The sequence below is a fragment of the Streptomyces sp. NPDC111628 genome (assembly GCF_055635195.1).
Genome location: NZ_JBVKBZ010000007.1, coordinates 509,464 through 565,621, shown reverse-complemented (window position 1 = coordinate 565,621; position 56,158 = coordinate 509,464). Strand labels below are relative to the sequence as shown.

Genomic DNA, 56,158 nt, shown 5'->3' with positions numbered 1-56,158 from the left:
TCGACTTCCCCGAACGGCTCGTCGGGGGCAGCTCCGCGATGCCGCAGAAGCGCAACGCGTTCCTGCTCGAACACGTCAAGGCCAAGGCGGCCCTCGCCATCGGCGCGTGGACGGCGGCGGCCTCGGCGATGAAGTCGACCCCGTTCACCAACTCCATCGAGGTCGGTACGGAAGCCGTCTCCGCGGCCTGGCCGGCCCTGGCCGCCGTGCGGGACGCGATCCTGCTCGGCCAGGTCCTGGTCTCCGGGGCGCGCCCGGCCGCCGAGCGGATGGAGGCCCGCGCCAAGGAGGGCTTCGTGACAGCCACCGTCGTCGCCAACCGGATGGTCGCGCAGGGCGTCCCGTTCCGTACGGCGCACCACACCGTCGGCACCGCCGTGCGCAGGGCGGTCGAGTCCGGCGCCACCGAACTCGCCGCGCCGACGCCCGAGGGACCGCGGACACCCCCTGCCGCACTGCACGAGGTGGTCGCGCAGCTGAACCGCGGCGGCGGCCCCGGGGAGTGCGGCAAGGCGCTGGACACCCTGCTCGGCCGCCTGGGCGAAGAGGCGGACTGGGCCGCCGCCCACCGCGCCCGGCAGCGACAGGCACGCCGGCGACTGGACGCCGAGGCACAGGCGATCGTGGCGCGGTACGCGCCGGGAGGCACCCGATGAACGGCACCTGGATGGCCTTCGTGGAGAGCAACACCACGGGAACGGGACGGGAGTTCTGCGCCGCCGCACGCGCCCGCGGCCTGCGGCCCGTGCTGCTCGCCCGCGACCCCGGACGCTACCCCTACGCCGCCGAGGACGCCGTCGACACCCGGCTCCTGGACACCTGTGACCCGGACGCCGTGCTGCGCACCCTGACCGGCCTCGCCGCGGACGGCGGCCTCGCGGGCGTCACCTCCAGCTCCGAGTACTACGTCGCGACGGCCGCCCGCGCCGCCGCGGCGCTCGGACTGCCCGGACCCGACGGTGCCGCGGTGGCGGACTGCCGCGCCAAGGACGTACAGCGGGAACGGCTCCGCCAAGCGGGGGTGCCGGTACCGGCCTTCGAGGCCGTCGCGGACGCCGCGGCGGCCGTAGCCGCGGCCGAGTCCCTCGGCCACCCCGTCGTGCTCAAGCCGGTCAGCGGCTCGGGCTCGGTCGGCGTACGCCTGTGCCGCGACGCGGACGAGTCCCGCCGGTGGGCCCGGCGGCTCCTGGACGACGGCACCGACGCCCGCATCCTGGTGGAGGAGGCGGTGCACGGGCCGGAGTTCTCCGTCGAGACCTTCGACGGCGAGGTCGTCACGGTGGTCGCCAAACACGTGGGCCCGACACCGTACTTCGTGGAGACCGGCCACGACGTCCCCGCCGCCGCCCCGCCGTCCACGACCCACGCCCTGGGCGAGACCGCGCTGCACGCCCTGTCCGCGCTGGGCCTCGGCTGGGGGGCCGCCCACACCGAACTGCGCTGGTCCGCGGGCGGCCCGGTCGTCATCGAGGTCAACCCGCGCCTGGCGGGCGGCATGATCCCGGTCGCCGTGCGGGCCGCTCTGGGCGTGGACCTGGTCGACGCGGTGGTGGCCCGTGCCGCGGGCCTCCCGGCCGCCGCGCCCGAGCCCGGCGCGGGCCACGCCGCCGTGCGCTTCGTCAGGGCCACCCACGAGGGCCGGGTGAGGGCCGTACGGGGACTGCGCGCGGCATCGGCGGCCCCCGGGGTCCTCGCCGCACGCGCGACCACCGCACCCGGCCGCGACCTGCGCATCACGCACTCGTTCCAGGACCGGCTGGCCTGCGTGGTGGCCGCGGCGCCCGCCCCGCTGCAGGCCGTCCGCCGCGCCGTGGCCGCCGCGGATCTCATCGAGATCGACGTGGCGCCCGTCCCCGCCCCGCACCCATCACGAGAGAGGGCCGCCACCCCATGACCGCGACGAGCCACTCCGGCCGGGCCCCCGACGAAGCCCGCCCGCACACCCCGGAGTTCACCACCGCCGTCCCGCGCTGGCGCGCCCCGCACGCGGGCGGGCCCGGCGTCGGCACCCACCGGAGCGACATCCCTCGCGACCTGGTCGACGGCCTGGAGCACACCGCCCGCGCCCTCGGCACCGACCTGCCCGTCCTCCTGCTCACCGCGCACGCGCGCGTGCTGGCCACCCTCACCTCCGAGCGCGGCGTCGTCTCCGGATACGTACCGCCGGAGCGGGGGGCTTCGCCGCGCGCCCTGCGGCTGACCGTCGACCCCTCCACCTGGGCCGGGCTGAGCGAGGCCGTCGCCGCCGCACCGCAGGCGACGGCCGGGGCGCCCGATGCCGCGCCCGATGCCGCGCTCGACGCCGTGCTCGACCTGACCGGGCTCGCCACCGGCACCCCCGGCACCGGCCCGGGGCCCGTGCTGCGGTTCGCGTGGGCGCGGAACCCCGGCGGCCTCACCCTGCACGTGACGTACGACCTCGGTGCCTTCGACGGCCACCACGCCGCACGCCTCGCCGGATACCAGCGGGCCGCCCTGCGCCTGCTCGCCGAGGACCCGTCGGCCCGTCACGACCGCCGGAGCCTGCTCTCCCCGCAGGAGACCGCGACACAGCTCTACGAACTCGCCGGTCCCCGCGTCGACCTGCCCGCCCTCACCTTCGTGGACCTGTTCCGGCAGCAGGCGCGCAAACGGCCCGACGCCCCCGCCGCCGCCCACGGCGACCGGACCTGGACCTACCGGGAGCTCGACGCGCGCTCCGACCGCGTCGCACGGCTGCTGACCGCGGCGGGAGCGGGCGCCGAGGACGTCGTCGCCGTCGTCATGGACCGCACCCTGGACTGGATCGCCGGCGCCATCGGCGTACTCAAGGCGGGCGCCGTGTACCTCCCGATGCCGGGCGGGCTGCCCGTGGAACGCGTGGCCGTCCAACTCCGGGAGTCGGTCTGCGTGCTGGCCCTCACCGACCGCCGCTGCGAGAGCGTCGTGCGCAAGGCCGCCGCCGAACTCGAGGGCAACGGGCCCGCGGTCGTGACCATCGAGGGGACGGCGACCGGCCCCGACGGCCCGCTGCCCGAACCGCCCGCTCCCGAACAGGCCGCCTACATCTACTTCACCTCGGGCTCCACCGGCGCCCCCAAGGGCGCCCTGTGCGAGCACGCGGGCCTGCTGAACCACCTCCGCGCGAAGATCGGCGACATGGGGCTCGCGGCGGGCCGGGGCCAGGTCGTGGCGCAGACCGCGTCCGCGGGCTTCGACATCTCCCTGTGGCAGTTCGCGGCGCCGCTGGTGGCCGGCGCGACCACCCGCATCATCGACACCGACGTGCTGCTCGACGTCTCCGGGTTCCTCGACGAACTCGTCGACCGCAGGGTGACCGTCGCCCAGACCCTGCCCGCCTACCTGGACGTCCTGCTGCGCCACCTGGAGCGCCACCCGCGCGATCTCGGCGCCCTGCACACCCTCTCCGTCACCGGCGAGGTCCTCGGTCTTGAACTCGTCCGCCGCTGGTTCGCCGCCCACCCCGGCATCCGCCTCGTCAACGCCTACGGCGCCACCGAGGTCTGCGACGACACCATGCACGAGGTCCTGGACGGCGTCCCGGGGCGCGGCTTCGTGCCGCTCGGGCAGTCACTGCCGAACGTCAACACCTACGTACTCGACCACAACCTGGAGCTGGTTCCCCTCGGCACGACCGGCGAGATCGCCTTCTCCGGCGTCTGCGTGGGCCGCGGCTACATCAACGACGAGGAACGCACCCGGCAGTCCTTCGTCCCCGACCCCTTCCGCGCCCACACCCGCATGTACCGCACCGGGGACTTCGGCCGCTGGCTGCCCGACGGCCGCCTGGAGTTCCTGGGCCGCCACGACGAACAGGTGCGGATCCGCGGCTACCGCATCGAGCTGGGCGAGATCGAGCACCACCTGGCGACCATGGCGGGGGTGCGGGACGTCGCGGTCGTCATCGACGGCGGCCCCGGCGCCGCCCGCACCCTCGTCGCCTTCCTCACCACGGACGAGACGGACCCGGCCACCCACGACACGGCCGCGCGGGCCCGCGACTTCCTCGCGGGGCTGCTGCCCGACTACATGGTGCCCACCTACTGCCACCGGCTCGAACGGCTCCCGCTGACCGCCAACGGCAAGGTCGACAAGACGGCCCTGGCCGAACTCGCCGGCACCCTCGGCCACGGCGGTGCCACCCGCACCGCTCCGGCCACATCCGAGGAACGGCGTCTCGCCGTGGCCTGGGCCGAAGTGCTCGGCGTCCCCCTGGAACGGATCGGCCGGAACGACAGCTTCTTCGCGCTCGGCGGCACGTCCCTGGCCGCGGCGCGGCTCCTCGTCCACCTCGGCCGCCGGCTGACCCTCGCCACCCTCGTCGCCCACCCGGTCCTCGCCGACCTGGCCCGCGCCCTCACCCGCGGCCACCCCGGCGCGTCCCGGCGCCCGCACCGGCGCAGGCTGCTGCATCCCCTGCTTCCGGTGCGCAGCCCGCACCACACCCTGGTCTGCTTCCCCTACGCCGCCGGGAACGCGGTCAACTACCGTGCGCTCGCACGGGAACTGGAGCGCGACGGCATCGCCGTGTACGGGGCCGAACCGCCCGGCCACGACTTCGCCGACCCCGACGAACCCCTGCTCGACGTGCCGGAACTGGGCCGCCGCGCCGGCGACGAGATCCTCGCCCGCATCACCTCGCCCGTCCTGCTGTGGGGCCACGGCACCGGCGCCGCCGCCGCCTTGGAGACCGCGCGGCTCCTGGAGGCGGCCGGCCGGCCCGTCGAACGCCTCTTCCTCGGCGCCCAGCTGCTGCCCGACGCGGCGGTGCTGCGGGCCGAACTCGCCGAACTGGCGGCCCTGGACCGGCGCACACTGCTCGGCCGGCTGCGCGGCGGCCACGCCTACGTGGAACTGGACGGGTACCAGCCGGAGCGGGCCGAGGTCGCCGACCGTGCCTACCGACACGACGTGGACACCTCCCACCGGCACCTCATCCGGCTCCAGGAACAGCCGCGGCCGCACCGCCTGGCCGCCCCCGTGGACGTCGTCGTGGCCCGCGACGACCCGCAGACCGCGCAGGCGGCGCGTGCCGTCGGCGCCTGGCGGGCCCTCGCCGAGCGCGTCACGCTCCATGAACTCGACGACGGCGGACCCTACTTCGTCGCCACCCGGCCGGCCCTCAGCGCGGCCCGGATACGGGCGGCGACCACCCGCACGCCCGTGCGGGACAGACCCGTCGAGGACAGGAGTCGCACGTGACCACGACCGACTACCGCCAGGTGGCCGCCACGGGGGTCAGCACCGCCTTCGGCACCTTCGGTGAACTGCTCCAGGGCGCGCTGCCCGAGGAGGACGGAGACTTCCTGGTCACCCTGCCGGTGGCCCGCTGGTCCACGGCCCGCTTCGTCCTCACCCCGGACCGCGCGCGGGTGACCGTGGAACCGGGGCACAAGAAGAAGGCGCTGCGGCTGGCCGGGATGATCCTCGACGACGCCGGAAGACCCGGCGGCGGGACGCTGGTCATCGACAGCACCCTGCCCGAGGGCAAGGGCCTGGCCAGCTCCTCCGCCGACCTGGTGGCCACGGCACGGGCCGTCGCCAACGCCCTGGGCGAACCCATGCCGCCCCGCCGGATCGAGTCGTACCTGGCCAGGATCGAACCGACCGACGGCGTCCTGTACCCGGCGATCGTCGCCTTCCACCACCGCAGCGTGCGGCTGCGCGCGGAACTCGGCTCGCTGCCCCCCATGACGGTCGTCGGCATCGACGAGGGCGGCGCCGTCGACACGGTCGCCTTCAACGCCATACCGAAACCGTTCACCACGGCCGACCGGCGGCAGTACGCCCGCCTCCTGGACCGCATCACGCGCGCGGTGGCCCGCCGCGACCTGGCCGAGGCCGGCCGGGTGGCCACCGAGAGCGCCCGGATGAACCAGGTACTGCGCCACAAGAGGTCACTGGAGCCCATGATCCGCGTCTGCGAGGACGTCGGCGGCCTCGGCGTCGTCGTCGGACACAGCGGCACCTCGCTCGGGATCCTGCTGGACACCACGGCGCCCGACAGCGCGGGCCGGCTCGCCGCCGCCGCGCAGCGGTGCCGGGAGCTGGAGGGCAACGTGACGGTCTTCCACACCCTCAGCTTCCACTGAGCCGCAGGGGGGTCCACCAGTCGGTGGACCCGAAGTTCAACCGGTCGCCGCTGTCGGCACCACACCCCGGACGAAGAGCATGGATGCCATGAAGAATCTCACCGTACGCATGGCTCGTTGGAGCGCCGTCCACCCCTGGCGGGGCATCGTCGGCTGGTTCGTGTTCGTGGTCCTGTGCCTCGGCGTCGGCATCTCCGTCGGCACCAACGAGGCGAGCACCGAGGACTTCCGCATCGGAGAGGCCGGACGCGGCGAGGCGATCGCCGCCGACGGCGGATTACAGCAGCGCCCCGTCGAACACGTCCTGATCACCGCGAAGCCGGGCACCGGAAAGATCGACATCGCCGCCGCCGACTCGGCCGCCGCCGACGTCGCCGCCCGGATGGCGGCGCTGCCCGAGGTGCTCACCGTCGAGGACCCGGTACGCAACGCGGACGGCACGGCGGTGCGGGTCTCCGTCACCATGAAGGCCCCGGAGCGGGAGGGCAAGGACCACGTCGACCCGCTGATCGAGCAGACCGAGGCCGTGCAGAAGGCCAACCCCTCGCTGCGCGTCGAGGAGACCGGATCGCCGTCCATCAGCAAGGGCGTCGACAAGCTGCGCGGCGACGACCTCGCGCGCACCGAGATGATCGCCCTGCCGGTCACCCTCGTCACCCTGCTGCTGGTCTTCAGCTCCGTGGCCATGGCCCTCGTGCCGCTGCTGCTCGCCCTGTCCTCGATCGCCGCGGCCGTCGGCCTGTCGATGGTGGCCTCGCACGTCTTTCCCGACAACGGCATCGGCATCAACATCATCCTGCTGATCGGCCTCGCCGTCGGCGTCGACTACACGCTCTTCTACCTCAAGCGCGAACGTGAGGAGCGGGCCCGCGCGGGCGGCAAACTGAGCCCGCAGGCCGCCGTCGAACTCGCCGCCGCCACCTCCGGCCGGGCCGTCGTCGTCTCCGGTCTCGCCGTCGCCGTCTCCAGCGCCACCCTCTACCTCGCCGACGACGTCATCTTCTCGTCCATCGCCACCGGCGCGATCGTCGTCACCCTCGTCGCCGTCGTCAGCTCCCTGACCGCACTGCCCGCCCTCCTCGCCAAACTGGGCATGCGTGCCGAGCGCCGCGCCGAGCGCCGGGCCGCCCGGGGGCTCGCACCGAAGAAGCAGAAGACGCACCTGGCCGGCCCCGGCCGCCTGACCGCCGCCGCGCTGCGCCCCGTCGGCAAGCACCCCCTGGCCACGCTCACCGTCGCCGTGGCCGCGATGCTCGCCCTCGCCGCCCCGGTCCTCGGCCTCAACCTCACCGACATGGGCCGCGAGACACACTCCCGCACCATCGAGGCCATGCAGGTCTACGACCGGCTGAACGCGGCCTACCCGGAGCTGAAGGCCATGCACCAGGTCGTCGTCCGCGCCGACGCCGACCGCTCGCCCGAGGTGACCGCCGCCCTGCGCGAACTCGCCGCCGACGTCAAGGACGACCCGCGACTGAGCGGCGACTCCCGGCTCAGCACGTCGCCCGACAAGCGGATCAGCATGCTCCAGCTGCAGGTCCCGCACCACGTCAGCAGCGACGAGGCCCAGTCCTCGCTCAAGGACATCCGCGACACGTACCTGCCGGACACCGTCGGCCGGGTGCAGGGCGCCGAGACCGCGGTGACCGGTGACGTCGCCCGCTACGCCGACTACCCGGTCCACCAGGAGAAGAAGCTGCCGCTCATCCTCGGCGCCCTGCTCCTGGTGACCTTCGCCATGACCGTGTGGGCGTTCCGCTCCGTCGTCCTCGGCCTGGTCGGCATCGTCCTGAACCTCCTGTCGGCCGCCGCCGCGCTCGGCGTGCTCGTCATGGTCTTCCAGCACACCTGGGCCGAGGGCCTGCTCGACTTCACCTCCACCGGTTCGATCGGCGCCCGCGTCCCGCTGTTCCTCTTCGTGATCCTGTTCGGCCTGTCGATGGACTACCAGGTCTTCGTGATCAGCCGGATCAGGGAGGCCGCCCTGCGCGGAGTCCCGACCCGCCAGGCCGTGATGGAGGGCATCGGCAGCTCGGCGAGCGTGGTGACCAGCGCCGCCGTGGTCATGGTCACGGTCTTCGCCAGCTTCGCGGCCCTGCACATCATCGAGATGAAGCAGATCGGCTTCAGCCTCGCGGTCGCCGTCCTCCTGGACGCCTTCGTCATCCGCATGCTGGTCCTGCCGTCCATGATGCTCCTGCTCGGCGGCGCCAACTGGTGGCCCTCGCGGGCGGTGCGCCGAGCCCTGCGCAGCACCGAACCGGCCCCCCGCACCCTGGAGTCGGTAAACTGATCGACTCGACCGTCGGCCCCGCAACTCCCTTGTGAGCGAGGTGACTCACCGTGGCTCAGTGGCAGCAGCAGCCGGGCGACCGGCTCGTTCCGGACCGCATCCGCGGATGGTATTCGGCAGGCTGGCTCCTGTTCGGCCTGCTGCCCCCGGCCGTCGCCGTGTTCGACGCGTCGCCGGCCCGGAGGTACTGGGTCCTCGGCCTGCTCGCCCTGATCGCGCTGTGCCACCTCGCCCTCATCGGCCGGCCGGACAACCCCGTCCTGCGGCCCCGCACCTACCTCGCCGTCCTCGGCCTCGTCCTCGGCGGGACGTCCTACCTGCTGGACGGCGGGGCCGCCTTCTACCTGGTGTCCCTGCCGCAGTTCTGGCTCTTCGCCCGCACCCCGCGCGACGCGGGCACGCTCAGCGGCGCCGCCGCCGTCCTCACCGTCCTCGGCAGCACGCTCGGCCAGGGCTGGAGCCCCCAGTTCCTCACCGGCAACGTCGTGCTCACCATGGTCGGCTACGGCGTCGGCCTGGGCCTGGGCCTGTGGGTGCACCGCTTCGTCGGCCAGAGCAACGAACGCCAGGAGCAACTGACCGCCGAACTCGCCGTCACACAGGAGGAACTGGTGGCCGTGTACCAGCAGCAGGGCGCGGCCGAGGAGCGTGAACGGATCGCCCGGGAGATCCACGACACCCTCGCCCAGGGCTTCGCCTCCATCGTGGTGCTCGCGGAGGCCGCCCGCGCCGCCACCGTCACCGACCCCGCACGCTGCGTCGAACAGCTCACCTCCATCGAGCAGACCGCGCGGGAGAACCTCGCCGAGGCCCGGGTGCTCGTCGGCTCCGCCCCCGAGAGCGGCGTCGCACCCGGTTCCCTGGCCACCACCCTGCGCCGGACCCTGGACCGCTTCGTCCAGGACACGGGCCTGACCGTCACCGCGGAACTGCGCGACATGGAACTGGACCAGCGCACCCGCGTCGCTCTGCTGCGCTGCACCCAGGAATCGCTCGCCAACGTGCGCAAGCACTCGGGCGCCTCCACCGTCGGCGTCATCCTCACCGAACTCGCCGGTGTCGTCGAGCTGGAGATCACCGACGACGGCTGCGGCTTCCTCGTCGAGGAGTCCCACGGCTTCGGCCTCGACGGCATGCGCCGGCGGCTGGCCGAACTCGACGGCGAACTCGCCGTCACCAGCTCCCTCGGGGACGGCACCCGTATTCTCGCCAGCCTTCCCACGCACAGTCAGGACTGACCATGACCGACACCGCAAACAGCCGGATCCGTGTGGTCGTGGTCGACGACCACGCCGTGATGCGCGCCGGCGTCATCGCCCTGCTGACCAACGAGCCCACCATCGAGATCGTCGGCGAGGCGAGCGACGGCCGCGAGGGCGTGGGTCTCGTCGAGCGGCTCGCCCCCGACGTGGCCCTGGTCGACCTGCGCATGCCGGTGCTCGACGGGGTGGCCGCCACCACCGAGATCGTCGCCCTTCCCGTGGCCACCCGGGTGCTGATCCTCACCACCTACGACACGGACGCGGAGATCGAACGAGCCGTGGAGGCCGGCGCCCTCGGCTACCTCCTCAAGGACACCACCCGCGAGCAGCTCGCCGACGCCATCCGCTCGGCGGCGCGCGGTGAGACGGTCCTCGCGCCCAAGGTCGCGGAGCGGCTCGTGGCCCGGATGCGCCGCCCCGAGCCGGTCGCGCTCACCGCCCGCGAACTGGACGTGCTGCACGCCGTCGCCGACGGCCTGTCCAACGCCGAGATCGGCCGCCGCCTGGTCATCGGCGAGGCCACGGTGAAGACGCACCTCCTGCGGGTCTTCGCGAAACTCGACGTCAGCGACCGCACGCGCGCCGTCGTGGTCGCCCTGGAACGCGGACTGCTCGTGCGCTCCTGAGCCCGTCCGAGGTTCGGCAACCCCATAGGTGATCCACATCCTGCTCGCCTATGCTCCACAGCGGGGACGGGGCTGCGCGAGAGGGGATTCGAACATGACGTACCGTCACACACCCTTGCGCGAGGCGGTCGAGGACCCTGGGCAGCCGGAGGAGGCGCCCGGCAGCAGCGGTACCCTCCCCGCCCCCCGACTGGGCCGGTTCGTGCTCCTCGCGGCCCTGTTGTGCTACTCCAGCATCACCCTGCTCAACATCCTCAGCTCACACTCCTCCGTCGTCGCGGTGGCCGCGGCGACCCTGTGCCTGCTCGGCATCCTCGGACTTCAGGTGCTGCACTCCAGACCCGGTGCTCACCTCGCGTCCAGCCGCCAGAAGGCCCTGACCCTGGGCGTCCAGGCACTTCTGACCTACCTCCCCCTCCTCGTCTTCAGGACGCAGTGGGGCTCGATGGCGGGATTCCTCGCGGGCTCCCTCCTGCTCCTCCTGCCGCCGCGGCAGGCCTGGCTCCTGTACGGGGTGGTGGGCGCCTCGATGCTCGCCCCGCCCCTGCTCGTCGACCTGCCGGTGGTCGAGACGTTCTACTACGTCCAGTCCACCCTGCTGACCGGTCTGGTGATCTTCGGCCTCACCCGGCTCGCCGACCTGATCCGCGTCCTGCACGAGACCCGCGGTGAACTGACCCGCGTCGCGGTCACCCAGGAACGCCTCCGGTTCGCCCGCGACCTGCACGACCTGCTCGGGTACAGCCTCTCGGCGATCACGCTCAAGGGCGAACTGATCCACCGCCTGCTGCCCGCGCACCCGGCCCGGGCCAAGTCCGAGGTCAAGGACGTCCTCACGATGTCCCGCCAGTCGCTGGCCGATGTGCGCATCGTGGCCAGCGGCTACCGCGACATGTCCCTCGAGGACGAGGTCGGCTCGGCCCAGTCCGTGCTCAGCGCCGCCGACGTGCGCGTCGTCGCGCGGGTCCGGACCGGGCGGCTGGACCAGGAACTGGAGACCGTGTTCGCGACGGTGCTCCGCGAGGCGGTCACCAACGTACTGCGCCACAGCCGCGCGACGTTCTGCGAGATCGCCGCCGAACGGGAGGCCGGCCAGGTGCGGCTGATCGTCGTCAACGACGGTGCGGCGAAGGGCCATCGGGACCCCTCGCCGCACAGCGGAAGCGGCCTGGGCAACCTGCAGACCCGGCTGCGCGCCGTCGACGGCAGCCTGAGCGTGGAGCAGAACGACGACGGAACGTTCCGGGTCGTGGCCCGCGTCCCCGAACAGCGCAGTCCCGGCGGCGCGGCCGACGCGGAGTGGGAAGGCCGGGCGGGCGACAGCCAGTCGGCGGCGTGACCCGGTCGGCGGCGTGACGACGAACTGTTTGCGCTCTCAACGGGGTTGATAAGCTGCCGCGACGGATCGCTGTGCCAAAAGGGGGGCGCGCCGCGATGATTCGGATATTGCTGGCCGAGGACATGAACATGGTCCGGGGGGCGCTGGTGGCGCTTCTGGGTCTGGAGAGGGATCTGGAAGTCGTCTGCGAACTGGAGCGTGGGGACGAGATCATCGACGCGGCCCTCAGGGTCAGGCCCGACGTCGCGGTGATCGACATCGATCTGCCGGGCCTGGACGGTCTGAGCGCCGCCGTCCAGCTGCGGGAACGCCTGCCCAGCTGCAAGACGCTCATGCTCACCAGCCTCGGCCGCCCGGGCACCCTGCGCCGGGCGCTCGCCGCCGAGGTGCACGGCTATCTCCTCAAGGACGAGTCACCGGCCGAACTGGCGCACGCCATCCGGCGGATCGTCGCCGGACACCGGGTCATCGACTCGAAGCTGGCGCTCGCCTCGTGGGGCGGTGCGCAGAGCCCGCTGACCGAGCGGGAGACGGAGGTGCTGCGCCGTGCGGCGGAGGGCTCCGAGGCCAAGGAGATCGCCTCCGCCCTGCACCTGTCCACCGGGACCGTGCGCAACTACCTCACGACGGTGGTCACCAAGCTGAACGCCCGCAACCGGGTCGACGCGATCCGCATCGCCCGGGACGCCGGCTGGCTGGTCTGACGCCGGCGGTTCATCCGCCGTCGTACGTGGCGCTGCCGTACGCGGTGTCGCCGGGGGCGGCGTCGTCCACGGGCGGCGCCATGCCCGCCGCCGCCAGATAGCGGAGGATGCCCTCGGTCACGTGCAGCGGCAGCGGCAGGTCCGCCTTCGCCCGGTCCGGGGTGACCGGCCAGGCCAGCATGGCCACCACGAGCGCGGCCTCGGGCCGGTGCAGCACGACCCGGTGCGGACAGTCGTCGGCCTCCAGCGAGAGCCCGGAGTCCATCATGGTCAGGACCATCCCGCGCGGAAGCCGCACCGCCCGCTGCCCCGGCAGCCAGACCAGGGGCAGGGGCGCGTCCGGCGTCAACGGCAACACCGACAGCAGCGGGCCCCGCAGATCCTCCACCCCGAGGGTGCGCACCACCAGGTGGGACAGCCGGCTCAGCACCGGAAGCAGGACCTCGGTCAGGTCGACGTGCGGTTCGGCGACGTTGGCGAGGACCACGGGCCCCAGCTCCATCCGCCGCAGCACCTCCCGTACCTCGGGCCCGGGACGGTCCACGCAGTCCAGGCCCCAGCGGCTCTTGAGCACCACCTGGTCGTGTCCTTCGTCGTGCTCGACGGTCACGTCCTCGGTCAGCGACCAGAGGTGGACCGTGACGACGTCAGCAGGCGTGTCCGGCATTGCCTGCCCTCCTTTCGAGGGGACCTGCCGCCCACTAGAACGCGGTCAGGGTATAGGACGGGGCGTCAAGGAGCGGCTCACCGGTCAGCACCCAGCGGTGCAGCTCCTGGAGCCGCCGTGACGGCTCGATCCCCAGCTCGCGCACGGACGCCTCACGCAGCCTCCGGAACGCCTCCAGAGCCTGTGAGGGGCGCCCGCTGCGGTAGAGCGCGACGATGAACTGCGCGTGCAGGTTCTCCTGCAACGGATGCAGGGTGGTGAGCGCGGTCAGCTCGCTGACCAGGTGCACGTGCTGACCGAGCCGCAGCTCGGCGTCGATGCGCGACTGGACGGCGGCCAGCCGTACCTCGTCCAGCCGCAGTGCCTCCGCCCGCAGGGCGCCCGACGAGCGCACGTCGCTCAGGGCCTGCCCGCGCCACAGGGTGAGCGCGTCCGACAGCAGCAGGACACCCTGCCGGTCCTCACCGCGGCCGATCGCCTGCTCACCCTCCCGCACCAGACGCTCGAACACCCGGGCGTCCACCCGTACGTCGGGCATGTCGAGCCGGTAGCCGCTGTGCCCACGGCTGAGGACCTCCTTGGGATCGACGCACGGGGTGCGCCGGGAGACGGCGGCGGCGATCCGCTGCCGCAACTGCTTCACATACGTCTGCACAGCGGCCGACGGGCCGGCCGGGGGGCATCCCTCCCACAGCTCCTCGGCGATGGCGGCCATGCTCATCTCCCGCCCGTCGCCGACCGCGAGCAGTGCGAGCAGCCTGCGCTGCTTGGCCGCGCTGGGGACGATGGAGACACCGTCCACCGAGGCCGTGAACGGTCCGAGCAATCCAATGTCCAGATAGACCATGCCAGTTACCTCTTCTCCCGGATGGCGTGAGCCTGGCATCCGGCGCCGGGCGGGCGACAGTGAGGGCACCACGAGAAGGAGGTGAATCCTGCGAGCCCACAGGTATGAGAACTTCATACGCCGCAGGTGGCAGGTGGCAGGTGGCTGAGAACGGTCCTCGAATCCGGCCTGTCCCCTCAGCCGGTCCCCGGCATCACCCGCTCCGCGATCAGCCGCAACTGGGTGTTCACGTCGGCCGCACCGGCGAGGTCCCGTCCCGTGAACGCCCGTACCAGGGCGCGGTCGGTGATCGCGCAGATCATGTGGTTGACGCCGCTGGGCGCGATGTCCCGTTCGATCTTCTCCCGGCACTCCTCGGGCGTGCCCGCGACCGAGAGGCGCTCGGCGATCTCAGGGGTGGTCAGTTCGATGCCGCGGGCCAGGTCGCCCGCGCCGATCGCGTCGACGACCGGCTTCAGTTCCGCCGGATCGACGCCGTTGCGGCGCAGCTGCTCCTGGGGCATGGAGGAGGCGTAGATGCCGACCATGCTGCGCGCCGCCTCCTTGGCGGCCGCCGAGTCGGGTCCGGTGGCGAAGACCACCCAGGCCCCGATGTCCAGCGAACGCCAGTCCTTGCCGGCCCGCTCCGCGCCCGCCCTGATGTGCCGCACCGCGTAGTCGTAGGCCTCGCGGGTGTAGCTCAGGGCGTGGTGGCAGCCGTCCGACAACTCCCCGGCCGCCTCGAAGGACTTCGGGCCCCGCATCGCGCCGAGCTTCAGGGGCAGCCGGTCCTGGACGGGGCGGGCGAAGGTGAACAGGCCGTCGTAGGAGAAGAACTCACCGTCGTACGTGATGGCGCCCTCGTCGAGGAACGTGCGCATCACGTGCAGGGCTTCCTTGACCCGGGACAGCGGTTTGGTGCGGGCCCAGTCGATGCGGTACTGGGCCAGCAGGCCGAAGTTGCCGCTGGACAGGACGCCTTCGGCCCGGCCGCCCGAGAGTTCGTCGAGCGTGGCGAGTGCCTGGGCGATCAGGGTCGGCTCGCGCAGCGTCACCGGGGAGACGCTGGGCCCGAGGCGGATGCGGTCGGTACGGCCGGCCGCCGCGGCGAAGAGGAGCCAGAGGTCCTTGTGCCAGGTCTCGTCGGCGGCGTAACAGGCGTGGAAGCCGAGTTCGTCGGCGAGCCGGATCGACTCCAGGGACTCGGCCAGGGGGTAGTCGGGGAGCATCGCGTAGCTGAACTTCACGAGCGCCAACCTCCGTTGTGGGGAACGGTGCTCTGCCGCTACCGAGGATGTGAGTCCGGGCTGCGGCTGTCCAGAGACCGTGACTTCGAAATTTTCGGAAGAATGATCCCTTCTTTCTGACAAGTGTGGGGAGGGGATTCTGGATGCCGTGTGTCGCCGTGGGTTGAGGGGTGCATGAACTGCAATTTCCTCTCCAGGAAAGCATCCTGTGGGACGTCGAAGGTTTCGAAACTTCTACCGAAACTGTTGACGCTTGATGGGTGCAGGTCAACACTGTCGCCGTTGTCCGAACCCGCAGGAGAGGAACACCCCCCATGAACCTGCTCGTCCAACCGAGGCGCCGCAGACGCGGTTCCGTCACCCTGCTCGTCAGGAGCGCGTGGGCCGTCGCGCTGGCGGCGCTCGCCGCGCTGATGCTGCCGGGCACCGCCCAGGCCGACACGGTCGTCACGACCAACCAGGAGGGCACCAACAACGGCTACTACTACTCGTTCTGGACCGACAGCCAGGGCACCGTCTCCATGAACATGGGCTCCGGCGGTCAGTACAGCACCTCGTGGCGCAACACCGGCAACTTCGTCGCGGGCAAGGGCTGGGCCAACGGCGGGCGCAGGACCGTGCAGTACTCGGGCAGCTTCAACCCGTCCGGGAACGCGTATCTCACCCTCTACGGGTGGACGGCCAACCCGCTCGTCGAGTACTACATCGTCGACAACTGGGGCACCTACCGGCCCACGGGCGAGTACAAGGGCACCGTCACCAGTGACGGCGGCACCTACGACATCTACAAGACGACCCGCGTCAACAAACCCTCTGTGGAGGGCACCCGCACCTTCGACCAGTACTGGAGCGTGCGGCAGCAGAAGCGGACCGGCGGCACCATCACCACCGGCAACCACTTCGACGCGTGGGCGCGGGCCGGGATGCCGCTCGGCAGCTTCAACTACTACATGATCATGGCCACCGAGGGCTACCAGAGCAGCGGCAGCTCCAACATCAACGTCGGTGGCACGGGTGGCGGCGACGACGGTGGTGGCGACGACGGTGGTGGTGGCGGTGGCGGGTGCTCCGCCACGCTGTCCGCCGGGCAGAAGTGGGGGGACCGGTACAACCTCAATGTCTCCGTCAGTGGGGCCAGCGACTGGACGGTGACGATGAACGTGCCGTCTCCGGCGAAGGTCATGTCGACCTGGAACATCAACGCCAGTTATCCCAGTGCGCAGACGCTGACCGCCAGCTCGAACGGCAGCGGCAACAACTGGGGTGCCACCATCCAGGCCAACGGCAACTGGACCTGGCCCTCGGTGTCCTGCAGCGCGGGCTGACCGCCCCCCCCCACACGAGAAGTGAGGAGGAACCACTCGCATGCGCACCAGACCACGTCCGTCATCACGCCCCTTGCGCAACCTGGTCAGCGGCGTCGCCGTCACCGCGCTCGCCGCCGCGGGCACCGTGGTGGCCGGCGTCGCCCCCTCGCAGGCCGCCGCCTGCAACGGCTACGTCGGGCTCACCTTCGACGACGGCCCCTCCGGCACCACCCAGTCCCTGCTCAACGCGCTCAGGCAGAACGGGCTGCGGGCCACCATGTTCAACCAGGGCCAGTACGCCGCCCAGAACCCGTCCCTGGTCCGGGCCCAGGTCGACGCCGGCATGTGGGTCGCCAACCACAGCTACACCCACCCGCACATGACCCAGCTCAGCCAGGCCCAGATGGATTCGGAGATCTCCCGGACCCAGCAGGCCATCGTCAATGCCGGCGGCGGTACGCCCAAGCTGTTCCGGCCGCCGTACGGCGAGACCAACGCGACGCTCCGGTCGGTCGAGGCCAAGTACGGGCTGACCGAGGTGATCTGGGACGTCGACTCCCAGGACTGGAACAACGCCAGTACCGACGCGATCGTGCAGGCCGTCTCACGGCTCGGCAACGGCCAGGTCATCCTCATGCACGACTGGCCCGCCAACACGCTCGCGGCCATACCGCGCATCGCCCAGACCCTGGCGAACAAGGGACTGTGCTCCGGCATGATCTCGCCGCAGACCGGCCGCGCGGTCGCTCCCGACGGCAGCGGCGGCGGGGGAGGAGACGGCGGGGGCGGTGGCGGCGGCGCCTGTACCGCGACGCTGTCCGCCGGGCAGAAGTGGGGCGACCGGTACAACCTCAACGTCTCCGTCAGCGGCGCCGACGACTGGACGGTGACGATGAACGTGCCGTCCCCGGCGAAGGTCATGTCGACCTGGAACGTCAACGCGAGCTATCCGAGCGCGCAGACGCTGACCGCCAGGTCCAACGGCAGCGGCGACAACTGGGGTGCCACCATCCAGGCCAACGGCAACTGGACCTGGCCCAGCGTGTCCTGCAGCGCGGGCTGACCGATCCGGCCCTCCGCCCCCGGTCCGTACCCGTCGACACGGCTCACGGGTACGGACCTTCGGTCACTCACTCACCCAGCGACCGCCCCGCCACCCGCGCCAGGTGCCGCCCGAACACCTCGCGCGCCTCGGGCGTCAGCGTCCGCAGGGCCACCAGCGCCGTGATCACGACGTCGCACAGCTCCGCCTCCACGTCGTCCCAGGTGTGCGTGACACCCTTCCTCGGGTTCTGGCCGGTCGCGCCGATCACCGCCTCGGCGACCTCGCCGACCTCCTCCGACAGCTTCAGCATGCGCAGCAGCAGGCCCTCCCGGCCGCCGAGGGGCTGGTCCGCCTCCAGCCACTGCCACAGGGCGTCGACGGTGGTCCAGAGGTCGGCCCGCGGGCCGTCCGGGTGGTCGCTCATGTGGAGCAGCGTGCCACGTTCCCCGCGGGCGTCAGTCGAACAGCGTCTCCTGCCGCCCCTCGGCCGCCCTGCGCAGCCGCCTGTTCCGCGCCCCCACGACCACCGTCGTGGCCGCCGCCGTCACCGCGAAGGCGGCCGGGACCATCCAGTTCCGGTTGACCGCGTGACCGAGGGCGTGGTCGAGGGAGAGCCGGCCGGGGCCCGAGACCGCGAGGCCCGCGGCCGTCAGGCCGAGGGAGACGGCGTACTCGTAGCCGCCCGCGTGGGCGAAGAAGCCGTTCGGGGCGTGCACCGCCGCGGCGCCCGCCATGGCGCCGACCGCCGCCGCGCCCGCCGCCGGAGTGGCCAGTCCCAGCGCCAGCAGTGTCCCGCCACCCGCCTCCGCGAGACCCGCCGCGGTGGCACTGGCCCGGCCCGGCGCGTAGCCCATGGCCTCCATGGCCCGGCCGGTCTCGCCGATGCCGCCGCCGCCGAACCAGCCGAGCAGCTTCTGCGTGCCGTGCGCGGCCAGGACCCCGCCGGTACCCAGGCGGAGCAGCAGCAGTCCGAGATCCCGCCGGTCACAGCACTTCACGTCGACTCCCTCGCGGACGGTGGCGGCTCCTCCGCCCACCGTCGCGCGACCGCGGCGTCCGGGCCCGTCGCCGGGCGCCGTTCGGGTGGTGGCGGGCGGCGGTGGGCGACGGCGGGCGGTACGTCCGGTGGCGGGGGCGCGGAGCCGGTGTGACGCTGCCGCCATGACGATTCAGACCACGCGACTCAGCGACCCGGCCGTCCGCGCCTTCGTCGCCGCCGTCAACGCCCACGACCGCGAGGCCTTCCGCGCGCTGCTCGCGCCGGACGCCACCATGGCCGACGACGGGGACGACCGGAACCTCGACCAGTGGATCGACCAGGAGATCTTCTCCTCCAACGGCCACATGGAGGTCGACAACGAGTCGAACGGCGGTCGCGCCCTCATCGCCCGCTACCGCAACGACACCTGGGGCGAGATGCGCACCCGGTGGGACTTCACCGTCGACGAGGACGGCCGGATCGCCCGCTTCGAGACCGGGCAGGCGTAACCGGGAAACGGTGCGGCAGCCGTTCCGCCCACCGGTGCGACCGGTGTGGCGGCACGGCTGCCGCCTCCCCCCTGGGTGTGGCCCGTGGAGCGTTGTGGAAGGCCAACGCTTCAAGTGTGAAGTTCTGGTGAAGGGAATTTGAGCATACGAACGTCATCGGCTGCAAGAGCGCGGACCTCGCAATTCCGATTGCACGAATCGGCTCAGCCGCGCCCCACGTACGGCATCGCCGTCGCCATGACCGTCGCGAACTGCACGTTGGCCGCCAGAGGCAGCTCGGCCATGTGCCGCACCGTGCGCGCCACGTCGGCGACGTCCATCACGGGCTCGGGTGCCGTCTCCCCGTTGGCCTGGAGCGCGCCGGTCTGCATGCCGGCCGTCATCCCCGTCGCCGCGTTGCCGATGTCGATCTGGCCGACCGCGATGCCGTAGGGACGGCCGTCCAGCGACAGTGACTTGGTCAGGCCCGTCAGTGCGTGCTTGGTCGCCGTGTACGCCACGGAGAGCGGACGCGGCGTGTGCGCCGAGATCGAGCCGTTGTTGATGATCCGGCCGCCCTGAGGATCCTGTTCCTTCATCTGCCGGTACGCCGCCTGCGCGCACAGGAACGCCCCGTTGAGGTTGGTGTCCACCACGTGCCGCCAGGCGTCGTAGGGAAGGTCCTCGACCGGCACGCCGCCGGGACCGAACGTCCCCGCGTTGTTGAACAGCAGGTCCAGTCGCCCGAACCGGTCGCGCACGGCGCCGAACAGGGCCGCCACGTCCTCCGGGCGCGACACGTCGGCGCGGACGGTGAGCGCCGTGCCGCCGCCCGCCGGTGCCGCCGCGGCCGTCTCGGCCAGGGGCTCGGGGCGGCGGCCGGCCAGGGCCACCGACCAGCCGGCGGTGAGCAGTTCGACGGCGACCGCCCGGCCGATGCCGGATCCGGCGCCCGTGACGACGGCGACCTTCGGCGCTCCGGCGCCTTCCTCGTCGGTGGTTCTCACGGTGTTCATGAGTCCGCAGCGTACGGGTCGCGGAACATCCCGAACTCATCCGTCCGACACGCGATCGCCATGTCCGCGCCAAGCCCGGGTCGTTCCCCGCCCTTCGAATTCCCCTTGCAACCACCGCAAGGGGAGGAACGGATGACACCCGCGAACCACCAGGCCCCGACCCCGGTCCCGGCCCAGTCGCAGTCCTCGCACGCGCCCGAACTCCGCGCCGCCGCCCGCAGTCTGGGCCGCCGCCGCTTCCTGACCGTCACCGGCGCCGCCGCCGCGCTCGCCTTCTCCGTCAACCTGCCGGCCGCCGGCACCGCGAGCGCCGCCGAACTGGACGCCGCGCAGCTGACCGCCGACCCCTTCACGCTCGGTGTCGCCTCGGGCGACCCGCAGCCCGGCTCGGTGCTGCTGTGGACGCGGCTGGCCCCGGTGCCGTACCAGGCCGACAGCGGACTGCCCGCCAAACGCGTCGAGGTGAGCTGGGAGCTGGCCCTGGACGAACGGTTCCGCCGCGTCGTCAGAAGGGGCCGGACCACCGCCCACCCCGAGTTCCACCACACCGTGCACGTCGAGGTCGACCACCTCGCGCCCGGCCACGTCTACCACTACCGCTTCCGCGCGGGCCGGTACGTCAGCCCGGCCGGCCGCACCCGCACCGCGCCCGCGCAGCACAGCCGGGTCGCAGGCCTCACCTTCGGCCTCGTCTCCTGCCAGAAGTACGACCAGGGGTACTACACCGCGTACCGGCACCTGGCCCAGGAGGACGTGGACGTCGTCTTCCACCTCGGCGACTACCTGTACGAGTACGCCGTGAACGCCACCGGCGGCTCCCGCGCCTACCCCGCGGGCACCCTGCCCGCCCACTTCAACCACGAGACGGTGACCCTGGAGGACTACCGCCTGCGGTACGCCCTCTACAAGTCGGACCCCGACCTGCGGGCCGCGCACGCAGCGCACCCCTTCGTCGTCACCTGGGACGACCACGAGACCGAGAACAACTACGCCGACGAGACACCGGAGAACAGCGTCCCGCCCGAGGAGTTCCTCATCCGCCGGGCCGCCGCCTACCGGGCCTACTGGGAGAACATGCCGCTGCGGCGCCCGCAGCTGCCCGACGGCCCGGACCTGCGGCTCTACCGCCGGCTGCACTGGGGACGGCTCGCCCAGTTCGACGTCCTCGACACCCGGCAGTACCGCTCCAACCAGGCCTACGGCGACGGCTGGCAGTTCCCCGGGCCAGAGTCCGAGGACCCGGGGCGTACCCTCACCGGCGACGCCCAGGAGCGCTGGCTGATCAACGGCTGGCACCGGTCGAACGCCCTGTGGAACGTGGTGCCCCAGCAGGTCACCTTCTCCCGGCGGTACAACTCGACGAGCACGCCGTCGAAGGTCTCCATGGACTCCTGGGACGGCTACCCGGCCTCCCGCGAGCGGGTGCTGGCCGGCGCGCAGGCCGCCGGGATCGAGAACCTCATGGTCCTCACCGGCGACGTGCACGTCTCCTACGGCTTCGACATCAAGCGCGACTTCGACGACCCGGACTCCCGGACCCTGGGCACGGAGATCGTCACCACGTCCGTCACCAGCGGCGGCGACGGCGCGGAGAAGCCGTCCAACTGGGACACCCTGATGGCCGCCAACCCGCACCTGAAGTTCTTCAACGGGCGGCGCGGCTACGCCACGGTGTCCCTGGGCCGCGAGTCGGCGCGCGCCGACTTCAAGACGGTGTCCCAGGTCAGCACCGAGGGCGCGCCGCTCACGACCGCCGGGTCCTTCGTGACGGAGGCGGGGGAGCCGGGGCTCACGCCGGCGTGACGACCGGGTCCGCCGCTTCTCCCTGTGCCGTCGATCCCGTTTCGCCCGGGTAGCGGACGCCGACGCGGTCCCGGATCGCGTCGAGCGTCCGCATCACGGCCAGCGTGCCGTCCAGGGGGACCAGCGGCGACTCGGTCTCCCCGGCGCGCAGGGCCCGCATCACCTCCTCGGCCTCGTGCCGCAGGCTCTCCCGGGGGGCGTCGGCCGGGTCGGCGCGGAACTCCTGCGGGTCCCGGCCGGTCCGGTGCAGCACGAAGCGGTCCGGGAAGAAGAAGCCGTCCGGAACGTCGATGCGGCCCTCGGAGCCGGTGATCGAGGCGGAGTTGGGCGTGCCGCCGGTGATGGAGCAGTGGACCGAGGCGAGCGCGCCGCTCTCGTAGGAGAGCAGCGCGCCCGTCTGGAGGTCGACGCCCTCCTCCGAGAGCACCGCCCGCGCCGCGACGTCCGAGGGCTCACCGAGCAGCAGCTGCGCGAACGACACCGGGTACACGCCCAGGTCCAGCAGCGCGCCGCCGCCCTGCGCGGGGTCGCGGAGCCGGTGCGCGGGCGGGAAGGGGCCCGCGAGGCCGAAGTCCGCCTGGAGGCTGCGGACCTCGCCGATCGCGCCGTCGGCGACCAGTTCCTTCAGGCGCCGCACCAGCGGGTTGCAGTACATCCACATCGCTTCCATGAGGAAGACGCCCCGTTCACGGGCGAGCGCGACCAGTTCCCCGGCCTCGCGCGCGTTCAGCGTGAACGGCTTCTCGCACAGCACGTTCCGGCCCGCCTCCAGGCACAGGCCGGCCGCGGTCCGGTGCGCCGAGTGCGGGGTCGCGACGTACACCACGTCGACGTCCTCGTCCCGCGCCAGCGTCTCCCAGCCGCCGTACGCCCGCGGTATCCCGAACCGCTCGGCGAACGCCTTCGCCGACGCCTCGGTCCGCGAGGCCACCGCCACGACCTCCGCGTCCGGCAGATCGACCAGATCCGCCGTGAAGCGCGCCGCCATTCCGCCGGTCGCGAGAATCCCCCAGCGCACCTTCTGCCCGGTCACCGCTGACACCCTGCCCCACCCTCGTTCAGGTTCGTTCAAGTCCGTACGAGCTGAGAGCATAGGTGGCGGATCTGCAGAAGAGGGAGGGGCACATCACATGCCCGAGCGCGGGCCGTCCACGCACATGCCGCAAACGTCTCAGTCGTCTCAGTCGTCGCAAACATTGCAAACGCCGCCCGCCGGGCGGCGTATCAGTCTTCTCGTCACTCTCATCCTCGGCAGCCTCACCGCCACGCCGCCGCTGGCGATGGACATGTACCTTCCCGCGCTCCCGGAGGTCACCCGGGCCCTGGGCGCACCGGCCGCGACCGTCCAGCTCACGCTCACCGCCTGCCTGGCCGGCATGGCCCTCGGGCAGATCGTCGTCGGCCCGATGAGCGACAAGTGGGGGCGCCGGCGTCCGCTGCTGGCCGGACTCGCCGTCTACGTCGTCGCCACCGCGCTGTGCGCCGTCGCGCCGAACGTGGAACTCCTCGTCGCCTTCCGGCTGGTCCAGGGACTCGCGGGCGCCGCCGGGATCGTCATCGCCCGTGCGGTCGTGCGCGACCTGTACGACGGCGTGGCCATGGCCCGCTTCTTCTCCACCCTCATGCTGATCTCCGGCGTCGCGCCGGTCGTCGCGCCCCTCATCGGCGGGCAGATCCTGCGGGTGACGGACTGGCGGGGCGTGTTCGTCGTCCTCGTGGTGGTCGGGGTGGTGCTGGGCGTCGTCGTGTGGGCCCGGCTGCCGGAGACGCTGCCCGTCGAGGAGCGGCACGCGGGCGGCGTCGGCGACACCCTGCGCGCGATGCGCGGCCTGCTCGCCGACCGCGCCTTCACCGGGTACATGCTCGCGGGCGGCTTCGCCTTCGCCTCGCTGTTCGCCTACGTCGCGGCGTCGCCGTTCGTCGTGCAGGAGATCTACGGAGCCTCCGCGCAGACGTTCAGTCTGCTGTTCGGCCTCAACTCCATCGGGCTCGTCGTGGTCGGGCAGATCAACGGCAAGGTTCTCGTCGGGCGGGTCAGACTGGACCGGGTGCTCGGCCTCGGCCTCGTCGTCGTGATCGCCGCGGCGACCGTGCTGCTGCTGATGTCCCTGGGCGTCTTCGGCGAGGTGGGGCTCGGGCCGGTCGCCGCCGCGCTGTTCGTGCTGATGTCGGCGATGGGGCTCAGCCTGCCCAACACCCAGGCGCTCGCGCTGATGCGGGTGAAGAAGTCCGCCGGTTCCGCCTCCGCGCTGCTCGGCACGTCGTCGTTCCTGATAGGTGCGGTCGCCTCGCCGCTGGTCGGGATCGCGGGGGAGGACACCGCCGTACCGATGGCCGTGGTCCAGCTGGCGGCCGCGGTGCTGGCGCTCGGCTTCCTCGTGACCATGTGCCGTGGGCAGAGAGCAGGCAAGGGAGAAGACAACTGAGCGCTCCGAGACTGCGCAGCGACACCCCGGAGCGGGCCGGACTCGACCCCGGGCAGCTCCGTCGTGCCGTCGCCGAGGTGCACGACCTCACCACCGGCGAACGCCCCTGGGCGGCGGGCGCCGTGGTGGCCGTCGGACGCGGGCCCGTGCTCGCCGCCGAGGCCGCGGCGGGCTGGGCCGTGCGCTACTCCTCCTACGATCCGCACACCGACACCGGCGTGGAGCTGCCGGAGCGTTCGCGGGTGCCGATGAGCGTGGACACGCCCTTCGACCTCGCCTCGCTGACGAAGCTGTTCACCGCGGTGGCCGCCGTGCAGCAGATCGAGCGGGGCACGCTCGGCATCGACGCGGAGGTCGGGGCCTACCTGCCGGACTTCCGGGCCGCGGCCGAGCACCGCGTCACCGTACGGCAGTTGCTCACCCACACCTCCGGGCTGCGGCCCGAACTCCCGCTGTACGACTGCGACGCCACCGCCGACAAGGAGGAACGGCTGCGGCGGCTGCGGGCGGAGCCGCCGGTGGGGGTGCCGGGCACGTACTGCTACTCGGACCTGAACATGCTGCTCCTGCAACAGGTGCTGGAGCGCATCACCGGGCGGGGGCTCGACGTCCTCGTCCGGGACGGGATCACCCGGCCGCTGGGCATGACGGCGACGGGCTTCGGACCGTGTCCGGGCGCCGCGGCCACGGAGGACCAGCGGCGGCCGTGGGCCAAGGCGGACCGGGGGATGCTGCGCGGGGTCGTCCACGACGAGAACGCGTGGGCGCTGGGCGGGGTGGCCGGTCACGCGGGGCTGTTCTCGACGGGGCGGGACCTGGCGGTCTTCTGCCGGACACTGCTGGCGGGCGGCTCCCACGGGCCCGCGCGCATCCTCGGGCCGGACTTCGTGGAACTGCTCCTGGCCGAACCGGGGCTCGGGTTCGCCCTGGACCAGCCGTGGTTCATGGGTGAGCTGGCGGGGCGCGGGGCGGCGGGGCACACCGGTTTCACCGGCACGATGCTGGTCCTCGACCGGGCGACGGACACCTTCGCGATCCTCCTCGCCAACGCGGTCCACCCGCGCCGCCGCGCCCCGGACAACCGGGGCCGCGCGGCGCTGTGCACGCGGGTGGCGCGGGCGGTGCGGGCCTGAATCGTCCTCGGCTCCGGTAGTGGGGTGCGCGTGGCGCGGTGGGTTCGGTGGGTGGGTCGGGGCCGCGCCGGGGGGTGTCCGTCCTCGGAACGGCGCGGAATCGGTTGGCTACGGGGGCTCGGGGCGTTGACGCGCCAACCGCTGCGGGCGGACACCCCCCGACACGCCCCCTTCTCGCCGTACGCGACCGCGGCCCGCCCTCGCCCCGCCCCCACACTCGCCGTACGCGACCGCAGCCCGCCCTCGCCCCGCCCCCACACTCGCCGTACGCGACCGCGGCCCGCCGTCCTCCGGCGCCCCTTCTCGCCGTCGCGGCCGCGGCCCGCCAACGCTCCGCGTCCCCTCCCCGCCGCACGCGGCTCCCCGCCCCCCCCGCCGCCGCTGCGGGCAGTCGTGCCGCTGGGGCGGCACGGGTGGGCGCAGCGGCACCCCGCAACGCCGGGCCGCGTCACCCCCCCCGCGCCCGCACCCACGCCGGGCACCGGGTGCAGCGCCGGGCGCGCGACCCAACCCGCGCCCGCCCCGGGTCACCAGGTAGCGCCGGGCCCCGCAACCCACGGAGTGCCTCGTACAATCTCCGGGTGAACGACCCCGCCCACACCCTGCGCGCCGCCCTCGCCGACCTCGTCGACGGGCTGCCGCCCCGACAGGCCGCCCAGGCCGTGGAGCGGCTGATCGCCAACTACCGCGGGGACACCCCCACCGACGCCCCCATCCTGCGCGACCGCGCCGACGTCGTCGCCTACGCCGCCTACCGCATGCCCGCCACCTTCGCCGCCGTGAGCTCCGCGCTCGCCGCGTTCGCCGCGGCCGTGCCGGACTGGGTGCCGGGCAGTCACGTGGACGTCGGCGGCGGGACCGGCGCCGCCACCTGGGCCGTCAGCGACACCTGGGACGGGACGCGGCCGGTGACCGTGCTCGACTGGGCCGAACCCGCGCTCGCCCTCGGCCGGGAGATCGCCGCCTCGCTGCCCACCCTGAGAGAGGTCCGCTGGCAGCGCTCGCGGATCGGGGCGGCGCTCGCCATCGAGAGCGCCGACCTCGTCACGGTTTCCTACGTACTGAACGAGCTGACCGCAGCCGACCGCGCATCCCTCGTCGACGCCGCCGCCGGCGCCGCGCGGGCCGTCGTGATCGTCGAGGCCGGGACCCCCGCCGGTTACGCCCGCGTCATCGAGGCCCGCGACCGGCTGATCGCCGCCGGGTTCCGGGTCGCCGCGCCCTGCCCGCACAGTGCCGCCTGCCCCATCGTGCCCGGCACGGACTGGTGCCACTTCGCGGCCCGCGTCAGCCGGTCCAGCCTGCACCGGCAGGTCAAGAGCGGGTCCCTCGCCTACGAGGACGAGAAGTTCAGCTACGTCGCCGCCACCCGGCTGCCCGCCGAACCCGCCCCCTCCCGGGTGGTCCGGCGTCCGCAGATCCGCAAGGGCCAGGTGCTGCTGGACCTGTGTGAACCCGACGAGCAGGTGCGGCGTCGTACGGTCACCAAGCGGCACGGCGACCTGTACAAGGCCGCCCGTGACGCGGCCTGGGGCGATTCCTGGCCGCCCGGGGAGGACTGAGGAAGCAGTGGAACGTGACGTGCAGCGCGCCCTGCGGATCGTGATCGCCGAGGACGATCCGCTGCTGCGCGAGGGGCTCGCCCTGCTGCTGCGGGCCGAGGGCCTGGACGTGGTCGCCACCGCGGACACCGCCGAGTCGGTGCTCGCGGCCATCGACGAGCACGAGCCCGACGTCGCCATCCTCGATGTGCGGATGCCGCCCACCCACACCGACGAAGGGGTCCGCGCGGCCGTCGAGGCGCGGCGGCGGCGCCCCGGACTCGCCGTCCTGGTGCTGTCCGCCTATGTGGAGCAGTCCTTCGCCACCGACCTGCTGACCGGGGGAGTGGGCGGTCTGGGGTATCTGCTCAAGGAGCGCGTCGGGCGGGTGGAGGAGTTCATGGACGCGCTCGGGCGGGTCGCGGGCGGGGGCACCGCCATCGATCCCGAGGTCGTCGCCCAGTTGTTCACCCGGACGCGGCAGGACACCCGGATGGAGCGGCTCAGTCCGCGGGAGCGGGAGGTGCTCGGTCTGATGGCCGAGGGCCTGGGCAACAGCGCCATCGCCGGACGACTCGTGGTCACCGACGGCGCCGTCCACAAGCACATCCGCAGCATCTTCGCCAAGCTCGACCTGTCCCCGGCCGACCAGGTCGACCGGCGGGTGGCGGCCGTCCTGCACTACCTGGAGAACGCGCGGGCGCCACGCCCCTGAGCGGCCGGGGAGGCCTCGGTCAGCTCCTCGGGTTGTGCTGCCGTTCTCGCAGCCTGCGCAAAAGTTCCTGCTTCTGGGCCTGCGCCGACGGGCCGCCGCCGACGCGGCCCGTCCGGTCGCCGCCGCGCAGGGCGTCACGTCCGAGCTTCCGGCGCGTGCCGCCGACGCCCAGCATGTTTCCGGTTCCACCTCGGGTCATGTCGCTCTCCTTCCGGACCGTCGCGAGGCGAGACGGTTCGTCTCGGTTGACCTCACTTTAGCGGCGAGACGTTCCGTCTTGTCAACCTGATAACTTCGGAGCATGGCCACCACCCGGAAATCCGCCCGCACCACGACCCCCGCCGCCGAGCGGCCGCACCCCGACGCCACCCGGCGCAGCCAGCGGTCCCGCCAGGCCATCTACGACGCCGCCCTCGCCCTGGTCGGCGAGGTCGGCTACCCGAAGACCACCATCGAGGGCATCGCCGCCCGCGCCGGCGTCGGCAAGCAGACGATCTACCGGTGGTGGTCCTCGAAGGCGCAGGTCCTGCTGGAGGCCTTCCTCGACCTCGGCGAGCAGGCCGTACGGGCGCAGGGGCAGGGGGAGCCCTACGCGATTCCGGACACGGGCGACATCGCCGCCGACCTCAAAGCCGTACTGCGGGCCACCGTCGACCAGCTGTACGACCCGAAGTTCGAGGCGCCGTCCCGTGCCCTGGCCGCCGAGGGGCTCGTCAACGAACAGCTCGGCCGGGAGTTCGTCGCCAAGCTCCTGGAGCCGTCGCTCCAGCTGCACGTCGACCGCCTGCGCGCCGCACAGGCGGCCGGACAGGTGCGGCCGGAGATCGATCCGCGCATCGCGCTGGAACTCTTCGTCTCGCCGCTCGCCCAGCGCTGGCTCCAGCACACCGCGCCGATCTCCTACGCCTACACCGACACCCTCGTCGACTACGCGCTGCACGGGCTCGCCCCGCGGTGACCGATGACGCCTGACCAGGGAAGTTTGTCCCTTCACGACCCCGAAGCGCGCAATGGTGCGACGATAGGGCATGCTGGTGCGCACGACGGCGAGGCAAGGGGATAGATGAGCGCGGAGTTCGGCGGTCGGAGCGGTCTGCAGGGCAAACTCTCCTCGTGGCTGCGCGGACGCCGCCCCAAGGAGGCCGCCGGAGACGGTGGCCGGGAGGATCTGCTGCTCGCCGCCGCCGGTGCCGGACTGCCCCTGGCGCCCGCCGCGCACCCCGCCGGATACCGTTGCTCCTGCGACCGCGTGGGCTGTCCCACCCCCGCCCGGCACCCGGTGTCGTTCGCCTGGCAGACGCAGTCCACCACCGACCGCGCCCAGATCGAGCGCTGGGCCCGGCACCAGCCCGAGGCCAACTTCATCACCGCGACCGGCATGGTGCACGACGTGCTCGACGTGCCGCTGGAGGCCGGCCGGGAGGCGGTGGAGCGGCTGCTCGCCGCCGGTGTCGAGGTCGGGCCGGTCGCCGAGAGCGACGACGGGCGCATGCTGCTGTTCACCCTCACCCGCGGCACCCCCGAGGACGAGGACGAGTGGTGGCCCTGCGAGCTGGACTGCCACCCCGAGACCATGGACGAGCACCCGGGGCTGCGCTGGCACTGCCGCGGGTCCTATGTGCTGGTGCCGCCGGCCCGGCTGCCCGGCGAAGGCCGGAGCGTGCACTGGGTGCGCGGTCCCGAGCACCCGCTGCCGGATCCGCTGACGCTGCTGGAGACCCTCACCGACGCCTGCTCCCGGCACGCCGGTGCGGAGGGCGACCACGAGGGAGCCTCCTGGCCGCTGCGCCGCTGAGCGCCCCGGGGACTGCTACTCGCCCTTGCCCGACGTCAGGCCCTGGACCCGGCCCAGTACCGAGACCTGCCCGTCCGCCGGGTCGAGCGCGACCTCGTTGGAGACGAACTCCATCGTCAGCGACTGCTTGATCTCGCCGTCCGTCAGCGCCAGCACGTCCTTGTTCGGCGTCGGCACGGACGCGCCCCGCGCCGCGGTCTGCTTCTCGAAGTGCCGGCTGGTGAAGAACACCAGCGCGCCGCCGTCCTTCGTGCGCAGCGCCAGCGGCGCGTAGTCGCCGTTCGTCAGCGGCTCGTCGATGTACTGCGTGACCAGGCCGGGGCGGGTCGAGCGCTTCTCGCGCAGCGCGCGCCAGGAGCTGGTGTGCACACCGTCCGCGAAGGTCTTGCCGCCGTCCTGGAGGTACGTCGTGTAGCCCTTGCTCAGGCCGGCCGGCGGGACGCTCACGTCGGTGGCGTTCGCGGGCACCGTCTCGGCCCAGCCGTCCTGGTCGGTCTTGAACTCGGGCACCTTGCCGGGGGCGACCAGCGTCAGGTACGCCGCCTCCCAGGGCTCCTCCAGGCCGTCCCGGGTGAAGACCAGCAACCAGCGTGCCTTGCCGCCCTTGTTGGCCTTGGTGTCCGCGACGAACCAGCGCGGCCAGCCCGCCTTCTTCGGGATCGTGAACTTCGCGTCGGTCAGCTCCAGCGGCTCGTGCGCCGGATTGCCGTCCGGGTGGTTGGCCGCCCCCGCCTTCAGCCGCGCCGAGTCGATCGCGGCGAGGGCGCCGGTGGTGTGGTCGGCGTCCAGGGAGGCGTCGTACGCCTTGTCGGCCGCGTTGTACGCGCTGGTGAACTGCTCCAGCGCCTTCGCGGCCTCGGCCCGGGTGGCCGAGGGGAGTACCTCGCGCTCACCGTGCACCACCACGCAGCCGCTCGCCGTCAGCGACAAAGCGGTCGCCGAGGCGGATATGAGCGCGTACTTCTCAAGCCTGCGGGGCCTTCGAGGGCCGCGATCCTGGCTCATCAGGTTCCTTCACCTTCCCCTTCCCGGAGGCGAACCCTACCGGGGCGAGGAAGAGCGCGAGCGTCGGGACCAGGTACAGCAGCCACACCGTGACCTGGAGGACGGTCGGATCGGGCTGGAAGTTGAACACGCCCTTGAGCAGGGTGCCGTACCAGCTGGAGGGGTCGACCGTGTTGCTGATGTCGAAGGCCAGGGTCGTCAGGCCCGGGACCAGGTCGGCCTCCTGGAGGTCGTGCAGGCCGTAGGCCAGCACGCCCGCCGCCACGACGACCAGCATGCCGCCGGTCCAGGTGAAGAAGCGGGCCAGGTTGATGCGCAGCGCGCCCCGGTAGAACAGCCAGCCCAGCAGGACCGCGGTGGCCAGCCCGAGGGCCACGCCGATCAGCGGGCGCGGGGTGCCGTCGCTCGCCGCGTGCACCGACGCCCACACGAACAGTGCCGTCTCCAGGCCCTCCCGGCCGACCGCCAGGAACGCGGTGGCCACCAGGGCCCCGGTGCCCATGGCGAGGGCCGCGTCCAGCCTGCCGTGCAGCTCCGTCTTGAGGTGGCGGGCGGTGCGGCGCATCCAGAAGACCATCCACGTCACCAGGACGACGGCCAGGATGGAGAGTGAACCGCCCAGCGCCTCCTGCGCCTTGAACGTCAGCTCCTGCGAGCCGAACTCCAGCGCGCAGCCGAAGCCGAGCGCGATGGCGACCGCGACGCCGATGCCCGCCCAGATCGGTTTCAGGGCGTCCCTGCGGTCCGTCTTGACCAGATAGGCGATGAGGATGCAGACGACGAGTGAGGCCTCCAGGCCCTCGCGCAGTCCGATCAGGTAGTTGGAGAACACGGTTACGCCTCCTTGCCGAACAGCGTGCTGCCCCACCAGTCGTCCGCGTCGCGGACCCCGGGCGGCACGGCGAAGACCGCCGAACCCACGTGCTGGATGTACTCGTTGAGCGCGTCCGTCGCCAGACTGCGCTGCACGGGGACGAAGCCCGTGCGGATGTCGCGCTGGTAGGCGAGGAAGAACAGGCCGGCGTCCAGGCGGCCCAAACCGTCCGTGCCGTCGGTGAAGGAGTAGCCGCGGCGCAGCAGCGTCGCCCCGCCGTTGGAGTCGGGGTGCGCGAGCCGGACGTGCGCGTCCGGCTTCATCGCCTTCAGGAACGGCTCGTCGCGTTCCTTGGCCTTGCCGACGGGCGCGCCCTCGCCCTTGTCGCGGCCGAACACGTCCTCCTGCTCCTGGAGGGAGGTACGGTCCCAGGTCTCGATGTGCATGCGGATGCGGCGGGCGACCAGGTACGAACCGCCCGCCATCCACGGCGCGCCGTCCTGCTCGGCGGCCCAGACGAACTTCTCCAGCCGGTCCTTCTCCGTGCCCGCGATGTTGCGGGTGCCGTCCTTGAAGCCGAGCAGGTTGCGGGGAGTCTGCTGGTCGGGCGTCGTGGAGGAGGTCTTGCCGAAGCCCAACTGCGACCAGCGCACGACGACCTTGCCGAAGCCGATGCGGGCGAGGTTGCGGATCGCGTGCACGGCGACCTGGGGGTCGTCGGCGCAGGCCTGGACGCACAGGTCGCCGCCGCTGCGGGCCCTGTCCAGGTTGTCCCCGGAGAACTTCGGCAGGTCGGCCAGGGCCTCGGGGCGCCGGTCGGCGAGGCCGAACCTCGTGAAGAGGGACGGCCCGAAGCCGATGGTGAGGGTCAGCCGGGACGGTCTGAGGCCCAGCGCCTCGCCGGTGTCGTCCGGCGGGGCCTCGGGCAGGCCGCCGTAGGCGCCCTCGCCCACCGCGTGACCGGCGGTCATCCCGCGGGCCGCCGCCGTCCACTCCTTGAGCAGTGCCACGAAGGCGGCGCGGTCCTCGGTCGTCACGTCGAACGCGGCGAAGTGCAGGCGGTCCTGCACCGGCGTGGCGATGCCCGCCTGGTGCGCCCCGTGGAAGGGCACGGCGGAGCCCGCGTCGGCACCGGCCGGGTCCACGTCGGCCCCGGCGCGGTCCATCGCCACCGCCCCGCCGGCCGCCGCGGCGGCGCCGAGCGCGAGGCCCGCGCCGCCCCAGCCGATCAGTGACCGCCGGGAGGGTGAGGGGGCCGGTGCGGGGGAGTCGGTGTCCGTCATCTCGCCCTCCACGCCTACTTCGTGACCACGGCCGCGGCCAGCTTGGACAGCGGCTCCGCGAGCGCGTTGACCGCGTCCGACAGCTCCTTGCGGTCCGCCTTGCCGACCTTGTCGTAGGAGGTGAACTCGTAGGAGGAGGTGCTCGGGCGGTACTGGTCGAGCAGCTTGTCCAGCGCCGCGAACTGGCGGTCCAGCTCCGTCGTCAGCGCCGCGTCGTTCTCCTTCGCGACCGGCTTCAGCAGCGCGTACGACTGCTGCGCGCCCTCCACGTTGGCCTTGAAGTCGACCAGGTCGGTGTGCGAGTAGCGCTCCTCCTCACCGGTGACCTTGCCGGTGGCGACCTCGTCGAGCAGCTCCTTGGCGCCGTTGGCCATGGAGGTGGGGGTGATCTCGGCCTTGCCGACCCGGTTCTGCCAGTCCTTCAGGTCGGTGACCAGGGTGGCGGCCAGCTCCTTCTCGCGGTCGCCGATCTTCCCGTCCTGCCACAGTGCCTTCTCCAGGCGGTGCCAGCCGGTCCAGTCGGTCGCCGGGTCCTGGCCGTCCTCCAGGCCGTCCTCGCGGACGTCGACCTTCGGGTCGATGTCGCCGAAGGACTCCGCGACCGGCTCGGTGCGCTCCCAGCCGATGCGGGAGGGGGCGTACGCCTTCTTCGCGGCCTGCAGGTCACCGGCCTTGACGGCCTTCGCGAACGCCTCCGCCTTCGGCAGGGTCTCGTCGGCCTGCTGCTGCACGTACTGGCGGTAGGCGGCCACGGCCTCGTCGAGGCGCGGGTCGCGCGCGGCGGCCTTGCCGCCGGTGGCCTTCACGTCCTGGCGGATGCCCTTGCCCTTCATGCCGGGCTTGCAGGCGATCCGGTAGTCGCCCGCCTTGACCTCGGCGGTGACCCGCTGCTTGGTGCCGGGGCCGATGTTCTCCCGCTCGGTGACCACCCGGTCGTCGGGGAAGAGGAGGTAGACCTCGGTGACCTTGGAGCCCTTGTTCTCGACGGCGAGTTCGACGTGACCGGCCGGGAACTCGGCCTTCGACACCTCGCACTTGTCGTCCGTCGCCGTCACCGTGATGACGTGCTCGCCGTCCTCGGCGCCGCTCTTCTCCGTGCACCCCGTGACGGCGGCCAGGGCCGCGGCGGTGGCTACGGCGGTGACGAGGGAGAGTCTGGCGGCTCGCATGCGGGCTCCAAGGGATGGCCGAAAAGTGCGCGTGACGGGCCTCACAGGGAAGGTGAGGCTGGCCTAACATACCTAAGGATTTCCTAAGCAAAACCTGTCCATACGGTGATCCGAATCTCATGGACGGTGTATGAGCACGGGCCGGTCACGGTGGCTCAATGAAGTGCTCATAGGAGAGTCAAAGGTGCGTCAAGGATGGCCTCGTCGGGGGACGACGGCCCTCACGGCGAGCGGTGCGGGACGACGAGGAGCGCGCCCGTGCGCGGGTGCGGGAACACCTCCACCGGCTGGTCGTAGACCTCGGACAGCAGCTCCTCGGCGAAGACCTCCGACGGCGGGCCCCCGGCCGCGATCCGGCCCGAGCGCAGGACCGCCACCCGGTCCGCGTACGCCGCCGCCAGCGCGAGGTCGTGCAGGACGACGACCACCGCGTCCCCGGCCCGCGCCCGCTCCCGGCACAGCCGCAGCACGAGTTCCTGGTGCCTGAGGTCCAGGGCCGCGGTCGGCTCGTCGAGCAGCAGGAGGGGAGCGCGCTGGGCGAGGACGCGGGCCAGGGCCACCCGGGCCCGCTCGCCGCCGCTGAGCGCGGAGAACGGGCGCCCGGCGAATCCGGCCACCTCCGTGCGGGCCATCGCCTCGGCCACGGCCGCGTCGTCCTCGCCCTCCCGGTCGCCGCCCGCCCAGGGCGCCCGGCCCATCCGGACGACCTCCTCCACCGCGAACGGGAAGGACAGCGACGCCGACTGGGGCAGCACCGCCCGGCGCAGCGCCAGTTCGGGCGCCGACCAGTCCGACACCGGCCGGCCGTGGAGGCGTACGACCCCCTCGGCGGCCGGGACGTCGGCGGCCAGCGCGCCCAGCAGGGTGGACTTGCCCGCCCCGTTGGGGCCGACCAGGGCGAGCACCTCGCCCGCGCGGACGTCCACGTCCACCCCGTCGAGGACCGGCCGCCCGCCGAGGCGTACGCACAGTCCCTCGGCCGCGGCGAGGACGTCACCGGGCGCGGCCGGGGGCGGCGGCACCGGACGGGACGGCACCAGCCGCGGCAGCTTCACCCTTCTCATGCCCAGCCTCCCTGCCTGCGCCGGGTGCGGCGCAGCAGCCAGAAGAAGAACGGACTGCCCAGCAGCGCCGTCAGCACCCCGAGCGGCAGTTCGGCCGGCTCCGCGACCGTGCGGGCCGCCAGGTCGGCGGCGAGCAGCACCAGCGCGCCGAGCAGCGCGCTGCCCGGGATCAGGAACCGGTGCCCGGGCCCCGCCGCCATCCGCAGCAGGTGCGGGACGACGAGTCCGACGAAGCCGATGACACCGGCCACGCTCACCGCCGCCGCGGTCAGCAGGGCGATCACCAGGACCAGGACGATCCGCAGCCGCTCCACGTCCACGCCCAGGTGGCGGGCCGGACGTTCGCCGAGGGCGAGGAGGTCGAGGCGACGGGCGTACAGCGGGGCGAGCCCGAGGCCGAGCGCCGCGCACGGCAGGACCGCCAGGACCTTCGGCCAGGTCGCCTGGGCGAGCGAGCCCAGCTGCCAGAAGGTGATCTGGTTGACCGCCGCGGTGTCCGCGAAGAACAGGAACAGCCCGATCAGCGCCCCCGCGAAGGCGTTCACCGCGATGCCCGTGAGGATCAGGGTCACGACCTCCGTGCGGCCGCCCGAGCGGGACATCGCGTAGACGACCAGGACGGTGATCAGGCCGGAGACGAAGGCGAACACGGACACCGTCCAGGTGCCGAGGAAGTTCAGGCCGAAGGCGATGGCGCCGACCGCGCCGACCGCCGCGCCCGAGGAGACGCCGATGACGCCCGGCTCGGCCAGCGGGTTGCCGAACACGCCCTGCATGAGCGCCCCGGCGCACCCGAGTGAGGCGCCGACCAGCAGGGCCAGGACGATCCGGGGGAACCGCACGTTCCACAGCACCGACTCGGCCACCCGGTCCAGTTCGGTGCCGCCGAGCCCCGTCCGGTGCAGCAGCGAGCCCAGCACGTCGCCGACCGGGATCGGGTAGGCGCCGGTACCGGCCGCGACCGGGACGAGGAGCAGCAGACCGGCGGCGAGGGCGGCGGTCAGCAGCCAGGCGGTGGAGCGCCGGGCGCGGGGGGAGACCGGGGCGCCGGGCGCCCGGGGCGGGGCGGGCTTGTCCAGTACGGTCACTTGGCGCCGTCCTCGGCGTACAGCTGTGCCACGACCGACTTCAGCACCTGGTCGGTGCGCGGGCCGTAGTTGAGGAGCACGCCGTCCTCGACGGAGACGATCCGGCGGTCCATCCCGGCCGGGGTCTGGGCGACGCCGGGGATCTTCACCAGGCCGTCCACGCCGCCGACCGACTCGAGTCCCTTGCTCATCACGAGGATCGCGTCCGGCGCGGCCTTGACCAGGGCCTCGCTGGTGATGGCCGTGAAGTCCTTGTCGAGGCCGGAGGCGGCCCCGGCGTCCACCGCCCCGGCCGCCTCGATCAGCGAACCGGCGCCGGAGTCCTCGCCGCCGATGAGGTAGACGGAGGCCGAGCCGCGCAGGTACAGGAAGGCGACGCGGGGCTCGTCCCCGTGCGGAACGCCCTTGCGCACGGCCGCGATCCGCTGCTCCGAACGCCGGGTCAGCTCCTCCCCGGCCGCCGGTACGCCGAGCGCGTCGGCGACCGCCTCGATGCGCGGGCCCACGTCGTCCAGCCCCTTCGCCGCCTCGACGAAGAGCACCGGGACCCCGGCGGCGCGGATCTGGCCCACCGCCTCCTCGGGGCCCGTGGTGGTCTCGGCGAGCACCAGGTCGGGCTTGAGGGAGAGCACGCTCTCGGCGGAGACGTCGTGGCCCCGGGTGACCACCGGGAGCCTCGCCGCCTGTTCGAAGGTGGCGGTGACGTCCCGGGCGACGACCCGGTCGCCGAGCCCGAGCGTGAAGACGATCTCGCTGAGGCTGCCGGAGAGGGGGACGATCCGCTTCGCCCGACGCACCGTCACCCGCTCGCCGTCGGCGGAGCGGACGGTCACCGGGAGGCGTGGCTCGGGTCTCTTCGCCAGTGGTTCCACCCGGTTCGCGACGGTCCCCCCGGCCGGTGCGGACGACGAGCCGCCGCCGTCGCCGGGCGCGGCCTCGGTGGAACCTCCGCATCCGGTCGTGGTCAGCGCCAGCGCGAGCACGGACAGCAGTGCTCCCGCCAGGGGGTTTCGCAAGCGTCGCACGGTGTCCGTTCCTCTCGTCGGGCCGCAGACGAGCGGCCGGTGCCGGTCGACTAGAGCTTAGGTTAGCCTTACCTTTGTTCGCTACCGGCCCCCCGATCCGGAGGACTTCGCATGCCCGCCCGCCTTCGCGCCCTGGTCACCCTGGTGTGCGCGGCCGTTCTCGGCGCCCTGCTCCCCGTGACCGCCGCACACGCCGAGAGCCGGACCGTGCAGGGCGGACGCCTCGACTGGGGCATCAAGTCCTCGTTCCAGACCTATGTCACCGGGCCCGTCGCGAAGGGCAGTTACTCCCTCAGCGGGGGTGCGGCCACCGTCGGCGGCAGCTCGTTCCGCTTCCACTCGGCGACCGGCACCTACGACGCCGCCACCGGCACCTTCCGCGCCGCCTTCTCCGGTGGCGTGCACTTCCTCGGCCACCGCACGAGCACCGGCACCCACCAGCTCGACCTCACCCTCAGCCGTCCCACCGTGAGCATCTCCGGCTCCACCGGCACGCTCCACGTGGACGTCGTCAGCAAGGCGAAGGACACCGGGGCGGTCACGACGTCCCGTCAGGTGCCCTTCGCCTCCCTCTCCCTCGGCGGCATCGACATGCGGGGCGGCGGCAGCACCGTCGCCCTGAACAACCTCCCCGCCACCCTCACCGCCGAGGGCGCCCGGTCCTTCGCCGGGTACTACACCGCCGGTACCGCGCTGGATCCGGTGAGCCTGTCCGCCGACGTGAAGGCGCCCGCGCCGAAGCGGGAGAAGCAGCCGTCGGACACCCCCTCGCCGTCCGCCGAGTCGCCCAGGCCCACGAAGACGTCGGGCGGCACGGTCCAGGACGGCGCCGTCGACTGGGGCGTGCGCCGCACCTTCCGCGAGTACGTCACCGGCGACATCGCCGACGGCGAGTGGGCCCTCACCGCGGGCGCCCAGGACGGCGGCGCGCTCTTCCGCTTCCCCGGCGGCACCGGGACGTACGAGGACGGCGACCTCACCGCCGCCTTCAAGGGCACGGTGCGCTTCACCGGCGCCCATGGCCTCGACCTGAGCCTCGGCAACGTACGGACCGTCGTCGAGGACGGCAGGGGCACGCTGTACGCCGACGTGACGAGCCCGGACGTCAAGGAGAAGAAGGTGCCCCTGGTCACCTTCGACGCGGGCGAACTGAAGCCGTCCGGGGGCCTGGTGAAGGTCACCGAGGCCCCCGCCAAGCTCACCGCGCGCGGTGCGAAGGCCTTCGGCGGCATGTACCAGGCCGGCACCGGGATGGACCCGGTGTCCCTCGCCGTCGCCCTCACCGCCGACGCGGAACTGCCCGCCCTGCCCGACCTCGGCAGCGAGCCCGTGCCGAGCGCGAGCCCGCGGCCGGGGAAGACCGGCGCCGACACCTCCGCCGCCCCTGTCGCGAGCACCACCGACGACGGCGACTTCCCCGCACTTCCCGTCTCCCTCGCGGCCGGTGCCCTGCTGCTGGCGGCCGCGGCCCTCGTGGCCGTCGCCGTCCGCAGGCGCCGCGCCCGGCCCGCCGCGTCCGCCGATTCCCCGGCGGGCCCGGCTCCGGACCAGGGCTGAACACCCCCGACACCAAGGAGAACCGAGCCATGCCCGTCAGACGACGCCGCTCCACCGCACTCGCCGCCGCCGTCGCCACGGCCGCCGCGCTGGGCGTGACCGCCCTTGCCACGCCGGGCAGCGCCACCGCCGCCCCGGCCGCCGGATCCCCGCTTTCGGACTACGAGTTGACGTGGGGCATCAAGCAGTCCTACCGGACGTACGTCGGCATGTTCGGCAGCTTCACCGCGTCGGAGGGCGCCACCCAGGCCGCCGGCAACGGTGCCTTCACCTTCACCGACGGCACCGGCACCTACGACCACACGACGAACGCCGTCGACCTCGGCTTCCAGGGCAAGCTGGTGAGCGCCTCCGCCGCGCACCAGTTCGAGGTCACGCTCACCGACGTGCGCTTCGACAGCGGCGCCGGTGAGATCACCGCCGACGTGACGACGGTCGACACCTCCGGCGCGACGCCCACCAAGAAGGGCGACGACGTGCCGCTCGCCAAGGTCGCCGTGACCCGCGCGATGACCGACATGGCGACCACCCTCACCACCGAGGCGGGCGAATACCTCGGCAGCGCGAGCTACGCGGGCGCGGCCGGAGACCCGCTGACGGTGGTCAGGAAGACGCCTCCGACCACGGAACCGACCACCGGTCCCACGACCGGGCCCACCGGGCAGCCCACCACCGGGGAACCCTCCAACGAGCCGACCACCGGCCCGACCGACCCGGAACCGACCGACCCGCAGACCACACCCGCCACCCAGGACCCGAGCCCCACGGCGAGCACGAGCGCCTCGCCCTCGGCCCCCGCGAGCGCGGCCCCCGCCAAGGGCGAGATCGCCGACGGCACCCTCGGCTGGGGCGTGAAGGAGTCCTTCCGCGCCTACGTCGTCGGCACCGTCGCCAAGGGCAGGGTCACCGTCTCCGGCGGCGCCACCCAGGCCGCCGGGAACGGCGCGTTCACCTTCAAGGACGCCACCGGCACCTACGACACGGACGCCGACAAACTGACCGCCACCTTCAAGGGCGCCGTCAACTTCAAGGGCCACGAGACGGGCGGCACCTACGGCCTCGACCTGACCCTGAGCAACCTCAAGGCCACCCTCGACGGCGGCACCGGCAAGCTCACCGCCGACGTGAACAGCCTCGGGGCGCAGACCGAGGGAGTGGTCCTGGCCGACCTCAGGGCGACGTCCGGCGACCTGAAGGCCGCGAAGAACGTCATCGCCGTCGAGGACGTCGCCGCCACGCTCACCGCGGCCGGCGCGAAGGCCTTCGGCGACTTCTACCAGGCCGGTACCGCGCTCGACACCGTCGGCCTGTCGGTGGCGCTGAGCGACGACGCACAGCTGCCGGGCGGCGACGGCTCGGGCACGTCCGGCGGCGCGTCCGGCGGCGCGGGCACGGCGGGCGGCTCCACCGGCGGGGGCACGGGCACCGCCGGCGGCACCGGTTCGACCGTCGGCGGCACCGGAACGACCACCGGCGGTTCGATCGGCGGCGGCAGCCTCGCCTCCACCGGTTCGGACATACCGGGCCCGGCCCTGGGCGCGGCGGCCGGTGTCGCGGTCGCGGTCGGCGCGGGCGCGGTGTACGCGACGCGCAGGCGGCGGACCCAGGCGCGGTCCGCCGAGTAATCCCTTGCGGGCCGGGGCGGTCCGCGCCCGATACTGTCCGGATGGAACGTGCGGTGCGGGAAGCGGCTTCGGGACCCCTGGTCCTGGACGTCCGGGGCCGCCCCGGCCCGCCACCGCTGCGCTTCGTCCGGGCCCGGGACGGCGGCCCGCCCACGCTCCACCAGGGCGCCCGCCCCCTCACCCGGGCCCGGTGGCACGGCGACGGCTGCTGCCGCGAGCTGCACCTGTGCCGCCTGCCCGGCCACCGCTCCCCGCTGCCGCCCCTGCGCGCCGCGTCGATGCGCACACCGGACGCCGACTGGCGCCACCGCTGCGCCCGGTGGTTGGAGGACACGCCCTACGGGCCGCTGCACGACGGACGCTGGTCGCTCACCGCACGCGCGTCGTTCGCCCCCGGCATCTGGACCGAGGACTTCGTACGGGACTGGCCCGACACCGTCCTCGAACTGCTCTGCGGAGGCGGCTGGCACGGTGTCCTGCCCCTGCGCCCGCTCTCGCCCCCCGACGCGCCGCGTGTGAAGGCGTACCGCAAGCACGCCCGGGACGGCACCCTGGCCCCGGTCCTGCTCTGGTGGGTGCCGTTCCTCGACGGCTGGCTGATCCTGGACGGACACGACCGCGCGGTGGCGGCGCTGGCGGAGGGCGCCGAACCGGCCTGCGTGGTGCTGACCCTGCTGCCGGAGGAGGCGGAGTGGCGGCGGACCGCCGACGCGGTCACCGAGGGGCACGCGGAGCGCATGGCCCGGCTGTCGGAGCGCCCCGCCGGATCGGAAACCGAACGCCGACGCGCCGCCCTGGAACGCGGGTACGCGGACGCGCTCGCCACCCTCCCCCACGACGACGCCCCCACCCCGCTCTGGCCGGCCGCGGACGATGCTTGAATGCCCCGGTGACCGACTACGACGTACTGCGGGTCTTCTGCGCGCCGAACGGCGGATACGGCAACGAACTGGGCGTCGTCCGGGACGGATCCGTACTGCCGGAGCCCGAGCGGCGGCAGGAGCTGGCCGCCAAACTCGGCTTCAGCGAGACCGTGTTCGTCGACGACCCCGAGCGCGGCGTCGTCGACATCTACACGCCCACCCTGCGCCTGCCCTTCGCCGGGCATCCCTGCGTCGGCACCGCCTGGCTGCTGGACGTGCCCGAACTCGTCACGCGGGCCGGGGTGGTGGGCGCCCGGCTGGACGGCGAGTTCAGCTGGATCGAGGCCCGCCCCGAGTGGGCCCCGCCGCGCACCCTGCGCCAGTACGCCACCGTCGCCGAGGTCGACGACCTCGGGGTGCCCCCGAAGGGGGAGTGGGTCTACGCCTGGGCGTGGGAGGACGAGGCGGCGGGGCGGGTGCGGGCCCGCGCCTTCCCCGGCCGCGACGACGGCATCGACGAGGACGAGGCGACGGGGGCGGCGGCGTTGCTGCTGACCGGACGCCTGGGCCGCGCCCTCAACATCACCCAGGGGGTCGGCTCCCAGATCCTCACCGCACCGCAGCCCGAGGGCTGGGTCGAGATCGGCGGGCGGGTACGCCTGGAGCGGTGACTCAGGCGGACAGCGGGAACTCCTCGCCGAGCGCCCGGAAGACCGCCGTGTTCAGGGCGAAGGCACGCTTGCACTCGGCGACGACCCGCTGCTTCTCCAGGTCGTCCGCGCGGATGCCGTCCAGCAGTTCGCGGTACTCCCGCTTGAAGGCGGCCGGGTTGGAGATCTCCTCGAAGACGTAGAAGCGGACCCCGTCGCCCTTCCTGGCGAAGCCCCAGGTCCGCTCGGCCTTGTCGCGGATGATCTGGCCGCCGGACAGGTCGCCCAGGTAGCGGGTGTAGTGGTGGGCGACGTACCCCGCGGGCCACTCCTGCGCGCATTCGCGCACCCGGGCCGCGTACGCCTCGGTCGCGGGCAGGGCGGTCAGGCCCGCGCGCCAGTCGGCGCCGCGCAGGTGCGCCAGGTCCCGCTCCAGGGAGGCCAGGCGCAGCAGCTCCGGCCGGACGAACGGCCCGGCCACCGGGTCCGCCGCCAGCCGGCCGGCGGCGGTCTCCAGGGCTTCGTAGACGAACCACAGCTGCTCGGTGTAGCGCGCGTAGGCGTCGACACCGAGCCGCCCGCCCAGCAGGTCGCTCATGAACGTCGAGGTCTCCGCCTCCACGTGCTGCTCGTGGGAGGCGGTGCGGATGAGCGTCGAGAAGGAGTCCATAAGCATGATTTTCTATGGTTAGGCTTACCTAAGTCAATAGGCTTGCCGACGGGCTGTCGGTAAAAGCGTACCCACCCGGACGCGAAACGGCCCGCCCTCCGGGGAGAGCGGGCCGTCGAGCGACGCGGATCAGGGGACGGGGGTCGGGGAACGGGGGTCAGGGCAGCGTAAGGATCTCCGCGCCCGAGTCCGTCACCACCAGGGTGTGCTCGAACTGGGCGGTCCGCCTGCGGTCCTTCGTCACGACCGTCCAGCCGTCGTCCCACATGTCGTACTCGTGGGTGCCGAGCGTCAGCATCGGCTCGATCGTGAAGGTCATCCCGGGCTGGATGACGGTCGTCGCGTGCGGGCTGTCGTAGTGCGGCACGATGAGCCCCGAGTGGAACGCCGCGTTGATGCCGTGGCCCGTGAAGTCCCGCACCACCCCGTACCCGAACCGCTTCGCGTACGACTCGATGACCCGGCCGATGATGTTGATCTGCCGGCCCGGCCTGACCGCCTTGATCGCGCGGGCCAGCGACTCCCGGGTCCGCTCGACCAGCAGCCGGCTCTCCTCGTCCACGTCGCCGACCAGGTAGGTCGCGTTGTTGTCGCCGTGCACCCCGCCGATGTACGCCGTCACGTCGAGGTTCACGATGTCGCCGTCGCGCAGCACGGTGGAGTCGGGGATGCCGTGGCAGATGACCTCGTTGACCGAGCTGCACAGGGACTTGGGGTAGCCCCGGTAGCCGAGCGTCGAGGGGTAGGCGCCGTGGTCGCACATGTACGCGTGCGCCACCCGGTCCAGTTCGTCCGTCGTCACGCCGGGCGCGATGTGCTTCGCGGCCTCCTCCATCGCCCGCGCCGCGATCCGCCCGGCCACGCGCATCGCCTCGATCGTCTCGGGCGTCTGCACCTCCGGTCCGGTGTACGGCGTCGGCGCGGGTTTGCCGACGTACTCGGGCCGGCGGATGTTTCCGGGCACGGAACGGGTGGGGGAGAGCTCCCCTGGGACGAGCAGCGACTGGCCAGACATGCAGCGAGTCTAACCAGCACGCATGGGGGAACATGTCGGTGGCGAGAGGAGCTGTCCCATGGCCCTGTTCAAGAAGCGCACGGTCGGCAAACCGGGCGAGTGGTACTACTGCCTGGAGCACCAGAAGGTCGAGGAGGGCCCGGACTGCCCGGGCAAGGACCGCTTCGGACCGTATGCCACCCGGGCCGAGGCCGAGCACGCGATGCAGACCGCCCGCGAGCGCAACCTCCAATGGGAGAACGACCCCAGGTGGCACGACGCCTCCGCCCCGGGAAGCGCCGACGGCGACCGGGACGACTGATCAGCCGCTCGCGGCGTCGGCTGCGCGCTTCTCGCGCAGCCGCACCGCGTGCTCGTTCGTCCGCGCGTCGTACGTCATCATCGTCGGCAGGCACAGCGCCAGCACCCCCACCGCGCCCGCGCACAGCAGCCCGCCCGACCACACCGACGCCCGCACCCCGACGAGCGCGGCCGTGCCGCCCGCCCGGACCTGGCCGAGCTGCGGACCCACCGAGTACGACAGCAGCTCGATCCCGGCGAGCCAGCCGCGCAGCTCGTCCGGGATGGTCTGGTTCCACATCGCGCTGCGGAAGACGCCGCTGACCATGTCGCAGGCACCGGCGAGCACGAAGCACAGCAGCACCAGCCACACGTTCCCGGCGAAGCCGGCGGCGGCGATCGCCAGGCCCCACCCGGCCGCCGCGAGCACCACCATCCGCCCGTGCCGGTGCACCCGCGCCGTCCACCCGCTGCTCACGCTCACCAGCAGCGAGCCCGCCGGAATCGCCGCGTACATCAGCCCGAGCGACCACTCGGCGTCCAACTCGTCGGCCAGGAACGGCAGCACCGCGAGCGGCATCGCCAGGAGCATCGCCGCGAGGTCGACCGCGTAGGTGCCCAGCAGCTCCTTGCGGCTCCACGCGTACCGGGCGCCCTCGGCGATCGCCGCCCACGACGGTCTGCGCGCCTCGTGCGCGGCGGGCGAGGAGGCGAGCCCCGCCACCAGGACCACCGAGGCGGCGAAGGTGACCAGGTCGACCGCGTACGCCCAGCCGAGCCCCGCGTACGCCACCACCACGCCCGCCAGCGCCGGTCCGGCGATGCCGCCGACCTGCCAGCGCAGTGCGTTCAGCGAGGCGGCGGCCGGGAGGTGCTCGTGGGCCACGATCCGCGGGATCAGCGAGTCCAGGGCGGGGCGCTGCACCGCGCCGAGCGCCGAGGTGAACGCGGCGATCACATACAGCGGCCACACGGCCGGGCTCGGCATCAGCGCGTTGACCAGCAGCGCGACGCACAGCACGCCCTGACCGGCCTCCGTCCACAGGATCAGCCGCCGCTTGTCCCAGGCGTCGGCCAGCGCCCCGCCGTACAGCCCGAACACCACCAGCGGCACCAGCTCCACGGCGCCGATCGCGCCCACCGCCGCCGCCGACCCCGTCAGCTCCTTGATCTGCACCGGCAGCGCGACGAAGGTCAGGAAGCTGCCGAAGTTGGTGATCAGCCCCGAGACCCACAACCGCCGGAAGTCCCGGGAGGCCCGCCAGGGAGACAGATCGGGCAGCAGGGCCCGCAGGCCGGTGGGCGGGTCGACGGGCGCGTCGGCGGACGACTGGCCGGGCCTGTCGGCGGGCGCGTCGGCGGGGGAGGTGTCGGTCACGAGGGGTCATCGTCCGGCGGCGGCACGAACACCGGCAACCGGTTTTCCCGGCGGCCGCCGTCGGCGGGGTGGCGGCGATCGCCGGTCGGGCCGCGGCAAATCCCGGCGGGGCGGCGATGACCACCGGCCGGACCGCCACCGTCGCCGGTCGGGCCGGGGGCGTCGGTCGGGTGGCGGTGGTCGGACCGCGGTGGTCGTCGGTCGGGTGGCGGTGGTCGTTGGTGGGTCCCGGCGGGGCGGCGATGGTCGTCGGTCGGATCGCGGGGGGCGTCGGTCGGGCCGGGCAGTTGCCCGGCGGGCCGCGGGGGCGTCGGTCGTCACCAGCCGGACGGTGGTGGGGCCGTCAGGTGGTCGGCGAGGCGGGAGAGGCGGTCGCGGAAGCGGCGGCGGCTCCGGGGCGGTGGCACCGCGTTCTCCCCGGCCGACGCGCTGACCAGGTGCTGCACCGTGTCCAGGTCCAGCTCGGCTCCGTCCGGGACGGACAGCGTCTCGTGCGCCATCGCCGTCAGCTCCCGCTCGCCCGGTGCGCGGTCGGTGCCCAGCGCCAGCACCGTCGCACCGGCCCGGCGGGCGTCGTGCACCCGCTCCAGGAGTCGGGCACCGGGGTCCTCGGGCGTGACCACCAGCAGCGTCTCCCCGCGCCGGGCCGCCGCCAGCCGCCCGAGGCCGACCGCGAGATGCGCCGGGTCCGACGGACGCGCCCCGTGCCGGACCAGCGTCGGAGCCAGCTCCGGCGTCCCCGACCAGGCGGCCTCGTCCACCAGGTGCGCCGCCAGGTGCCAGGGCTCGTACTCGGGGGTGCCCACCAGCAGCAGACCGCCCCCGTGCGGCACCACCGACCCCCGCAGCGCCCCCGCGAACCGCCGGGTGGCCCCCAGCCACTCGGTCCCGGCGAGCACTTCCCGCAACAGCGCGACCCGTACGGCGTCCATGCGGCCGCATCCTGCCGCAACCCCCTCCGCGCGGTCCGGCGTTCGCCCCGGATTCACCCGGCCCGGGGGCCGCCTCCCAGCGGGCGGGACCCGTACCCCTGGGCAGGCCGTCGCGGACGTAGGGTCGGCCCATGACCTCTACCGACAGTGCTGCACACAAGGCCCCCGCCAAGGCTCCGGCCAAGGACCCCTGGGACCTGCCCGACGTCTCCGGGCTGGTCGTTGGCGTGCTCGGCGGCACCGGCCCCCAGGGCAAGGGCCTCGCGTACCGCCTCGCCAAGGCCGGCCAGAAGGTGATCGTCGGCTCCCGCGCCGCCGAGCGCGCCGCGGCCGCCGCCGAGGAGATCGGGCACGGCGTCGAGGGCGCCGACAACGCCGAGACCGCGCGCCGCAGCGACGTCGTGATCGTCGCCGTACCGTGGGACGGCCACGGCAAGACCCTCGAATCCCTGCGCGGGGAACTGTCCGGCAAGCTCGTCGTCGACTGCGTCAACCCGCTCGGCTTCGACAAGAAGGGCGCCTACGCGCTCAAGCCCGAGGAGGGCAGCGCCGCCGAGCAGGCCGCCGCCCTGCTGCCGGACAGCCGGGTCGCCGCCGCCTTCCACCACCTCTCGGCGGTCCTCCTCCAGGACCCGGAGATCGACGAGATCGACACCGACGTCATGGTCCTCGGCGAGGAGCGCGCCGACGTGGAGATCGTGCAGGCCCTCGCCGGACGCATCCCGGGCATGCGCGGCGTCTTCGCCGGACGGCTGCGCAACGCCCACCAGGTCGAGTCGCTGGTCGCCAACCTGATCTCCGTCAACCGCCGCTACAAGGCACACGCCGGGCTCCGCGTCACGGACGTATGAGGCGATGGGGGACACTGGTCGGTACCAGTGTCCCCCCGACAGGAGCCGTGCCCATGCCCCGCCTCGCCCTCTACGCCCTGGTCGTCTGCGTACTCGCCGTGGCCGCCGCCGTCGTCTCCTTCGTGCAGGGCAGCGTCGTGATCGGCGTCGTGTGGGTGCTGCTGTCGGGGCTGTCGTCGAACATGTGCTGGTACTACGCCAAGCGCGGCCGGGACGCCCGCCGCGCCGCCTCGTCCACGTCCGTCACCGGCTGAGCGGCCTCATCCGCCCGGCGTGCACAGCGGGTCGGTCTGCCAGAAGCGGTACAGCTCGAAGCCGCAGTACGTGTCGACCTCGCCGATCCCCAGGCCCCGCAGCAGCGCGTCGATCGCGTCGAAGAACACGCCGTTGAGCGCCGGGATCCACAGCAGCGCGAACACGATCAGCAGCCCGAACGGCGCGAGCGGCTCCACCTGCCGCCGCACGTTGTACGACAGCCACGGCTCGATCACGCCGTAGCCGTCCAGGCCCGGCACCGGCAGGAAGTTCAGGATCGCGGCCGTGACCTGGAGCAGTGCGAGGAACGCCAGCGCCAGCCGGAAGTCGCGCGGCACACCGTCCAGCGCGTCCAGCCAGAACGGCGCCGTGCACACGACGGCGAACAGCACGTTCGTCAGCGGGCCCGCCGCCGAGATCAGACTGTGCCGCCAGCGTCCCCGGATCCGCCCGCGCTCGATGAAGACGGCGCCGCCGGGCAGCCCGATCCCGCCCATGATCACGAAGAGGACGGGGAGGACGATGCTCAGCAGGGCATGGGTGTACTTCACAGGGTTGAGCGTGAGGTAGCCCTTCGCGCCGACCGAGATGTCGCCGCTGTGCAGCGCGGTGCGGGCGTGCGCGTACTCGTGCAGGCACAGCGAGACGACCCACGCGGCCGTGACGAACAGGAACACGGCGAGACCGGGCTGCTCGGCGAAGCCGGTCCAGGTGGCCCAGCCCGTGACCGCGGCGACGGCGACGATCCCGAGGAAGACGGGACTGATCCTCCGGTCGCTGGGGCGGGCGGTGGCGGTGGACATGGAACTCCCTGACTGTCGGGCACGCGTGACGGCACCCGCGGGGTGCGGGACCGCCCGACCGTACCGGGCGCACGGGGAGAACGTCTCGCGCGGGGCAGACGGTTCCGCGCCGGGACGGGGACGGGGACGGAAAGGGGGAGGGCGGCGGAGGCCGGGCACGCCGTGCGGACAAAACCCCGTGACCGGCTCCGACGGCAGCGGGGACAATGGCCCCGTGCGCTATCGCATCCTCGGCACCACACAGGTACTCCGTCCCGACGGCACGGCCGTCCCGCTCGGCGGGGCGCGGCTGCGCGCCCTGCTGACCGTGCTCGCCCTCCGGACCGGCCGCGCCGTCCCCGCGGGACTGCTGGTGGAGGAGGTCTGGGGCGGGGACCCGCCCGCCGACGCGACGGGCGCCCTTCAGGCGCTGGTCGGGCGGCTGCGCCGGGCGCTGGGCGCCGACTCGGTCGCCTCGGCCGACGGCGGTTACCGGCTCGCCGCCGCCCTCGACGACGTCGACCTGCACCGCTTCGACCGGCTCGCCGGTGAGGGCACCCGCGCCCTCGCCGACGGCGACCCCGCCAAGGCGGCCGTGGTGCTCGACGACGCGCTCGCGCTGTGGCGCGGGCCCGCCCTCGCCGACCTGCCCGACCGCACCGCCGAGGCGGCCCGCTGGGAGACCCGGCACTTCGACTCCCTGCGCGCCCGCCACACCGCCGCCCTGGACCTCGGGCAGGCCGAGCACGCCCTGCCCGAGCTGACCGCCCTGTGCGACGGCCACCCCCTGGACGAGCCCCTCCAGGCGCTGCGGCTGCGCGCCCTGCGCGACACCGGCCGCACCGCCGAGGCACTGGCCGCCTACGAGGCCGTACGCCACCTCCTCGCCGACCGCCTCGGCACCGACCCGGGCCGGGAGCTGCGAGCACTCCACGCAGAGCTCCTCAGCCCCGCGCCCCACCCGGCACCCGCCCCCGGCCGGTCGTCCGGCCCGGGCCCGGCGTCCGGCCCGGGCGTTGCGCCCGGCACCGGCCCCGCGTCCGGTCCTGCCGCGGGGCCCGCCGCCGCGCCCGGCTCCGGTCCGGGACATGCCGCTGAGGGGTGGCCCGCCTCCGGTTCGGCGCCGGGGCCCACCGCCGCGCCTGTCCACGGCACGGGTCCTGCCCCGGGCAGGTGGGCAGCATCCGAGACGGCACCGGGGGTCACCGCCGGGCCGCTGCACGGCGTGGGACCTGCGTCCGGTGCGGGGCCAGTCTCCAGTACCGGATCTGTCCCCGGTACCGGATCTGTGCCCAGTACCGGACCTGCCTCCGGTCCGGCGCCCGCCTCCCGCCCGGCGGGCGCGTCCGCCACCGGGCAGCAGCCGAACACGTCCCTCGTGCCCGGTGGGCCTGCCGGCCCCGGCACGTCCCCCGGGCACGGTACGACGGTGCCCGTGTCGGCGGCGCCGCCGGAATCCGCACCCGCGTTGCCCGGGTCCGCCGCCGCACCCGCCCCGCAGGGATTCCGCCCCCGCGGCAACCTGCGGGCCCGGCTGACCTCCTTCGTCGGCCGGGACGGTGACGTGGAGACACTCCGTGCCGACCTGACGACCACCCGGCTCGTCACCCTCCTCGGGCCCGGCGGCGCCGGGAAGACCCGGCTGTCGCAGGAGGCCGCCGAAGGGGCGGGGGACGCGGCCCGCGACGGGGTGTGGCTGGCCGAGCTGGCCCCCGTGGACGACCCCGCCGACGTACCGGAGGCCGTCCTGACCGCCGTCGGCGCCCGCGAGACCGTGCTCTACCGCGCCGGTGCCGAGGAGATGCGGGCCGCCACCGCCACCGAGGGGCAGGACACCGCCGTCGAGCGGCTCGTCGAGCACTGCGGCCGCCGCCGCATGCTGATCGTCCTCGACAACTGCGAGCACGTCGTCGACGCCGCCGCCCGCCTCACCGAGGAACTCCTCGCCCGCTGCCCCCACCTGACCGTCCTCGCCACCAGCCGCGAACCCCTGGGCGTGCCGGGGGAGTCGCTGCGCCCCGTGGAACCGCTGCCCGAGCCCGCCGCGCTGCGGCTGCTCGCCGACCGGGGCGCCGCCGCCCGCCCCGGTTTCCGCGTGGACGCCGACGACGAGACCGCCGCCGCCTGCGCCGAGATCTGCCGCCGCCTCGACGGCCTCCCGCTCGCCATCGAACTGGCCGCCGCCCGGCTGCGGATGCTCACCCCGCGCCAGATCGCCGAGCGGCTCGACGACCGCTTCCGCCTGCTCACCTCCGGCAGCCGTACCGTCCTGCCCCGCCAGCAGACCCTGCGCGCGGTCGTCGACTGGTCCTGGGACCTGCTCGACGCGGACGAACGCGACGTGCTGGGGCGGCTGTCCGTCTTCGCCGGCGGCTGCGACCTCGCCGCCGCCGAGGCCGTGTGCGGGCCCGCCGCACTGGACGCCCTCGGCTCCCTCGTCGACAAGTCCCTCGTCGTGGCCGCGCCGGTGACCGACCGCCTGTCCGGCGACGGCATGCGCTACCGGCTCCTGGAGACCGTCGCCGAATACGCGGGCGAGCGCCTCGACGAGGCCGGTGGCCGCGCCGCCGCGGCCCGCGCCCACCTGACGTACTACCGCGAACTCGCCCGCACCACCGACCCGTTGCTGCGCGGTCCGCAGCAGCTCGCCGCCATCGAGCGGCTGGAGCTGGAGTACGAGAACCTGCGCACCGCCCTGCGCCACGCCGTCGCCGAGCGCGACGAGCAGGAGGCGCTGTGCCTGGCGCTGTCGCTGGTCTGGTACTGGCAGATGCGCGACCTGCGGGTGGAGGCCCGGAACTGGTTCGTCGAGGTGATGGCGCTCGGTCCGGACCCCTTCGCCGAGCCGGGCACCCCCGCCCAGCCGGTGTGGGAGCGGTGCACGTCCGCGCCGCCCCCGATGACCGGCGAGGTCCTCGCCGAGGCCCGGCGCGGGGTGCACCTGGCCCATCTGGCCTGCATGGACACGGAGCTGGACGCGTGGCAGAACCCGGCGGCCCAGCGCAAGCTGCGCGTCATCGCGGGCACCTACGAGCCGGGGATGCCGCAGACCTGTTCCAGCCCCGGCCTGCTCTGGTTCTACTCCGTGATGCTCACCGGTGACATGGACCGGCTGCGCGAGATCATGGACGCCACCCTGCGCACCTGCCGCGAGACCCCGGGCTACGAGTGGGAGCTGGCCGGCGGCCTGCAGATGCGCGCCCAGATGCTCGCCAACCGCACCGACTGGGCGGGCGACGCGGTCCGCGACGCCGACGAGTCGCTGGAGATCTACCACCGGCTCGGCGACGCCTGGGGCATGGCCGAGGCCCTCTCCGGGCGGGCCGAGGCCCGCGAGCGCGTCGGCGACTACCCGCGTGCCGCCGCCGACTACCGGGCCGCCGCACAGCACGCCGAGCGGCTCGGTGCCCACGCCCAGGTGGACATCCTCGACGCCCGCCTCGGCAGCGTGCTCCTGGAGGCGGGCGACACGGAGCGCGGCGAGCGGGTGCTGCGCGGGGTGATCGAGCGCACGGCCGGCACGGGCCACAACGGCGCGATGCCCGCCGCCCGGCTGTTCCTCGCCGGACACCTGGGCATGACCGGTCGTACGGCCGAGGCGGGCGAGCAACTGCGGCTGCTGCGCGAGGAGTTCTCCATCGCGCACTTCGTGGTCTTCGACGCCTTCATCCTCGCCGCCGAAGCCTGGCTCGCCACGCTGGAGGACCGGCACGAGGAGTGCCTGACCGGGATCCGCAAGTCGCTGGCGCGGGCCGAGGACCCGCTGTCCGCGGCCATCGCCCCGCACATGCGCTCCGCCTACCTGACCATCGCCGCGATGGCCCTGGCCCGGCTGGACGGCGGCCGCCGGGCCGCGGACGGCGCCCGGTGCCTGGGCGCCGCCGAGGCGATGCTCCCGCCGGGACACGTGTCGACGGGCATGGAGCGGGACGCGCGCGGGCGGGCCGTCGAACGCGTCCGCGGGGCGCTCGGCACCGAGGCGTACGACGCCGCGTACGGCGAGGGCGGCCGGCTCTCCCCGGAGGAGGCCGTCGCCCTCGTCTGACGCGTGCCCCACGTGTGCGGTTCAGGTCTTCGTACGGAACTTGTGGACGGCGATCGGCGCCATCACCGCGGTGATCGCCGCCGACCAGCCGAGCGTGATCCACAGGTCGTGCGCGACCGGGCCGCCCACCATCAGTCCGCGCGCCGCGTCGGCGAGCGTGGACAGCGGGTTGTAGTCGGTGAAGGACTGGAGCCAGCCCGGCATCGACTGCGTCGGCGCGAAGATCGAGGAGCCGAACTGGAGCGGGAACAGCACCATGAAGCCCATCGCCTGCACCGACTGCGCGTTCTTCAGGACCACGCCCAGGGTGAGGAACACCCACATGATCGAGGAGGCGAACACCGCGGACAGCCCCACCGCCGCGAACAGCCCGGCCCAGTGGTCGATGTCGAAGCCGACCAGGACCGCGACGATCATCAGCACCGTGGTGGCGAACAGCATCCGGACCATCTCGACCGCGATCTTCGCGAAGAGCACCGAGCCGCGCCCGATCGGCAGCGACCGGAAGCGGTCCATGACACCGGAGTTGAAGTCCTGGCTGAAGCCGGTGCCGACGCCCTGGGACAGCGTCATGCTCATCATCGCGATCATGCCGGGGATCACGTACTGCACATAGCCGTCCTGCCCGCCGCCCAGGGCCTGGCCGATCGAGCCGCCGAAGACGTACACGAACAGCAGGGTGAAGACGATCGGCATCAGCAGCGCGTCGAACATCGACTCCGGGTCCTGCCGGATCCACAGCAGGTTGCGGCGGACCAGGGCGCCGGTGTGCCGCACGTGCGCGCGCAGCGAGATCCGCGCGTCCGGAGCGAGCGCGGCAGGGGCGGTGGCGGCTGGAGTGGTGGTGGTCGGAGTGGTGGTGGCGGCGCTCATACGGCGACCTCCTCGCGGGCGTCGTCGGTGGCCGGGGCGGGGTCCTGCGGGGCACTGGCGCGGTGGCCGGTGAGGGACAGGAAGACCTCGTCCAGGCTGGGGAGTTCGGTGGTGACGGCGGAGACGGTGATGCCGCGCGCGGTGACCGCGCCGACCACGGCCGTCAGCTGCTCGTCGCTGAGGATCGGCACCAGCACGGCACCGCGCTCGGCGTCCACCGTGGAGCTGGCGAGCCCGGTGATGCCCAGCTCGTCCAGGTAGGCGGCGAGCGGGCGCAGTTGCAGCGGGTCGGCCGGGCGGACCCGCAGGGTGCGGCCGCCGACCTTGGCCTTCAGCTCCTCGATGCCGCCGTTCGCGATGACCTTGCCGCGGTCCACGACGGTCAGCTCGGAGGCGAGCTGCTCGGCCTCCTCCATGTACTGGGTGGTGAGCAGCACGGTGACGCCGTCGCCGACCATGCGCTTGACCTCGTCCCACACCTCGTTGCGGGTGCGCGGGTCGAGACCGGTGGTGGGCTCGTCCAGGAACAGCACGGCCGGGTGCCCGATCATGGAGGCGGCCAGGTCGAGCCGGCGCCGCATGCCGCCGGAGTAGGTGGACGCGGGCCGCTTGCCGGCCTCGGTGAGCGAGAACCGCTCGAGCAGTTCGTCGGCGCGGGTGCGCGCGTCCCGGCGGGACAGGTCGAGCAGCCGGCCGATCATGTAGAGGTTCTCCCAGCCGGGGAGCTTCTCGTCCACGGAGGCGTACTGCCCGGTCAGCCCTATGACGCGGCGCAGCTGCCGGGGCTGCCGTACGACGTCGTACCCGACGACGTGCGCCCGGCCCGAGTCGGGGGTGATGAGGGTGGACAGGATGCGTACGAGGGTGGTCTTGCCGGCGCCGTTCGGACCGAGCACGCCCATCACGGTGCCCTCGCGCACGTCCAGGTCGACGCCGTCCAGCGCCTTGGTCTCGCCGTAGTGCTTGACCAGCCCCCGCACGGTGACCGCGCTGTCCGCGGCCGGGGGGATGTCGTCGATTCGCTTCATGCCCCAGACGATGGCAGGGGGCACCGACAAACCGCCGACATCCCACCGACAGCCGCCCGGCCCCGCCGACATCCCGCCGACATCGCGCCCGGGAACCACTCGGCCCCGCCGACGGGGGAAGATCGGCGGGGCCGGTGGCCGTACCGCGATGGCCTACTGGTGGACGGAGCCGGTGGGCGGGGCTGGTGGACCGAGCTAGTGGACCGAGTGCTCGTCCGCGGGGAACGTGCCGCCGACGACGTCCTCGGCGTACGCCTTCGCCGCGTCGCCCATGACCTTGCGCAGGTCGGCGTACTGCTTGACGAACTTCGGCATCCGGCCGCCGGTCAGCCCGAGCATGTCGGTCCACACCAGCACCTGGGCGTCGGTGTCCGGGCCCGCGCCGATCCCGACCGTCGGGATGTGCAGCGTCCGGGTCACCTCGGCGGCCAGCTCGGCCGGCACCAGCTCCAGGACGACCGCGAAGGCGCCCGCGTCCTGCACCGCCTTGGCGTCGCGCAGCAGCTGCTGGGCCGCCTCCTCGCCGCGGCCCTGCACCCGGTAGCCCATGGAGTTGACGGACTGCGGGGTGAGGCCGATGTGCGCCATCACCGGGATGCCGGACTCCACCAGCAGCTCGATCTGCCGGTGCGAGCGCTCGCCGCCCTCCAGCTTGACCGCGCCGACCCCGGCCTCCTTGACCAGCCGGGTCGCCGAGCGCAGCGCCTGCACCGGTCCCTCCTGGTAGGAGCCGAAGGGCAGGTCGCCCACGATCAGGGCGCGGCTGGTGCCCCGGACGACCGCGGCCGAGAGCATCGTCATCTCGTCCAGCGTGACGGGCACCGTGGTCTCGTAGCCGAGGTGGCAGTTGCCCGCGGAGTCGCCGACGAGCATCACCGGGATGCCGGACTCGTCGAAGACGGAGGCGGTCATCGCGTCGTACGCGGTGAGCATGGGCCACTTCTCGCCGCGCTCCTTGGCGGCGGTGATGTCCCGGACGGTGATACGGCGGTTGATCTTGCCCCCGTACAGCGCCCTGCTCCCGTCGGCGGGGGTGCGCTGCGGCGTCTGGGCAGCCGAAAGCTGCGTCATGGCAACGGCTCCTTCATGTCATCTCGAGGCACCCTGACGGCGTCCCCGGATCCCTTCCATGGTGGCACTTGTGGCGCCCTGACGGCTAGGGGACCCCCGTCACGTACCCCGGCACGGGGCAGGGCGTGGCTCATGGGGTCAAATGTGCCCGTTCTGTCACGGAGCCGCCCGTTCCGGTACAGCGCGGAACTCCGTGGGACGGCCCGTACGTCCTCGTGCCCGTACGGCCGTCCAGGGCGGCGGGATCGGAACCGATCATCCCCTATGGTGCTGAGTCACAGGGGGCGACGGTGTGCACAGCAGGCAGTGAGGCAACGGTATGGCGCAGCAGGCGTACATGACGGAGACGGACAGCGGCGGCTCGGACCCCGAGCGCCGGGAGAACCGGATTCGGCGCCTGCTCGACCGGGCGGTCAGCGGCTGGCGCGGCGACCGGCGGATCTGGCGCCGGGGCCTGATCACGGCCGTGGTCGCGCTGCTCCTGGCGGCGGTCATGGCGGCCCACTCGCACATCCCGAACGCCATCGGCAACCTCGGCAGCCTCACCGAGACCTTCCTGCCGTGGTTCGGCCTGCTGATCCCCGTCCTGCTGGTGATCGCCCTGGTCCGCAAGTCGGCGACGGCGCTGATCGCGCTGGTGCTGCCGGTCTGCGTGTGGCTCAACCTCTTCGGCGGCCTGCTCTTCGACAAGACCGGCTCCGGCGGCGACCTCACCGTGGCCACGCACAACGTCAACGCCGACAACGCCGACCCGGCGGGCACCGCCCGTGCCGTCGCCGCCGCCGGTGCGGACGTGATGGCCCTGGAGGAGCTGAAGGCGTCCGCCGTACCGACGTACGAGAAGGCGCTGGCGGCGAAGTACCCGCACCACGCGGTCGTCGGCACCGTCGGGCTGTGGAGCAAGTACCCGATCAGCGGGGTGAAGCCGGTCGACATCGAGCTGGGCTGGAAGCGCGCGATGCGCGCCACCGTCGCCACGCCGTCCGGGCCGATCGCGGTGTACGTCGCCCACCTGCCCTCCGTACGGGTGAAGCTGGAGGCCGGATTCACCGCGCGGCAGCGGGACAAGAGCGCCGACGCCCTCGGCGAGGCCATCTCCCACGAGAAGCTGCCCCGCAAGATCCTGCTCGGCGACCTCAACGGCACCATGAACGACCGCTCGCTCACCGCGATCACCTCCCAGCTGCGCTCCCCGCAGGGCGCCGTGGGCAGCGGCTTCGGCTTCAGCTGGCCGGCGTCCTTCCCGATGGCCCGCATCGACCAGATCCTGGTCACCGGCGTGGAGCCGATGACCAGCTGGACCCTCCCGGCGACCGGCAGCGACCACCTGCCGATCGCCGCGCGTGTGAAGGTCGACACAACGGCTTCCTAGAATTCGCCTGCGGAATACCCGCCCTGAGAGTCTTTGTTCCGTACGGGAACATACAGTCGTCCCCCTGTGCCCCGTCCTCCCGTACGGACCCCGCTCTCGAAAGGCGAGACCCCTTCATGCCCCTGGCCCTGCTCGCCCTTGCCGTGGGCGCCTTCGGCAT

At 73.1% G+C, this 56,158-nt stretch carries 52 protein-coding genes (2 of these 52 running past the window's edge); 29 read left to right on the top strand and 23 right to left on the bottom strand.

The window, feature by feature from the left end; all coding sequences use genetic code 11:
- The 9 genes from argH to ACZ7MF_RS35115 all read left to right on the top strand — a co-directional run.
- Positions 1–656: the 3' end of an argininosuccinate lyase gene (argH, locus tag ACZ7MF_RS35155; RefSeq protein ID WP_471482237.1), read on the top strand. Its footprint begins 814 nt before the window's first position; 656 of the gene's 1,470 nt are visible here — the last part of the coding sequence; its start codon lies off the left edge, out of view; it ends in the stop codon at positions 654–656.
- Complete coding sequence (locus tag ACZ7MF_RS35150) at positions 653–1,894, top strand: ATP-grasp domain-containing protein (RefSeq protein ID WP_471482236.1); 1,242 nt, start codon at positions 653–655, stop codon at positions 1,892–1,894. Before argH ends, ACZ7MF_RS35150 begins: the two co-directional genes overlap by 4 nt.
- Positions 1,891–5,202, top strand: coding sequence for a non-ribosomal peptide synthetase (locus tag ACZ7MF_RS35145; RefSeq protein WP_471482235.1), 3,312 nt, complete (start codon positions 1,891–1,893; stop codon positions 5,200–5,202). Before ACZ7MF_RS35150 ends, ACZ7MF_RS35145 begins: the two co-directional genes overlap by 4 nt.
- Positions 5,199–6,092 (top strand): GHMP family kinase ATP-binding protein, encoded by an 894-nt coding sequence (locus ACZ7MF_RS35140; RefSeq protein WP_361014996.1) that lies wholly within the window; start codon positions 5,199–5,201, stop codon positions 6,090–6,092. Before ACZ7MF_RS35145 ends, ACZ7MF_RS35140 begins: the two co-directional genes overlap by 4 nt.
- Positions 6,093–6,180: 88 nt before the next feature.
- Entirely contained in the window at positions 6,181–8,385 is a 2,205-nt protein-coding gene (locus ACZ7MF_RS35135; RefSeq protein WP_471482234.1) for an MMPL family transporter, read from the top strand.
- 50 nt (positions 8,386–8,435) lie between these two features.
- Positions 8,436–9,623 carry a sensor histidine kinase gene (locus ACZ7MF_RS35130; protein ID WP_471482233.1) on the top strand — a complete coding sequence of 396 codons (1,188 nt, stop codon included), beginning with the start codon at positions 8,436–8,438 and terminating at the stop codon, positions 9,621–9,623.
- 2 nt (positions 9,624–9,625) lie between these two features.
- Positions 9,626–10,273: a response regulator gene (locus tag ACZ7MF_RS35125; protein ID WP_471482232.1), complete on the top strand. Its 648-nt coding sequence runs from the start codon at positions 9,626–9,628 to the stop codon at positions 10,271–10,273.
- A gap of 94 nt (positions 10,274–10,367) precedes the next feature.
- Entirely contained in the window at positions 10,368–11,612 is a 1,245-nt protein-coding gene (locus tag ACZ7MF_RS35120) for a sensor histidine kinase (protein ID WP_471482231.1), read from the top strand.
- A gap of 95 nt (positions 11,613–11,707) precedes the next feature.
- Positions 11,708–12,316 (top strand): response regulator transcription factor, encoded by a 609-nt coding sequence (locus ACZ7MF_RS35115; protein WP_471482230.1) that lies wholly within the window; start codon positions 11,708–11,710, stop codon positions 12,314–12,316.
- A 10-nt stretch (positions 12,317–12,326) separates the two neighbouring features.
- Here ACZ7MF_RS35115 and ACZ7MF_RS35110 read toward each other — a convergent pair whose 3' ends face one another.
- The 3 genes from ACZ7MF_RS35110 to ACZ7MF_RS35100 all read right to left on the bottom strand — a co-directional run bounded on the left by ACZ7MF_RS35110 (position 12,327) and on the right by ACZ7MF_RS35100 (position 15,056).
- Entirely contained in the window at positions 12,327–12,983 is a 657-nt protein-coding gene (locus ACZ7MF_RS35110; protein ID WP_471482229.1) for an NADH oxidase, read from the bottom strand.
- A 34-nt stretch (positions 12,984–13,017) separates the two neighbouring features.
- Positions 13,018–13,830 carry an AfsR/SARP family transcriptional regulator gene (locus tag ACZ7MF_RS35105; protein ID WP_471482228.1) on the bottom strand — a complete coding sequence of 271 codons (813 nt, stop codon included), beginning with the start codon at positions 13,828–13,830 and terminating at the stop codon, positions 13,018–13,020.
- Positions 13,831–14,006: 176 nt separating this feature from the next.
- The gene (locus ACZ7MF_RS35100) at positions 14,007–15,056 is read right to left on the bottom strand and encodes an LLM class flavin-dependent oxidoreductase (RefSeq protein WP_471482227.1); all 1,050 of its coding nucleotides are present in this window, start codon (positions 15,054–15,056) and stop codon (positions 14,007–14,009) included.
- Between the two features lie 314 nt (positions 15,057–15,370).
- Between ACZ7MF_RS35100 and ACZ7MF_RS35095 the strand changes: the two genes are divergently transcribed.
- On the top strand, positions 15,371–16,381 hold the full coding sequence (locus ACZ7MF_RS35095; RefSeq protein ID WP_471482226.1) for a glycoside hydrolase family 11 protein: 1,011 nt from the start codon (positions 15,371–15,373) through the stop codon (positions 16,379–16,381).
- Positions 16,382–16,421: 40 nt separating this feature from the next.
- On the top strand, positions 16,422–17,426 hold the full coding sequence (locus ACZ7MF_RS35090) for a polysaccharide deacetylase family protein (RefSeq protein WP_471482225.1): 1,005 nt from the start codon (positions 16,422–16,424) through the stop codon (positions 17,424–17,426).
- Between the two features lie 67 nt (positions 17,427–17,493).
- On the opposite strand, the gene ACZ7MF_RS35085 is transcribed toward ACZ7MF_RS35090, so the two are convergent.
- Together ACZ7MF_RS35085 and ACZ7MF_RS35080 are read right to left on the bottom strand one after the other, a co-directional pair.
- A complete protein-coding gene (locus ACZ7MF_RS35085) occupies positions 17,494–17,832 on the bottom strand; it encodes a MazG-like family protein (RefSeq protein ID WP_471482224.1) in 339 nt (112 codons plus the stop codon).
- A 31-nt stretch (positions 17,833–17,863) separates the two neighbouring features.
- On the bottom strand, positions 17,864–18,406 hold the full coding sequence (locus tag ACZ7MF_RS35080) for a DoxX family protein (protein ID WP_471482223.1): 543 nt from the start codon (positions 18,404–18,406) through the stop codon (positions 17,864–17,866).
- A gap of 163 nt (positions 18,407–18,569) precedes the next feature.
- Between ACZ7MF_RS35080 and ACZ7MF_RS35075 the strand changes: the two genes are divergently transcribed.
- On the top strand, positions 18,570–18,896 hold the full coding sequence (locus ACZ7MF_RS35075) for a nuclear transport factor 2-like protein (RefSeq protein ID WP_121711466.1): 327 nt from the start codon (positions 18,570–18,572) through the stop codon (positions 18,894–18,896).
- 203 nt (positions 18,897–19,099) lie between these two features.
- Here the strand turns inward: ACZ7MF_RS35075 and ACZ7MF_RS35070 are convergent, their stop codons facing one another.
- Positions 19,100–19,891: an SDR family oxidoreductase gene (locus ACZ7MF_RS35070; protein WP_471482222.1), complete on the bottom strand. Its 792-nt coding sequence runs from the start codon at positions 19,889–19,891 to the stop codon at positions 19,100–19,102.
- A gap of 132 nt (positions 19,892–20,023) precedes the next feature.
- On the opposite strand from ACZ7MF_RS35070, the gene ACZ7MF_RS35065 reads away from it, so the two are divergent.
- On the top strand, positions 20,024–21,694 hold the full coding sequence (locus ACZ7MF_RS35065) for an alkaline phosphatase D family protein (RefSeq protein ID WP_471482221.1): 1,671 nt from the start codon (positions 20,024–20,026) through the stop codon (positions 21,692–21,694).
- On the opposite strand, the gene ACZ7MF_RS35060 is transcribed toward ACZ7MF_RS35065, so the two are convergent.
- The gene (locus ACZ7MF_RS35060; protein WP_471482220.1) at positions 21,681–22,727 is read right to left on the bottom strand and encodes a Gfo/Idh/MocA family protein; all 1,047 of its coding nucleotides are present in this window, start codon (positions 22,725–22,727) and stop codon (positions 21,681–21,683) included. The genes ACZ7MF_RS35065 and ACZ7MF_RS35060 overlap by 14 nt on opposite strands.
- A 97-nt stretch (positions 22,728–22,824) precedes the next feature.
- Between ACZ7MF_RS35060 and ACZ7MF_RS35055 the strand changes: the two genes are divergently transcribed.
- From ACZ7MF_RS35055 to ACZ7MF_RS35040, 4 genes are all read left to right on the top strand, one after another.
- Entirely contained in the window at positions 22,825–24,120 is a 1,296-nt protein-coding gene (locus ACZ7MF_RS35055) for a multidrug effflux MFS transporter (RefSeq protein WP_471482219.1), read from the top strand.
- Positions 24,081–25,253, top strand: coding sequence for a serine hydrolase domain-containing protein (locus ACZ7MF_RS35050; RefSeq protein WP_471482218.1), 1,173 nt, complete (start codon positions 24,081–24,083; stop codon positions 25,251–25,253). The genes ACZ7MF_RS35055 and ACZ7MF_RS35050 overlap by 40 nt, the downstream gene beginning before the upstream one ends.
- Before the next feature lie 581 nt (positions 25,254–25,834).
- Complete coding sequence (locus tag ACZ7MF_RS35045; protein WP_471482217.1) at positions 25,835–26,815, top strand: small ribosomal subunit Rsm22 family protein; 981 nt, start codon at positions 25,835–25,837, stop codon at positions 26,813–26,815.
- A gap of 31 nt (positions 26,816–26,846) precedes the next feature.
- Positions 26,847–27,509, top strand: a complete 663-nt coding sequence (locus ACZ7MF_RS35040) for a response regulator transcription factor (RefSeq protein WP_471482344.1) — start codon at positions 26,847–26,849, stop codon at positions 27,507–27,509.
- 19 nt (positions 27,510–27,528) lie between these two features.
- Here the strand turns inward: ACZ7MF_RS35040 and ACZ7MF_RS35035 are convergent, their stop codons facing one another.
- The gene (locus ACZ7MF_RS35035; RefSeq protein ID WP_471482216.1) at positions 27,529–27,708 is read right to left on the bottom strand and encodes a DUF6243 family protein; all 180 of its coding nucleotides are present in this window, start codon (positions 27,706–27,708) and stop codon (positions 27,529–27,531) included.
- Positions 27,709–27,810: 102 nt separating this feature from the next.
- On the opposite strand from ACZ7MF_RS35035, the gene ACZ7MF_RS35030 reads away from it, so the two are divergent.
- A complete protein-coding gene (locus ACZ7MF_RS35030) occupies positions 27,811–28,467 on the top strand; it encodes a TetR/AcrR family transcriptional regulator (protein WP_471482215.1) in 657 nt (218 codons plus the stop codon).
- Between the two features lie 105 nt (positions 28,468–28,572).
- Positions 28,573–29,304 carry a bifunctional DNA primase/polymerase gene (locus ACZ7MF_RS35025; RefSeq protein WP_471482214.1) on the top strand — a complete coding sequence of 244 codons (732 nt, stop codon included), beginning with the start codon at positions 28,573–28,575 and terminating at the stop codon, positions 29,302–29,304.
- A 15-nt stretch (positions 29,305–29,319) separates the two neighbouring features.
- Here the strand turns inward: ACZ7MF_RS35025 and ACZ7MF_RS35020 are convergent, their stop codons facing one another.
- The 7 genes from ACZ7MF_RS35020 to ACZ7MF_RS34990 all read right to left on the bottom strand — a co-directional run bounded on the left by ACZ7MF_RS35020 (position 29,320) and on the right by ACZ7MF_RS34990 (position 36,752).
- Positions 29,320–30,309 carry an SCO2278 family lipoprotein gene (locus ACZ7MF_RS35020; protein WP_471482213.1) on the bottom strand — a complete coding sequence of 330 codons (990 nt, stop codon included), beginning with the start codon at positions 30,307–30,309 and terminating at the stop codon, positions 29,320–29,322.
- On the bottom strand, positions 30,269–31,141 hold the full coding sequence (efeU, locus tag ACZ7MF_RS35015) for an iron uptake transporter permease EfeU (RefSeq protein ID WP_471482212.1): 873 nt from the start codon (positions 31,139–31,141) through the stop codon (positions 30,269–30,271). The genes ACZ7MF_RS35020 and efeU overlap by 41 nt, the downstream gene beginning before the upstream one ends.
- Before the next feature lie 2 nt (positions 31,142–31,143).
- The gene (efeB, locus tag ACZ7MF_RS35010) at positions 31,144–32,406 is read right to left on the bottom strand and encodes an iron uptake transporter deferrochelatase/peroxidase subunit (RefSeq protein ID WP_471482211.1); all 1,263 of its coding nucleotides are present in this window, start codon (positions 32,404–32,406) and stop codon (positions 31,144–31,146) included.
- Between the two features lie 14 nt (positions 32,407–32,420).
- Complete coding sequence (gene efeO, locus ACZ7MF_RS35005) at positions 32,421–33,575, bottom strand: iron uptake system protein EfeO (protein WP_471482210.1); 1,155 nt, start codon at positions 33,573–33,575, stop codon at positions 32,421–32,423.
- 221 nt (positions 33,576–33,796) lie between these two features.
- A complete protein-coding gene (locus ACZ7MF_RS35000) occupies positions 33,797–34,639 on the bottom strand; it encodes a heme ABC transporter ATP-binding protein (RefSeq protein WP_471482209.1) in 843 nt (280 codons plus the stop codon).
- Entirely contained in the window at positions 34,636–35,727 is a 1,092-nt protein-coding gene (locus ACZ7MF_RS34995) for a FecCD family ABC transporter permease (protein ID WP_471482208.1), read from the bottom strand. Before ACZ7MF_RS34995 ends, ACZ7MF_RS35000 begins: the two co-directional genes overlap by 4 nt.
- Positions 35,724–36,752: a heme/hemin ABC transporter substrate-binding protein gene (locus ACZ7MF_RS34990; RefSeq protein ID WP_471482207.1), complete on the bottom strand. Its 1,029-nt coding sequence runs from the start codon at positions 36,750–36,752 to the stop codon at positions 35,724–35,726. The genes ACZ7MF_RS34995 and ACZ7MF_RS34990 overlap by 4 nt, the downstream gene beginning before the upstream one ends.
- Positions 36,753–36,863: 111 nt before the next feature.
- Here ACZ7MF_RS34990 and ACZ7MF_RS34985 point away from each other — a divergent pair, with 111 nt between their 5' ends.
- Genes ACZ7MF_RS34985 through ACZ7MF_RS34970 form a run of 4 tightly spaced genes read left to right on the top strand, consistent with a single transcriptional unit; the run spans position 36,864 to position 41,468 of the window.
- On the top strand, positions 36,864–38,309 hold the full coding sequence (locus ACZ7MF_RS34985) for an HtaA domain-containing protein (protein WP_471482206.1): 1,446 nt from the start codon (positions 36,864–36,866) through the stop codon (positions 38,307–38,309).
- 29 nt (positions 38,310–38,338) lie between these two features.
- Positions 38,339–39,934, top strand: coding sequence for an HtaA domain-containing protein (locus ACZ7MF_RS34980; protein WP_471482205.1), 1,596 nt, complete (start codon positions 38,339–38,341; stop codon positions 39,932–39,934).
- A 41-nt stretch (positions 39,935–39,975) separates the two neighbouring features.
- Positions 39,976–40,815 (top strand): hypothetical protein, encoded by an 840-nt coding sequence (locus ACZ7MF_RS34975; RefSeq protein WP_471482204.1) that lies wholly within the window; start codon positions 39,976–39,978, stop codon positions 40,813–40,815.
- 8 nt (positions 40,816–40,823) lie between these two features.
- Positions 40,824–41,468 carry a PhzF family phenazine biosynthesis protein gene (locus tag ACZ7MF_RS34970; protein ID WP_471482203.1) on the top strand — a complete coding sequence of 215 codons (645 nt, stop codon included), beginning with the start codon at positions 40,824–40,826 and terminating at the stop codon, positions 41,466–41,468.
- A 1-nt stretch (position 41,469) separates the two neighbouring features.
- Here the strand turns inward: ACZ7MF_RS34970 and ACZ7MF_RS34965 are convergent, their stop codons facing one another.
- Together ACZ7MF_RS34965 and map are read right to left on the bottom strand one after the other, a co-directional pair.
- The gene (locus ACZ7MF_RS34965) at positions 41,470–42,117 is read right to left on the bottom strand and encodes a biliverdin-producing heme oxygenase (protein ID WP_471482343.1); all 648 of its coding nucleotides are present in this window, start codon (positions 42,115–42,117) and stop codon (positions 41,470–41,472) included.
- A 157-nt stretch (positions 42,118–42,274) separates the two neighbouring features.
- Positions 42,275–43,132, bottom strand: a complete 858-nt coding sequence (map, locus tag ACZ7MF_RS34960) for a type I methionyl aminopeptidase (protein WP_356865215.1) — start codon at positions 43,130–43,132, stop codon at positions 42,275–42,277.
- 58 nt (positions 43,133–43,190) lie between these two features.
- Between map and ACZ7MF_RS34955 the strand changes: the two genes are divergently transcribed.
- On the top strand, positions 43,191–43,433 hold the full coding sequence (locus ACZ7MF_RS34955; RefSeq protein WP_356865217.1) for a hypothetical protein: 243 nt from the start codon (positions 43,191–43,193) through the stop codon (positions 43,431–43,433).
- Here ACZ7MF_RS34955 and ACZ7MF_RS34950 read toward each other — a convergent pair whose 3' ends face one another.
- Positions 43,434–44,789 (bottom strand): MFS transporter, encoded by a 1,356-nt coding sequence (locus tag ACZ7MF_RS34950; RefSeq protein ID WP_471482202.1) that lies wholly within the window; start codon positions 44,787–44,789, stop codon positions 43,434–43,436. It abuts the gene before it with no gap.
- Positions 44,790–45,106: 317 nt separating this feature from the next.
- Positions 45,107–45,721 (bottom strand): hypothetical protein, encoded by a 615-nt coding sequence (locus tag ACZ7MF_RS34945; RefSeq protein ID WP_361007201.1) that lies wholly within the window; start codon positions 45,719–45,721, stop codon positions 45,107–45,109.
- Positions 45,722–45,852: 131 nt separating this feature from the next.
- Here ACZ7MF_RS34945 and npdG point away from each other — a divergent pair, with 131 nt between their 5' ends.
- Together npdG and ACZ7MF_RS34935 are read left to right on the top strand one after the other, a co-directional pair.
- Positions 45,853–46,572 carry an NADPH-dependent F420 reductase gene (gene npdG, locus ACZ7MF_RS34940; RefSeq protein WP_385928917.1) on the top strand — a complete coding sequence of 240 codons (720 nt, stop codon included), beginning with the start codon at positions 45,853–45,855 and terminating at the stop codon, positions 46,570–46,572.
- Between the two features lie 53 nt (positions 46,573–46,625).
- Positions 46,626–46,826 carry a hypothetical protein gene (locus ACZ7MF_RS34935; RefSeq protein ID WP_016326075.1) on the top strand — a complete coding sequence of 67 codons (201 nt, stop codon included), beginning with the start codon at positions 46,626–46,628 and terminating at the stop codon, positions 46,824–46,826.
- Positions 46,827–46,832: 6 nt separating this feature from the next.
- Here ACZ7MF_RS34935 and ACZ7MF_RS34930 read toward each other — a convergent pair whose 3' ends face one another.
- Entirely contained in the window at positions 46,833–47,630 is a 798-nt protein-coding gene (locus ACZ7MF_RS34930) for a site-2 protease family protein (RefSeq protein ID WP_003976552.1), read from the bottom strand.
- A 214-nt stretch (positions 47,631–47,844) separates the two neighbouring features.
- On the opposite strand from ACZ7MF_RS34930, the gene ACZ7MF_RS34925 reads away from it, so the two are divergent.
- Positions 47,845–51,654: an AfsR/SARP family transcriptional regulator gene (locus ACZ7MF_RS34925; protein ID WP_471482201.1), complete on the top strand. Its 3,810-nt coding sequence runs from the start codon at positions 47,845–47,847 to the stop codon at positions 51,652–51,654.
- Between the two features lie 21 nt (positions 51,655–51,675).
- Here the strand turns inward: ACZ7MF_RS34925 and ACZ7MF_RS34920 are convergent, their stop codons facing one another.
- The 3 genes from ACZ7MF_RS34920 to panB form a co-directional block, all read right to left on the bottom strand.
- The gene (locus tag ACZ7MF_RS34920) at positions 51,676–52,527 is read right to left on the bottom strand and encodes an ABC transporter permease (RefSeq protein ID WP_471482200.1); all 852 of its coding nucleotides are present in this window, start codon (positions 52,525–52,527) and stop codon (positions 51,676–51,678) included.
- The gene (locus ACZ7MF_RS34915; RefSeq protein ID WP_471482199.1) at positions 52,524–53,555 is read right to left on the bottom strand and encodes an ATP-binding cassette domain-containing protein; all 1,032 of its coding nucleotides are present in this window, start codon (positions 53,553–53,555) and stop codon (positions 52,524–52,526) included. The genes ACZ7MF_RS34920 and ACZ7MF_RS34915 overlap by 4 nt, the downstream gene beginning before the upstream one ends.
- A gap of 195 nt (positions 53,556–53,750) precedes the next feature.
- On the bottom strand, positions 53,751–54,626 hold the full coding sequence (gene panB, locus ACZ7MF_RS34910; RefSeq protein ID WP_087809702.1) for a 3-methyl-2-oxobutanoate hydroxymethyltransferase: 876 nt from the start codon (positions 54,624–54,626) through the stop codon (positions 53,751–53,753).
- Positions 54,627–54,945: 319 nt separating this feature from the next.
- On the opposite strand from panB, the gene ACZ7MF_RS34905 reads away from it, so the two are divergent.
- Together ACZ7MF_RS34905 and ACZ7MF_RS34900 are read left to right on the top strand one after the other, a co-directional pair.
- A complete protein-coding gene (locus ACZ7MF_RS34905) occupies positions 54,946–55,998 on the top strand; it encodes an endonuclease/exonuclease/phosphatase family protein (RefSeq protein ID WP_471482198.1) in 1,053 nt (350 codons plus the stop codon).
- Between the two features lie 116 nt (positions 55,999–56,114).
- Positions 56,115–56,158, top strand: the 5' portion of a protein-coding gene (locus ACZ7MF_RS34900; RefSeq protein WP_471482197.1) for an MFS transporter. 1,183 nt of this gene lie beyond the right edge of the window; the window shows 44 of its 1,227 coding nt (coding positions 1–44); the start codon lies at positions 56,115–56,117; the stop codon falls past the right edge of the window.

Coding starts and splice junctions, on each gene's coding strand:
- ACZ7MF_RS35150 (WP_471482236.1), top strand. CDS start 653: ATGAACGGCACCTGGATGGCCTTCGTGGAGAGCAACACCACGGGAACG.
- ACZ7MF_RS35145 (WP_471482235.1), top strand. CDS start 1,891: ATGACCGCGACGAGCCACTCCGGCCGGGCCCCCGACGAAGCCCGCCCG.
- ACZ7MF_RS35135 (WP_471482234.1), top strand. CDS start 6,181: ATGAAGAATCTCACCGTACGCATGGCTCGTTGGAGCGCCGTCCACCCC.
- ACZ7MF_RS35125 (WP_471482232.1), top strand. CDS start 9,626: ATGACCGACACCGCAAACAGCCGGATCCGTGTGGTCGTGGTCGACGAC.
- ACZ7MF_RS35120 (WP_471482231.1), top strand. CDS start 10,368: ATGACGTACCGTCACACACCCTTGCGCGAGGCGGTCGAGGACCCTGGG.
- ACZ7MF_RS35115 (WP_471482230.1), top strand. CDS start 11,708: ATGATTCGGATATTGCTGGCCGAGGACATGAACATGGTCCGGGGGGCG.
- ACZ7MF_RS35110 (WP_471482229.1), bottom strand. CDS start 12,983: ATGCCGGACACGCCTGCTGACGTCGTCACGGTCCACCTCTGGTCGCTG.
- ACZ7MF_RS35105 (WP_471482228.1), bottom strand. CDS start 13,830: ATGGTCTATCTGGACATTGGATTGCTCGGACCGTTCACGGCCTCGGTG.
- ACZ7MF_RS35095 (WP_471482226.1), top strand. CDS start 15,371: ATGAACCTGCTCGTCCAACCGAGGCGCCGCAGACGCGGTTCCGTCACC.
- ACZ7MF_RS35090 (WP_471482225.1), top strand. CDS start 16,422: ATGCGCACCAGACCACGTCCGTCATCACGCCCCTTGCGCAACCTGGTC.
- ACZ7MF_RS35085 (WP_471482224.1), bottom strand. CDS start 17,832: ATGAGCGACCACCCGGACGGCCCGCGGGCCGACCTCTGGACCACCGTC.
- ACZ7MF_RS35075 (WP_121711466.1), top strand. CDS start 18,570: ATGACGATTCAGACCACGCGACTCAGCGACCCGGCCGTCCGCGCCTTC.
- ACZ7MF_RS35070 (WP_471482222.1), bottom strand. CDS start 19,891: ATGAACACCGTGAGAACCACCGACGAGGAAGGCGCCGGAGCGCCGAAG.
- ACZ7MF_RS35065 (WP_471482221.1), top strand. CDS start 20,024: ATGACACCCGCGAACCACCAGGCCCCGACCCCGGTCCCGGCCCAGTCG.
- ACZ7MF_RS35055 (WP_471482219.1), top strand. CDS start 22,825: ATGCCCGAGCGCGGGCCGTCCACGCACATGCCGCAAACGTCTCAGTCG.
- ACZ7MF_RS35035 (WP_471482216.1), bottom strand. CDS start 27,708: ATGACCCGAGGTGGAACCGGAAACATGCTGGGCGTCGGCGGCACGCGC.
- ACZ7MF_RS35030 (WP_471482215.1), top strand. CDS start 27,811: ATGGCCACCACCCGGAAATCCGCCCGCACCACGACCCCCGCCGCCGAG.
- ACZ7MF_RS35025 (WP_471482214.1), top strand. CDS start 28,573: ATGAGCGCGGAGTTCGGCGGTCGGAGCGGTCTGCAGGGCAAACTCTCC.
- ACZ7MF_RS35020 (WP_471482213.1), bottom strand. CDS start 30,309: ATGAGCCAGGATCGCGGCCCTCGAAGGCCCCGCAGGCTTGAGAAGTAC.
- efeB (WP_471482211.1), bottom strand. CDS start 32,406: ATGACGGACACCGACTCCCCCGCACCGGCCCCCTCACCCTCCCGGCGG.
- efeO (WP_471482210.1), bottom strand. CDS start 33,575: ATGCGAGCCGCCAGACTCTCCCTCGTCACCGCCGTAGCCACCGCCGCG.
- ACZ7MF_RS35000 (WP_471482209.1), bottom strand. CDS start 34,639: ATGAGAAGGGTGAAGCTGCCGCGGCTGGTGCCGTCCCGTCCGGTGCCG.
- ACZ7MF_RS34985 (WP_471482206.1), top strand. CDS start 36,864: ATGCCCGCCCGCCTTCGCGCCCTGGTCACCCTGGTGTGCGCGGCCGTT.
- ACZ7MF_RS34980 (WP_471482205.1), top strand. CDS start 38,339: ATGCCCGTCAGACGACGCCGCTCCACCGCACTCGCCGCCGCCGTCGCC.
- ACZ7MF_RS34975 (WP_471482204.1), top strand. CDS start 39,976: ATGGAACGTGCGGTGCGGGAAGCGGCTTCGGGACCCCTGGTCCTGGAC.
- ACZ7MF_RS34965 (WP_471482343.1), bottom strand. CDS start 42,117: ATGGACTCCTTCTCGACGCTCATCCGCACCGCCTCCCACGAGCAGCAC.
- map (WP_356865215.1), bottom strand. CDS start 43,132: ATGTCTGGCCAGTCGCTGCTCGTCCCAGGGGAGCTCTCCCCCACCCGT.
- ACZ7MF_RS34955 (WP_356865217.1), top strand. CDS start 43,191: ATGGCCCTGTTCAAGAAGCGCACGGTCGGCAAACCGGGCGAGTGGTAC.
- ACZ7MF_RS34945 (WP_361007201.1), bottom strand. CDS start 45,721: ATGGACGCCGTACGGGTCGCGCTGTTGCGGGAAGTGCTCGCCGGGACC.
- npdG (WP_385928917.1), top strand. CDS start 45,853: ATGACCTCTACCGACAGTGCTGCACACAAGGCCCCCGCCAAGGCTCCG.
- ACZ7MF_RS34935 (WP_016326075.1), top strand. CDS start 46,626: ATGCCCCGCCTCGCCCTCTACGCCCTGGTCGTCTGCGTACTCGCCGTG.
- ACZ7MF_RS34930 (WP_003976552.1), bottom strand. CDS start 47,630: ATGTCCACCGCCACCGCCCGCCCCAGCGACCGGAGGATCAGTCCCGTC.
- ACZ7MF_RS34920 (WP_471482200.1), bottom strand. CDS start 52,527: ATGAGCGCCGCCACCACCACTCCGACCACCACCACTCCAGCCGCCACC.
- ACZ7MF_RS34915 (WP_471482199.1), bottom strand. CDS start 53,555: ATGAAGCGAATCGACGACATCCCCCCGGCCGCGGACAGCGCGGTCACC.
- panB (WP_087809702.1), bottom strand. CDS start 54,626: ATGACGCAGCTTTCGGCTGCCCAGACGCCGCAGCGCACCCCCGCCGAC.
- ACZ7MF_RS34905 (WP_471482198.1), top strand. CDS start 54,946: ATGGCGCAGCAGGCGTACATGACGGAGACGGACAGCGGCGGCTCGGAC.